This window comes from Vibrio sp. 10N.286.52.F8 (assembly GCF_041468745.1).
Classification (GTDB): domain Bacteria; phylum Pseudomonadota; class Gammaproteobacteria; order Enterobacterales; family Vibrionaceae; genus Vibrio; species Vibrio crassostreae_C.
Genome location: NZ_JBFRJF010000012.1, coordinates 57,070 through 114,740, shown reverse-complemented (window position 1 = coordinate 114,740; position 57,671 = coordinate 57,070). Strand labels below are relative to the sequence as shown.

Here is a 57,671-nt window from a genome sequence, read left to right as displayed (position 1 = left end):
TGCTGAAATGCTGCCGTCATCACTGCTAATTGTGCAGTGGTTGCATTGCTTTCAAACGTTTCATAGCAGATTTTGTCTGATAGATTGGAACAGGTCGCACTTGCGAAACTCGCGTATTCCGTTGAAGCGCTCAACGCAACATTGTGTTTAACCTGAGGACCAAACTCCGTAGAACCGAGTAGAAGGTTAGATATTTGACCGCCAGAGTTTTCAAAAGCTGCCGAACTAAACGAATACAGAGCATCAGCCGTTGGACTACCTAACGTACGGTTAGAGGCAGCAACAGCTGTCGTTCCAACAATACCGCCCAAAGAGTGACCTAAAAATTTAACCTGTGAACCTGTATTTAGATTAAATGCACTCAAAGGTGAACTAGCAAGTAAACCAGCTTGCAAAGAAGCGGTTAACGAAGCTCTCAAGCCCATTACATCTAACGCACTTTGTCGAACGTTATCGCGCGCTACTGGCAAGTTAGTTAGGTTTAAATAAGCTAAGACGTTTGCATTTGCTGAGCGTGTATCATCTAGACTACGTGTACCGTGGATTGGTAAATCTATTGCTAGAACCGCTGTATCATCGCCCACTAAGTTATAAGCAAACGCATAAGCATTCTCTTTAGCAGAGGTAATACCATGTTGATAGATAACAACGTTTTTTGGTGTTGCCCCATTCTTAGTAAATAACAAGAACTCTACATTTTCTAATGACTTAACTTGAGGAACAGGAGAGTATTTCGTAATAACTCTTTCGCTATCAAGCGAAGAGCCATCAGCTAGTGTAAGGTTCAAACCTACCAGTTTAAGTTGTTCTGTTTGGCTTGTCGCTAAGACACTGGTGTCGATACCAGCAGCAACTAATTGAGCAGCCATATTGGCTTGTTCTGCGCTATCGCTTAAAGCATTTGAAACTTTGGCAAGGCTCGGCATGCCCGATTCAAAAGGTTGAGAGTTCCATTCATTACTGCCTTTCTCTAAGTAATGAGGAAGTTGAACGAACCCTTGGCTAACATTGACGTTAGCACCTGAAGCATCATACATCGTCTCGATGGCTACTTTTGCTTTTGTAATCTTAGTCGCGTCGCCACCACCAATATACTTATCAAAATCAGTGTCACCGCTAAGTGCATCTTTGAAAGGTTCTGACGTTCCAAACTGCATCGCATAAGCTGTCGACAAGTCAACAGAGTTAGGGTTTGCGCTACCTGCCCAAACGCTATTGAGGTTTGCTGCAGCCAACCCTGTAGCTGTTGCCGCTTTGGTAGCGAAAAGGGAATCACCTATAGACTCAGTCGTAAACCACGTCGAATAAATGATGTTTTCAGTATCAAGGTTAATAGCACCTGCAGCCGTCGCTCCAGCAAAGATCTTTTCAACACCTTGAGTGACTTGTTGTGCTTGAGCTAGGCTACCTTCGGTGTACGTTACCGCACTAGATTTCAGTGCAGCATAACTTGCCGACATGCCAACAGGATCACCATTAATATCCGTGAGTTCATTTGACAGCGCCAACACGTATTCACTTGAAGCATCTAAGGAATCATTGAACACAATTGTGAAGGTGTCAGTTGAGGCACTAGATAGAACGTTGAAATCAACGCCTAAAGTCAATATTCCAGCGACACTAGGTGCAGTTTCAGATGTGAGTGAGCCACTAAGTTTTAATAGGTAAACCCCACCAGTAGCTACACCGTCAGCTAAGCCAGTACCTTCAAAGTCCATGATAATTGGCATTGAAGTTGACCAGCCATCCATTGTATTCATTGCTGCGATAGGGTTGGTTAATGAGTCATCACCGCCAGTCGGCAAGCCAAGTGTACCGTCGCTAGCATCCATCAACGCGAAACTAGGAAGAGGAACTGCAATATCAGCACCCGTTAATTGAAACTTGATGCTCGTCGCTTGTCCGAGTGAATCTTGAATGTATTGCTCATATTGAATCGCTGTTGACGCACCTGAACTCGAAGAGTCATTACCACAACCAGCAAGAAACATTGCTGAAGCGAGCAGCGAAACATTAAATAACTTTTTCATGTTTTAATTCCGTTTAGTTGAAGGTGTAGTTCATTTGAATTGCAGATAGGTAAGCGACTGCATCACCAGAGAATTCAAGTTCTTGTCCTAGTTCATTAGTTTCTTTGAAGTCACCATCTTTACTTTGTACAAGGGCAAAACCAGCATCGAAGGAAAGGTTAGGGCTGTACTGGTAAGTTAAACCTGCGCTGTACCAGAAACGGTCGCTATCAGGAATACTCAACGTCGCTTCACCAGCTTGCTCGTCATAAGCTAAACCAGCTCTTAAGGTCCATTCTTGGTTTAACTGATAAGTTGCACCCAGTGAGTAACGGTTATTGTCGTCGTAGTCTTCGGTCTTTTTAAAACACTCGCCACTTACACAATCTGAACTTGTCGCTTTAAGCTCTTTGAAGCTACTCCACCCAGTTTGTTGCCACCCGTAGTGAATTGCCCATTGGTCGGTCAATTGGTGGAAAGCTGAAATTTCAATAATCGAAGGCAACGTGATTTTTAGACGTCCTGTTGTTGTCGTAGCACTGCCTTCCACGATGCTGCCCGTGTAATCAGTAAAGTCACCGTCATCAAAGTCGAGGTCTACCTCTGAACGATAAGCGATAGAGAATCGGTTGTTTTCATTCAGTTCATATAACGCGCCCACGTTCCAACCAAATGCAAATGTTTCGCCTGTCATGCTGATCAGTTTTGTAGAGGCAGAGTCACCAGTAATGTTAGAGATAGAGCCTTGGTGACGATTAAGTTCAGCTTCTGCGTAAACAAGGTTTGCACCCGCACCGACACTAAATTGATCATTAATACGATACGCGACATTAGGGTTTACGTTTACTGATATCAGTGAAGTATCACCAGCAAGATCACCCGCATAAATATCATCTGGGTAATCGGTAGCAACTCCATAGTTAGAGAACATACCGATACCCCAAGCCCATTTATCGTTGATTGGGCTGATGTAGTAAGCAGCAGGGACGACTTGCAGTGGCGCTACGTCTTTGGATACTTGGCTCTGTCCGCCTGAACCTGGAACATTGTTTTGAGTAATATCCACCTCTGGATCAACGATAGAAACCGCGCCTGAAAATTGGGCTGTATCAAATAGGGTCATTGCGGCGGGGTTTCTCGCTAGTACACTCGCGTTATCAGCTACTGCACCTTCACCTGAAAAGGCACGACCAAGACCTGAGGCAGAATGCTCAGCAACTTGGAAACCAGCCGCAAGTGAGTTACATGCAAATAGTACTGAAAGTGAAACGAGAGAGCGTTGTATTGTTTTCATCCTTGACCCTCCTAGGGCATCGAATTTCGTTATTTTGGTTTGAAAACACACTGAGCATTTTTGGTGTTGAAGCTCTAATGTAAATGGCATGTTAAATTCATGTTTTATATAAAGTCAAAGAAAGAGTTGTTATTTTGTGAGGTTATGTTTTAAAGGGGCGGCACTTTAACATCGATAATATAAGTATAATCAATAATTTATTCATGGTTGGAGGTGTGACCAGAGTGTTTATGCATCGTTGCGGTATAAATAGTGTTCAATAGCTCAATATGTAACAACTTTGTTTCTGTTTACCACCATTCGCTAAATCGGCATAATATCGACACTCGTTAGAAGTCATTAAATTGGAATTTTAAGTTTGGAATTACTCGCGATAGAGTTTCTTGGTAAACCGCTTCGTTTAGAAGGATCAATGGCAGGGTGGCAACAGTTGTATTGGGATAACACTTTGGTATCTCAATTAGATGCGACCACAGACCAAGAAGACGCCCGAAAACACGAATTTACACTATGCGCTGGCGAAGAAACGTTGCAGTGTCACGTTGAATCGACCGTTCAGTGGCAACCGTTTGAGATGACGTATAAAGCGTCGGTGAATGGGCAAACCATTACCGAAGGCAATCGAAACACCAAAGATATTGAACAACAAACTCCTGTTGTCGCTCCTAAAACAGAGAAGCGTTTTAGCTTAATTGGGTTGGTGTCGCTTGGTATGAAAGCCCTTAAAAGCGCCAAGCTAATCAAGGTCGTACTTGCTTCTGCGAGTTTAGCGGCCTATTCATGGTTGTTTTCAATTCAGTTCGCTTTGGCCTTAATCGCCTGTTTAATGTTCCATGAGTACGGTCATATTAGAGCGATGAAATACTTCGGCATGAAAACCAAAGGGATCTATTTGATACCATTTCTTGGTGGCTTGGCGTTATCCGATGAAAAGATTAATACGCGTTGGCAAGATGTGGTTATCTCAATCATGGGGCCATTGTTCGGCCTGATATTGTCGTTAGTATTTATGGTGCTGTATTGGGCGACTGGCGAAATGTTCTTTGCCGGCCTTGCAGTATTTAATGCTCTATTAAACCTGTTCAATCTATTGCCGATTTTGCCTCTCGATGGCGGACATGTTCTTAAAAGTATCAGTTTCTCGATGAACAGTGTGCTTGGCATTGTACTTTGTGTCGCGGCTGCCGTTGCTGGTGTGGTATTGAGTTATCAGTTGAATTTAACCCTGTTTGGTTTCTTATTGATCATGGGCAGTGTTGAAATACTGTTTGAATGGAAAGGACGTCATCACAGTCACTTGTTACCGTTAGACAAATACGGGCAAGTCGTGTCGTTCGTTTGGTATGTAGGTTTAGTGAGCAGTTTGATTGGTGTTATCTGGTATTTTGCATCGACTGGTGATCAGCTATTAAGCCTACCATTACAAATTCTTGGTACTTAACGAGTGAGTTTCTGTTGTTGGAATTATCCAGCTGCTTAGTGCACTTGAACTGTTAGCAAGCAAGAAACTGAAAATGCCCTAACCAATATGGATAGGGCATTTTTGTATTTACACCAGCTAGGCGATTCTTACTTAGATTACGCTTTGCAATTTGGTCTTGGTGAACCTGATTGAGGAAGCGTTTTTATCGTTGCTTGTAGATCTTTAATACGCGTACTGTGGGAAGGGTGCGTAGAAAGCAACTCTGGCGGTTGATTACCCCCTGATGCTTTCGCCATGTTTTGCCACAAGTTGACACTTTGGTTTGGATCGAAACCTGCTTGAGCCATATACTCTAAACCAACAACATCGGCTTCAGACTCTTGAGTTCGCCCATACGGTAGAATAACGCCATATTGAACGCCTAACCCTAACGCGGCCATCGTCATACCTTGATACTGTTTGTATTCTGATGCACCTAACGCAACGTTAGTAATAGATAAGCCCGTATTAGCGATTTGAGACTGAGAAAGGCGCTCATTACTGTGGTCCGCTAAAACGTGTGCCACTTCGTGACCGATAACCGTCGCGAGTTGGTCTTGGTTTACTGCAACATTGAGTAACCCTGTGTATACACCGATTTTTCCGCCAGGTAGGGCGAATGCGTTCACTTGATCACTATCAAACACAACAACTTCCCATTCACTAAAACCTTGTTTAGGAATATATTGAGTGATGCTGTTCGCTACGCACTGTACATAAGCGTTAGTTTTGGCATCTTTGCTGATGGGTTGTTCTTTTTTCATTTGTTCAAAAGACTGTGCTCCAAGCTGAGACATGTCTTTATCTGAAAAAAGCAGCAATTGGTTTCTGCCTGTCGGAGAAGCGCTACACGCGGTTAGGCCTGCAAGTGTGAGAAGCGAGGCAAACTTCATCCATGACGTCATACAATATCCTCTGTGTATTCGGTTTTTATGCATGTTAACATCAACTTGCGTAATAACTAAGGGCTGTAAGATAACTAACAGCCAGTAATATAGAAAAAAGCTATGCACGCGATAACAAGATCAATAATTAAGGAACCCACATGAGTATTTGGAAAAAGCCCGTTGACCTAGATACCTTCAACGCGACCTCAAAAAATACCTTAATTGAACACCTCAACATTGTTTACACCGAAGTAAATGACAACTCTTTGGTGGCAACCATGCCGGTTTGTCATTTTACGCACCAACCACTGGGTATGCTTCATGGCGGCGCATCGGTTGTGCTAGCAGAAACGCTTGGCTCATTGGCTGCAAACTTCTGCGTACCAGAAGGCTATTATTGCGTTGGGCTCGATATCAATGCGAACCACGTAAGGTCAATGCGTGAAGGACACGTCATCGGTACTGCTGAGCCTATTCACTTGGGCGTCTCTACTCAAGTATGGCAGATCAATATCACTGATGATCGTCAACGCTTAGTTTGTACCAGCCGCTTAACTATTGCCGTGAAGAAACATAAGCGATAACAGACTAGGCAGTCGTACGCTGGTTTTGTCTTTAGAAGAAGTAATCAGTACTTAGAACAAGCAATTCGTATTTAAAGAAGTAACCCGAGAAGCCCATGGTCATAACGTTTAAAAGTGGAAAAGTCATCGCAACCGCACATGAGTTGGTTGTTCGTTTAGATGGTGAGCATAGAGTCACTTTGCAAGCTCAAGTTGACGCAATTCAACTGATTGGAAAAGGGGCAAATGTCATTTCAGCCAACGGTTCTGAGTGTAAATGGTCGATAAAACTAGACGATGAACAGCAGCTCCGTGAAATCGCCAATGAAATTGGCTGCGATGTGATGTAATCCTTTACTGTAAAAGCACTTAACCCTTCAAATTGAATAACACCTTAGGATGTCGTACTCAATAATTCACAATAAAATCGTGTCCGTAATATTGATTTTACGCCATAAAATAGGGAAACTGAATTCAATGTCCTTTGAATAAGTTTTCCTCTTTATGAGCAGCCCAAGACTTCGCGTTCAATTTGAAACCCTGTTTGAATACTTCGATGGTAAAGATTCTGATGTTCAACTCGACGACATCACGGATGTGCTTTGTTGTACCCGTCGTAATGCCCGAATGGTACTCAACAAGCTTGAAGAAGAAGGGTGGGTAGAATGGTTACCTGCAGCTGGTCGAGGGAAGTTATCTCAACTTATCTTTAAACAGAATCGTTGTGATGTCAGCGAGAACCTAGCAAGACGCTATTTACAAGAAGGCAAAATTGGACAGGCGCTGTCAGTGCTTGATCACAATGCTGCCAAACTCACCCAAGTTATTCAAAACTACTTGGGTGTACAGTATCAAGAAGGCGAACAAGTTATTCGTTTGCCTTATTACCGTCCGCTATCCATGCTTAATCCGACAAAGTCTATGCGTCGTTCAGAGCAACACATCGCCTGCCAAGTCTTCAGTGGTCTAACGCGTTTGGATGAAAACGATCAGCTCCAGCCTGATCTTGCGCACTCGTGGCAGCAGATTAGCGATTACCAATGGCGATTCTTCTTGAGACCCGGTGTTCGTTTCCATAACGGGGAACCTCTGTTAACCAATCATGTTGTGGATACACTGCTTGCACTCGAACCTCTCAACATGTTTTCGCATATCAAAGATGTCTCTTCACCTGCAAATTGTGTAGTAGATGTTTTTCTCACACGTCCAGACAAGTATTTTCCCCTCGCACTAACGGAATCGGTCGCTAAAGTCACATTACCGATCACTTTACGTGGTGAAGACTACGATATTCGACCGATTGGAACGGGACCTTATCGCATTGAAAAGAACGACGAGAAACAACTCGTGTTAACCGCTTTTAATGGGTACTTTGGTTTTAGACCGTTAATTGATCGCGTTGAAGTTTGGGTGGTGGATGAGGCTTATTCTTCAATGGTTTACCCAAGCCTATCTAAGCCTGTTATGGCCGACCGTGGCGATAGCGATGAAGTAGAACTCGATCCTGGCTGCACGTATTTACTGCTCAATAGAAAGAAAGGTATTGCACAAGATCCCGCATGGGCACAGTTTTTATCTAACGCGTTGAATGCGGCGGATCTGTTTGTTCATATTCCAAAAGAGACTGTTATCGATTTGGGCGTGTTACACGCTTATGGGATAAAACCCGGTTGGTATGACATAAAGTTAAAAGTGCCCGTTTGTCCACCAGCAGATTCGAAGCCTACCATAAGATTAGCGTATCAATGCCAACACCCAATGTTCCCAACGCTTGCAAAGGCGATTGTCACGGTGCTGAAGCAATACAACGTCGATGTTGATCTTTACGGTTACGAAACCGATCCTCCGCACGCCGATGATGTTGATGTTTGGATTAACCCTATGGGCATCGCCAATAACAGAGACGACGCCTTGGCTGGCTGGTTAATGGACTACAGTTTTCTTGATGAATCTAGCCCGGCAGAGGACTTCGACCAATGGTGTTACATGATTGACCGTTGGCGTTCTGGTGAATTCGAGCAATTCCCAGCACGACAGTTAGGTAAACAACTGGTCCAAAGCAATCAATTGATCCCGATGTTCCATTGCTGGTTAGGCGTTAATAAAGATCAATGTGGTACGTTGCAAAACGCGAAATGTAATGCATTAGGTTGGTTCGACTTTAGCCAAGTTTGGGTGAAGCCTGACGTTGATTGAAATCCAAGAAAACTCAATTAGGACCAAATAACTCATTTAGGAAAAACGATGCAAACTCTGATGGTTACATTTATTACGCTGGTGGCATTTGCTGCGAATTCAGTTTTGTGTCGCTGGGCCTTAATGGATCAAACGATCGATCCTTTGAGCTTTTCGATCGTTCGCATCTTATCTGGTGCGCTTACGCTTCTGATTTTATTAACTTTGTCTTCCCAATCTAAAGCTAGACGTGTGTTAACAAACAACACATCGCTATACACAAGGTTAAAATCACAGTTTCAATTCACGTCAATACTGTCACTGCTCGTGTATATGTTTGGTTTCTCGTTTGCTTACTTAGAGCTCGGCGCAGGTCTTGGTGCTCTGGTGTTGTTTGTCGCAGTGCAATTTACGATGATTGCCGCGCACCTGTTTTCTGGAAACAGAATGTCGCTCATTGAGTGGGGCGGGTGTTTGTTATCTGTGGCAGGGCTTGTTTATTTGTTAATGCCAACGGAATCGACTCAAGCACCCGACTTAGTTTCTATTATCTTGATGTATCTGGCCGGAATTGGGTGGGGCATTTACACATTGGCAGGAAAGAAATCGTCAAACGCACTGCAATCGACCACCGCTAACTTTGGATTCAGCTCGCTAGTTATCCTTGTGGCATTGAGCTTATTAGTTTTAATACCTAATGCATTAACGCAAGTGTCTATCACTGAGCAAGGTTTGATTTACGCGGTTATATCGGGCTCTGTGGCTTCTGGTATCGGTTATAGTTTGTGGTATTACGTAGTGAAAAAACTGAATACCGTGGTTGCGTCTATTGCACAGCTTTCTGTTCCAGTTATCGCGACACTTGGTGGCGTATTACTGTTATCTGAACCTGTCACTATGCAATTTATAGTCTCATCAACCGTTATACTTCTTGGGATAAGCTTGGTTCTTGTCGCACCTAAACTTAAGAAATAAAGAGTTCAATCATTAACTTCTATGGCTAAACCAAACAAGAAACAACCGACCAAGACGGTTCAGATTTTCTGTGCCAAATGCAAAACGCAGCTTTTTAAGTATCGGAAAGGTGGCAAAGGTGCACTCGTGAAATGTTTTAAGGAGCGTATCGTTGAAGATTTCACGAAAAAACCATGTGTGTGCCCTGAATGCGGGATTGAATTTGCGCGAGACACTTTGGTTCGAGGTACGCCAGCCTACAAGTTTGTTGGTGGCAAGGTAACGATGAAATAACGTGTCACATTAAAACGAGCAAACAATGCTGAAACTAAAAATGCCACAGCGCAGTTTGTGTGTGGCATTTCAACGTTGCTTTTGATACTCAGAGTAAAGAATTGAGCTCAGTAAGCTCTGACACGCCCTTGAAGCTTAAGAAGTAATAGCGAAACAATTGCGCCTGTGGTATCACACAGCATATCTTTCTGTGCATCCCAAATATCACCTTGTGAGCCAAGGAACGCGATACCTTCATCACCACCTGCAATCTCCGCGTACCACCACTCGATAATTTCATAACCTGCAGCCACACTCATGATCGCAAATAGCGCAAAGAAACATGCCAGCACCGGTTGAGCCAGTTTTTTACGAATCAAGTACTCAGCGAGTGGGTAAGCATAAAGGCCAATTGAGAAATGCGCGACACGATCAAAGTTATTACGCTCAGAACCTATCATGTTGTTGAACCAATCAAATGGCACTTCTGCGAAGGTATATTTCGCGCCTATCGTATGCAAAATTAGCCAGATAAACATTAAAACGTAAGCTGTCTTAGTGAAGGTGAGCTTTGTTGATAACCACCAGATTCCCACCAATATCGCAAGCGCTGGGACAATTTCGGCAATCCATACCGCTCTTGAAGAGGGAGCGAACGCTGAAAATAGAAACACAGTCAGATACAGCGTCGTCAATGACAGCAATGGTCGATTTTGAGCAAGTGGCGTGATTGTCATATCAAGATCTCTCGTCGAAGTTTTTAATAGTGTTACACAATAATGAACAGTGTTCAATTGGGTCTTAATCACCAGATTTGTTGAAAAGTGGTGTTATCGCCCAGTATCTAGACAAACGGTTGCTAGAGTTTCACAAAAGTTTGATTTACAACAAAGCGATCCTTAAAATCGCTCTATTACTACATAACAAGAAAGAAAGTCATGAAACTGGAAACTGTCGATTACCTTGCTGACGACGCAGCAGAACAATTTGTTCGCTCTCTACGTGAAACTGGTTTTGGTGTTCTTAAGAACCACCCAATCCCGAAAGAGCTTGTTGAGTCAATTTACGAAAACTGGTACCAATTCTTCATCTCTGAAGAAAAAGAGAACTTCCACTTTAATGTTGAAACACAAGATGGATATTTTCCACCTTCAGTGTCTGAAGTTGCTAAAGGCCACACTGTAAAAGACATCAAAGAGTACTTTCACGTATACCCTTGGGGCCAAATCCCTGAACAGCTGAAAGAACAGATTCTAGATTACTACCAACGTGCGAATGCTTTTGCTCAAGAGCTGCTAGGTTGGGTTGAAGCTCATGCTCCTAAAGAAGTACAAGATAAATTCTCTATAGCGTTATCAGAAATGATCAACGGCAGTGAACAGACTCTGCTTCGTGTTCTTCACTACCCACCAATGCAAGGTGATGAAGAGCCAGGTGCAATCCGCGCTGCGGCACACGAAGACATCAACTTACTGACGGTTCTTCCTGCTGCAAGCGAGCCGGGCCTTCAAGTTAAAGCTCAAAATGACGAGTGGCTAGATGTTCCATGTGACTTCGGTAACATGATCATCAACATCGGTGACATGCTTCAAGAAGCATCTGGTGGTTACTTCCCATCGACAACTCACCGTGTAATCAACCCATCAGGTGAACGCCAAGAGAAGTCTCGTATCTCTTTGCCTCTATTCCTTCACCCGAAACCAGAAGTAGTGCTATCTGAAAAGTACACAGCAAACGAATACCTAATGGAACGTCTAAGAGAGCTTGGCGTTATCTAGTCAGTTCAATGCTTCGTCCCTAAAATTGGGATAGATGTGAAAGGTCAGCTAAGTCGCTGACCTTTTTTGTATCCGTACCAAAGAATTGCGGCTTTATTACTAACGGTTGTATTCAACGAAATGGTACTCAGTTTTGACGATAAAAGGTGCCTTTAAGCCAAACGTTAGAAAGTTGTTTGTCCTTAAGCTCGACAAATCTTAGAAAATCGCTTTCAATTAAAGAAGATACGCAACGGATGCGAAACAGGTTACTTATAGTATCCACAGTTCTAGAAATCCATTAATTCAGAGAAGCTAACTGAGTCAACTATGTCGAATTATCAAGATGTGAGAGCAAACTTTCATTGCCATATGGAAAACCCATTGCTTTGGCCGATAATGGAAGTGCTTAAGCAAAAGCCAAGCGGATGGAAAGTACACACATTGGCAGCTCATCTGAACGATCTTGGGTTTGTGCCAGTGTTGGATGCTGTGCCTGAGAAAGAGTTGTTTAAAAAGAACTTCCTTATCATGAATGCGCTTTATCAGCTTCAAGAAACCTTACACCCAGATGGTTGGCTCCAAGTCCAAGCGATGGACATCGAATTGATGAATGGTCGTTATCACGGAAGCAGTCACAGCATCGATCATCAAGACCCACTTCGAGAATACTACATTAATTGGGTTAACTATGAAGCGGATGAAGGTGAAGTCAAAAGGCTGTTGAACGAATTTTGGACTCGGTATAGAAAGTATGTGGGTGGTGATGAACTCGATATGGATCGAAGTCGAGCATTGAACCTGTTTGAGTTACCTTTAGACGCGACACACCATGAAATTAGAAAGCGCTGGCGACAATTGGCTTTGCGCTGGCATCCAGATCGGGACGAGGGAAATACGGCGAAATTTCAGACGCTCTGTGAAGCATGGAATGTATTACGAAGCTCGTAACCTAACGAAGTCTCTAGCTACGTCTACGTCTAATGCAACTCTAAAATAAAAAGCCCCATACTATGAATCTAGAGTGGGGCTTTCTTGGTATTAGGAGTTATCTTTGTTTTGGCCACTTTTATGCTCAAACGCATAATCGAGTACTTTACGGATATATGGCGCGCCGACTTTTGAACCGCCGTTACCGTGTTCAATGACCACCGTCGCGACATATTCAGGGTGCTCATAAGGTGCGAAAGCCGTGTAAAGCGCATGGTCGAGTAAATGCTTAGCCAACTTTTTCGAGTTATAGACCTGATCTTTCGCAAGATCAAAGACTTGTGCCGTACCTGATTTTCCGCCGCTAGTGTAGCTAGTTCCCTTAAATGCGCGCCTGCCGCTACCTCGGCTGCCGTGGTTTACGAGTCGCATCGCATTGATTGGCACATCCCAAATTCTATCCGGTACTTCGGTGATTGAGGGCATTGGCTCCGGTTCGACAAGTTGTTGTGTACTGAAATCTTCACCATGATCTAAGGTGGCTCTTAAGATATGAGGTGGCATCACCTTACCATGATTAACCAATACTGACGTTGCTTTAGCAAGTTGCATAGGTGTCGATGTCCAATAACCTTGGCCAATACCAATCGGAACTGTGTCACCCTGATACCAAGGGGTGCGATAACGCATCATCTTCCATTCTCGAGTCGGCATGTTGGCGGTACTTTCTTCATAGATATCAATGCCTGTCGGTTCACCAAATCCAAATCGGTTCATCCAACTTGAAATTCGGTCAATACCCAAATCGAAAGCGGTTTGATAGAAGAATGAATCTACCGACTCTTCAATGGCTTGAGTGACATCGACAGGTCCGTGACCCCAACGTTTCCAGTCACGCCACGATTTAGAGTTTCGTTTAGAGCCAGGAATTCTCCAAACGCCATGGTCGTTACGGATGGTATCTTCAGAGATGACATGTTCTTGCAGTCCTGCCACAGCCATAAATGGTTTAACGGTTGAGGCAGGAGGATAAACGCCTAGAGTGGTGCGGTTAACCAACGGGTGAGCCGGATCATTCAATAAACGTTGGTAGTTCTTACTCGAAATGCCGTCGACAAATAGGTTAGGGTCGTAACTCGGGCTTGATGCCATCGCCAACACGCTGTTGTCTTTCGGATCGAGAATAACCGCGCTTCCAGTTCGGTGATCAAGTTGCTCAAAGACGTATTTTTGCAGCTCAAGGTCAATATTTAACACGATATCTTTACCAGCTACTGGCGGCACGTACTCAATGGTTCGGACTATTCGCCCACGGCTGTTTACTTCGACTTCTTGATAACCTTTGGTGCCGTGCAGAATATCTTCGTAATAACGTTCAACACCCAGTTTTCCTATGATTGTTGTAGCTTGATAATTCGCTTCTATCCCTTGTTCTTCAAGCTTTCTGAGATCGCTATCATTGATGTGCGCCACGTAACCAAGAACATGGGTAAGCACCTCACCATTCGGGTAAAAACGCTTTAAGCTGGTATCGATAGATAAGCCGGGGAACTGGTACTGGTGCACGGAGAACTTGGCGATCTCTTCCTCCGTTAAGTTCTCTAGAATAGTCACAGATTTAAAACGGCGGGTGTTGTGATAGCGTTTTTTGAAACGAGCGATCTGCTCTGCATCACGGGGGACATATTTGTCTAGCTTGGTGAGCATTGCATCGACATCATCGGTTTGCTCAGGAATCATGGTTAGATCAAAGACAAGCTTGTTCTCTGCAAGCAACACGCCGTTACGGTCGTAAATAAGTCCACGAGTAGGGGCGATAGGTAATACTTTGATTCTGTTGCCATCGGCACGAGTTTGATAGCTTTTAAAATTTTCAACTTGAAGTCGGTATAGATTGCCGACTAAGACAAGAGTGAACATCAAGATCCCACAAAACGCGACGATTACGCGGTTTTTGAATAGGTTCACTTCGATTTTATGGTCACGCATCTTAACGCGTTTATGATTCATTGAAGCCTCAAGGGTCTGTTACATTTGGTTACACTTGTCGAATCGGGACTTTATCTGAATATCACTAGGGTTTTGTAAAAGCTGTGTCATGTTTTGAGGGATCGACAGCATTAGATGGCGGTAAACAGTGCCTTTAATTTTCTCATTACAAAAGATGATAAGTAATTGATGTAAAGATTGGTTTTATGAATTTATAAAGTTCAAGAGTTTTGACGACACTAGAGGTTAGGTCAAAAGAGGTTAGATAAATTTACGGCCCTCAGAATGAGAGCCGTAGAAGGTTAATTTGCTTATTTAGTGGCTTAGAAGCTTTAGTAAATTAGAAGATTAAAACTTCAAAAACCTAGAAGCACAATAAATCTGATATTTAACGAAATCAGTTCGAAGGCTTGAACTGAGATTTACGCATACGGTTCAGAGCAGCCATCACATCTAACGTTCTTGGTTTCGCTAGGTCACCGTAGTTAGGCATGTTAGCGTGCCATTCGTTTTCTAAAATAGCGTTAAACTCTTTAGCAGGGTTGTTTGACCAACCTGGAGTTTGTGCGAATTGGAACCAAGCCCAACCGATCGCATTCACTTCAGACGGTGATTCTAATTGCTCAAGCGCAGAAAGGTCTGCAAACTCTTTACCAAAACGCAGTGACTCTTTGCCTTTAGCATTAACACGGAATTTACCGTCAGTCAGAATGTTCATCAGTGAAGCACGGTTCAATGAACGCGGTACAAACGTTTCTAAAGCAGTTTCACATTCGTTAGTACGCTGAGTAGGGTGCTGAGCAATCACGTCTTTTGCTTTTTCAGTCACATCTACCGCTTGGTAGTCGTGCATTTGAATCACAGTGTTCGCGACATCTAGGTAATCACCAGAGCCACCCATTACAACAATGGTAGAGATATCCATCTCTTCACGAAGCTGACCAATGCGGTCGACAAGTGGTGTGATTGGCTCATCGCCTTTTGACACTAGCGCTTGCATACGCTCGTCACGAATCATGAAGTTAGTCGCTGACGTATCTTCATCGATAAGTAGAGTTTGAACGCCGGCTTCAATCGATTCTTGTAACCAAGCCGCTTGAGACGTAGAACCTGACGCATCTTGTGTGCTGAAGTCAGATGTGTCTTTCTGCATTGGTAAATGGTTGATGTAGTTTGACAGGTTCAAGCTGTGCACACATCGACCATCTTCAGCGCGGATCTTCATCGTATCAATCGCAGTTACAATGCCTTCGCGACCGTCACCAGGAATATGGTTGTAGATAGAACGTTCAACGGCGTTCAACAGTGTCGATTTACCATGGAAACCACCACCAACGATCAGCGTAATGCCTTTTGGAATGCCTAGGCCGGTCACGTCACCTTGGTTTGGAGTATTTAACGTAACACTCAATGATTCTGGAGCCGCGAAAGGTACCGCGTCTTTCATTGGAAGGTCGCAGTTACCCGCGATACGAGGTAACACACTGCCGTTTGCAACGAAAGCGGCTAGGTTGTTTTCATCCAATTGAGCACGCAGCGCTTCTTGGTCTTCAATCGTTTCACAATGTTTGATCATTGCATCGATGTTTAACTCACGCTCAAGCGTCGCGCGACGAATAAACTTCGGTAAGTAGAAAGTGATGATGTTGTTCGCTTTCTTAGCAAGAATGCTACGACCATCAGCTGGTAAATTAATACGGAAACGAATTTCGATGCCGTGGTCTGTGAATACAACAGCTGTGTTGTCTAATACGGTTTGACCCGTCAGCGCGATAGAAACGGTCGACTCTTGTTTCGCGAACTCAGAGAAGCTACGTGCGATAAAGTCACGAGCGGCTACTTGGTATTCGTAAGATTTTTCTTTCAGCCAATCTAACCCGGTCAAAGACCACGCGCGCGTTGCACGAAAACGAGAAGCTGACGCGTATGGGTCACCTTGGATGTGGTCGATGTGTAATTCAAAATCAGCAAAGTCGTATTGACCTTTAATTTGTTGATATGCACGGTAGTTTTGTTTTTCGAGCTTTTTAAGCTTTGCAGTCAACTGATCCATAACGAGGAATGCCTATATAAGGGGAAAGATAAAAACAGAAAGGCGGCGATTATAAAAATCACCACCTTTAGAGTAAAGAGAAAGTAGGCCTAAATCCAAAACTAACTGCTCTTTTTCGCTTTAAGCGTAACGAGTTGTCCCCAAATAGTTTTGATTGATTAAGCTGTGTTCGAATTCTTGGCTCGGCATTGGTCTTCCGTAAAGGTAACCTTGGCCCACATCGCAGCCTTCGTTAATAATAAATTGCTCCTGAACCTCCGTTTCTATGCCTTCAATCGTCACTTTTAAGTCGAGCTTTTTGGCAATTTGGACAATAGAACGAACAATTTCCGAGTCTTCGTGTGAGTTGAGCATTTGGTCGATAAAGCTCTTATCAATCTTAATGGTGTCGAATGGGAACTTCTTCAGATAACTGAAGGAGGCGTAGCCCGTACCGAAGTCATCTAGTGACAATGTAACGCCAATATCGTGCAAAGATCCCAAGGTATTCTTGGCAACCACTTCATCTGCTATCAGTCCACTCTCCGTAACTTCAAGTTCTAAGAAACGAGGCTCTAAATGATAGGTTTCGAGTAGGTGAACCACTTGTTCCGCAAAGTGTACGTTCTTGAGTTGAATTGCAGACACATTCACAGCCATCTTGAAATCTTCAACGTATTCGGACCACTCTTTGGCTTTTTCAATCGCATTGCGTAAAACAAAGCTGCCCACTTCGAAAATCAAACCGTTTTGTTCAGCCATGTGGATCAGGGTTTCGTTAGAGATATCACCCAAAACAGGATGTCGCCAACGAAGCAAAGCTTCAGCACCGACCCAGCGATGCGTCAACGGGCTAACTTTGGGTTGAAAGTAGAGCATAAGGTCATCATTACGAACGGCTTGAAGCAAATAGCCTTCGATCTTATTAATGTGAGTTTGTTCTTCGGTATGGGATTGAGAGTAGTAAGCGAACTTTTGTCCTGAATCTTTGCAGGCTAACATCGCTTCAGAAGATTTCTGCAGAATGCTTTCCGCGTCATCTTCGTCGTTCGTAATTGCAATCCCAATAAACGCGTGCAAATGCACTTTGTCACTTTCGATGTCGAATTCTGAATGACCAACTTTAACGAGCGTCTGGCAAAGTTCTTCAAGGCGATGGTGTAAATCTTTAACACTAAACGCCAATACGAGGTCAACCGAAGTAGGGCGTGCAGTTAATACATCGATATCAGAAATACAGTCGATGCGTTTTCGGTATTCAACAAGCACTTGGTCTAACGCGTTATAGCCGTAGCGTGCTTGTATGCGTCTACCGTTGGTAAAACCAATATGAACGACTGCAAATGAGCTGTCTGTCAGCCTTCTCTGTGACAGTAGCTTGTGGTTTAAGCGAGATTCAAATGCGTTTCGGTTTAAAAAGCCGGTGCCGAGGTCGTGATTCTTTTGGAAGTTAATCTTCTGTTCAGCCGCTTTTCGTTTATCAATTTCTTGATTCAACGAGTAATTAAGGCTCGCGAGATCTTTAGTGCGATTGTAAACGCGGTTTTTTAGGTCGCGATTCATTTGGGTAAGCTTGGCGTGTTGGAATAGGGTTTTAAGCTGAGATTCAATCGAAGTCCGAAAGCTCTCTAACAGTTTGATATAAGTAGGGGTGTAGTGATTCTCTTTCGAGTCCAAGATACAAATGGTGCCAAACAGTTCACCGTTAGGCCAAAGTAATGGAATACCACAATAGGAGACTAAGCCGAGTTTGATGTCTGGGTTGTTGTCCCACTTAGGATCGGCAAGCGCGTTAGGCACAAGAAGCTGTCGTTGAGTTTCCATCACTGTTTCGCAGTACAGCCCATTCCCCAGCGTTTCAGAATCACCTTTGTTGTATGGGTTGTTCTCGCTACGACTGGTTGAAAAAACTTCAATGTAATTGGCGTGAACACGCATGATTAGTGCTGCGGGCACTTGAGTAATTTGAGCTAAGAGATCGACAATATTCTGCCAACCGTGCTCCATATCGTCTGGGATATCTAAATCGAGAGTTTTTATTTTCTTCATATGACTCCGAGTCAATTATGCTAAATGCATCAACACATCCTGTGTTAATTATGATGAACCAAAGAAAACTGTGAATCTTACGTTAACTAAGTATAAGAAATGTTGCACGAAAAAACCTCCGCAATTATGCAGAGGTTTTCAAATGTGAATCCGGGTCTCAGTAATGAGATAATTTTAGATTAAGGCTTTAACTTTATAAAATCTTCTGTATTAAGTTTCTGGCTATAATCTACCGATGGTTGAGCAAACCCATTTAATTGTAGAAATTCTTCTTTAAACCCTTGGTAATCCCCTAAGGTTTGGAAGTTATTTTCGTCCATCTTTTCTAGCAGTTCAGTTACGTGCGCTTGGGTTTCTGGGTCTAATTCCCAATCATCCATACGGATCAATCGCTCACCATCAAGTGGTACTTTGGATTGACCATAAAGTTTTCTGCCAAACAGACGCTGCATTTGTTGGATACAACCTTCGTGGGTCTCTTTCTCTTTCATCACCTTATACAAAGCAAGTAAGTAAGGGCTTAATCCAGGGATGAAAACGCTCGCTTTAGTGACTAGGGCTTTACATACCGCCGCGTAAGCGTTGCCATCAAAGTTAGCTAACTCTAGATTAAGAGCGTGGCTGGTTTGGTGAAGGTCGATCTTAGCGCGTCCCAATGTACCGTCTAAATAGATAGGATGTGTGACTTCTGGACCCACATAAGAAAACGCGATTGTCTTACAACCCGGAGCAATAGATTCTGCGTTGATGAGCTCATCTATCCATTGTTCCCAATCTTCGCCTCCCATCACTTTGAGTGTGCTTTCGGCTTCTTCTTCCGTCGCGGCTTCAAGCGTGTTGGTGACCCAGTTGTCGTGTTCCAGAGAAATGGTTGCGCCAGTTACGCTTTCACCAATAGGTTTGATGGCAGAGCGCCAAAACTCATCGGAATCTGGTTTAGGACGAACGCCTGCAGCTAAGCTATAGATAATCAGATCCACTTCACCTTCGAAGTAGGTTTCAATGGCTTCGACAACTTGTGAGCGTGTTTCTTGCGAAAATGCGTCGCCAACGATGTTGATAGCAGTGCGTTGCTCTCGTTCGGCTTCTTTTTTGAAGTAGATGTTGTTGTACCAACCAGCACTACCTAGGGATTTTTCGTTTGGACCGCGCTCGAATGAGACGCCGATAGTGTCAGCTTTTGCGCCGCCAAAGGTAAGGGCAATACGAGCGGCAAGGCCAAAGCCTGAGGAAGCGCCGATAATCAGTACTCGTTTAGGGCCATCTTTGATTTGCGGCGCACTCTTAACAAACTTGATTTGTTGCTTTACGGCTTCTTGACAGCCAAGAGGGTGAGCGCTTTTGGCTACCACACCCTTGATAACAGGTTCGATCAGCATAAATAACCTTACAGTTAACGGTGATATGCACTCAGGCTAACGTAAAGCTGTGTAAAATTTATTGAGCTAGACCATTAAAACTTAAAGATACTGATATAATTCTTCGGCGACGAATTCAGCAATCCAAGGTTGAGCTTCTGGTTTTGGATGCAGTCCATCGTTCATCATCCACTCAGGTTTGAGGATGATATGCTCTAGGAAAAACGGCAAAAGTGGCACGTTTTGTTGATCAGCAAGCGCTGCAAAAACGTATTCAAACTGCTGGTTGTAACGCTTTCCGTAATTTGGTGGGATTTTAATCTGCATCATTATAGGTTTGGCGCCCGCAGCTTTTATCTGCTCAATGATCTGCTCAAGATTTGCAGACATCAGCTTAGGTGGGAAACCACGAAGTCCATCATTCGCACCAAGTTCGATAAGAACGGTGTCTGGAGCATGTTCTTCAAGCAATTGTGGTAGGCGGGCTAAACCATTGCCCGTTGTATCACCAGAAATACTCCCGTTAACCACGGTTACCGTTTTGTCATGCTTTGCTAACGCGTCTGGTAACAGGCTTGGCCAACTCTGTTTGATGTCCATGTTGTAACCAGCACTCAGGCTATCACCAAGGACCAGTAACTTAGAATCTAAGCGGGTATCTTGAGCCAAAGAAGCGGTTGAAAATAAAATAAAGAATAAAAAGGAAATTAGTCGAGTCATGCATACATCCATCATTAAAGCAGAAGCTGTTTCGAAGACAGTGTCTACTAATCAAGAACATTTAACAATCCTAGAGCACGTCGATATCGATATTCGTGAAGGCGAAACTGTCGCGATTGTCGGCACGTCTGGCGCGGGTAAATCGACCTTAATGACGCTGCTTGCTGGTCTTGATGTACCAACGAAAGGCGAAATCAGTTTATTAGGACAGCCACTTTCACAGCTTGATGACGAGGCAAGAGCGAAGATCCGCAGTGAATCGGTAGGGTTTGTATTTCAAAGCTTCTTATTAATTCCAAGCCTTTCTGCGCTGCAAAATGTCACGTTACCTTGTTTGTTGAAGGGAGCAGACGAAGACATCGAACGCGCGACTGCTCTGCTTGAATCAGTAGGCTTGAAAGACAGGCTTGATCACTTGCCGTCTCAACTATCGGGTGGTGAGCAACAAAGGGTCGCGTTGGCGCGCGCATTTATGATTAAGCCAAAAATTCTTTTTGCCGATGAACCCACAGGCAACCTAGACCAACAAACTGCTGCCAAAATTGTCGAGTTGTTGTTTGAATTGAACTCATCCCATGGCACAACGTTAGTTTTGGTGACACACGATCCTAAGCTTGCACAACGTTGCCAAAGAACACTTAAGATGCATGTCGGTCAGATAGAGGAAGTCTAAATTGAATTCATCAAACGGACTGAATAAACGCCTGTTTTCATGGAGTATCGAAGAGATTCGACACGGTCAGTTGTGGCCAGTTTCAATCGCTTTAACGCTTATTATTGCTTGTGTATTTGCATTGTCGGCGCTGGCCGAACGTATGGAGCAGGTAATTGTTAAGCAGGGCAAAGATGCGCTTACTGCCGATATCGTGTTTATCTCAGCAAACCCAGTTCCACAATCCTTATTAGACCTCACTCAAGTTGAACAGTTAGAAAGCTCTCAGTTGACTCGTTTTTCAACCATGGCATTCAGTGACAACTCGATGCAGTTAGTGACGGTGAAAGCGGTTGAAAGTAATTATCCATTACGCGGTGAAATGATCTTAGTGGGTGCTGATAAAGCATCAAGTAACCATGTTGAGCCAGGGGAACTTTGGTTAGACGAGCGTATATTTGCACAGTTAGAGGTTGAGATTGGTGACGTTGTCACTATTGGCGATGCCGATTTAGCGATAACTGGACGAATCACTCAAGAACCAGGCTTAAGCTTTAACCCATTCCAACAGATGCCAGCCGTTCTGATTCATACAAGCGATATTGATGCCACGGGAGCGATTCAACCGGGCAGTCGTGTTAGTTTTAGGCTGTTTCTCAACGGTGATGATACAAAACTGCAAGCCGCGCAAGACAGCGTAGAATTAACACCAAGCGATCGCTGGCGTACTCAAGATTCTGCGAGCCGTACTAACGACATGTTCGAAAGCACGACTCAATATCTTTCGTTAACCGTTGCTATTGTTGTGATCATGGCTGCGACCACTTTGGTACTCACTTGCCAACATTATGTTGCGAGTCGCCGTAAAACCATCGCGATGCTTAAGAGTTTGGGTGCAAGCAAGCAGTGGATCGTTAAATGGTTGTCTGTACAGGTATCTTTATTAGTGGTTATCGGTGCAGTACTGGGAATAACTATCGGTATCGGCTTAGAGTTTTTGCTTCGTATACCTCTGGGTGACTTATTACCAACGCCACTTCCTAGCTATGGTATTGAACCTGCAATCTTGGCGATTTTATCAAGCATCTTAATTGGTGTTCCTGCTCTTGGTATCCCGTTAATTGGCTTGGTCAATACCTCGGCAATCAGCGTTATCCAATCAAGTCACCAGTCCAATGAAAGCTACAAGAAATATTTGTTGTTACTGGTACCGATTATTCCAATGATGCTGATGTATGGCGACAATCTATTGGTATGGATAGTTCTAGCGGGTATCGCTTGCCTGTTCTTAGTACTTGCGGTCGTTAGTACGCTTGTTCTGCGTTTGGTTGGCAAGTTACCGACATCTACGTCTATGCGTTTAGCATTGAGCAGAATTAATCGCACACCTTTAGCAACGGGGATTCAATTTGGCTCTTTAGCGCTTTCACTGATGTTGCTGTCTATCATCTGGTTGGTAAGAAGTGATTTACTGTCAGATTGGCAACAAACCTTACCCGAGAACGCACCGAATGCGTTTGCACTTAACATTGCAAGCTATGAGAAAGACAGTTATCTCGAGACGATTGATGCAAACGAAGTAGAGCGTACTCAAGCGTTTCCAATTATCCGAGGACGACTGACGACGATAAACGGTGTTGAAGCGTCGGAATACAGCGATACCTCAGGCGAAACAGACGCACTAAGTCGAGAGATCAACTTCACTTGGGGAGATAGCTTACCCGAGTACAATGAAGTGTTAGAAGGTAACTGGACGCAAGAGCATGGCGTATCTGTGGAATCGGATGTCGCGGAGCAACTGGATCTAAAGATTGGCGATGAGCTGTCATTCACAATCAACAGCCAGAATGTTTCTGCCAAGGTGAATAGCATCCGCAAAGTCGAGTGGCGAGAAATGAAGCCGAACTTCTACTTCATTTTTACTCCAGATGTCTTGAGTTCAATCCCTTCTACTTGGCTCGTGAGCTTCAGATTAGAAGAACAACACAATCAGATGCTCAATGAACTCTCTCGAAATCATCCAACCGTGAGTTTGATGGATATTCGTAAGATGGGTAGCAAGATCCAAGAGTTGCTTAAGCAGATTGTTTGGTCGATAACGGTACTTGCGGCGTTAGGTGTGGTGGCGGGGCTGTTGCTTATCTTCACTCTATTGCGATTGAGCTTATCTCAAAGACAACAAGAGATACGCTTGTATCGAACATTAGGCGCGAGTAAGAAGCGAATTCTCAATACTATTTGGTGTGAGTACGGTTTAATGGCGTTAGTCGCAGGCTCAATTGCAGCCCTTGGTTCTGAGCTCAGCGTGGCAGGAGTGATGAACTTTGGTTTTGAGTTACAACCTTCACTTCACCCGATGTTGTGGATAGCGCTACCGGTGCTAACGTTCATCACATTAGCCGCGGTAGTGAATAGCTTAATCAAACGTTTGTTGGCACCAGTAAACAAGGATTTTGGCTAGTCGTTAGCGAGATCTAGCCAAGCGCTTAAAACGGTCTAAAAGTGAGATTATTTATACTTAGTCATGCACTATTTATAATACGTCGCTTTAGACCGTTTTTTATTTAACCAACCGGTAGCATAAGTAAAAAATATCGCACCTTAGATTCCACTGTTTTTAGCATTTTTTAAAACTAATTACCCAATAATGCCGATTTAATGAACAGCGGTTAGTCCCTGTAAACAAAGGGTTTGCGCAACTTAGCAAGAACGTTATCAACAGTTATCCACAAAAACGGTGGATAACTTTAGGGATAAGTTAACCGCTATGTTTTAAGAGTACTGAGGCAGCCTTTATGTGGCGTCACTTAGGACAAATTTGACTGTTAGAATAACCTTTAAAACCCTATCTGGAGTTATTGAGTCAAGAGATTATTTATGTTTTTTACATAGATATTAAATCCCGCCTATCTAAGACCTTGATAAAAATGTGTTTTAATTCATCGCAGAACAAAAGTAGAATAGAGGCAGTTAATCTTATTCTACAGAACACGATGAACCACAACAAAACGGATACAAATCAACCTTCTATTGCCATTGTTGGTGGTGGTATTGCCGGAACAACGAGCGCGATTCACTTTAGTGAGTTGGGTTTTAAGGTCACTATCTTAGAAAAAGGGCCGAGTTTGGTTAATGGTCCACCAATTTGCCACCTGCACGCTGGCGGCAATTTGTATCGAGATATTTCTGTAGAGCAGTGTCTTCAATTGCTCACACAGTCAATTGATACCGTCCGCTTATTCCCTCATACGATCAATATTCGTCCGACAATCATCGCCGTTCCGCACAGTGATGGTGGAGAGCCGTTGGATCTGCTTCCTCGTCTCAAGATAATCAAAAGCGCTTATGCCGATCTTGTTAAACAAGATAAAAGCAACCAAGTGCTCGGTGATCCGGAAGAGTATTATAAGCTGTACAGCAAAGAAGATTTATTAGCACTTTCTGCGAAAACACAGCCTCTGAAACCAACATCGCTTGATGATTGGTGTATTCCTTTCGCCAAGCATACGGATTTAGAGACCCTAAAGTATCCTGTTGCGATGGTCCAAGAGTATGGCTGGAGCGTATTCCGACTTTCTGCGACCGCTCAACTCTCTTTGGGGCAACAAGCTAACTGTACTGTGTTAACCAACAGCCGATTACAATCTGTTGAGTCGACAGGTCAAGGTTGGTCTTTGACTTATACCGATGCCGAAAACCAAAGCTGCCAACTAACGACCGATTACTTGATTAATGCGAGTGGGTTTGAAACGGGTATCGTAGATGACTTTGTTGGCTCTAAGCAGCAAAGACTTGTTGAGTTTAAAGCTGCATACGTTACAGAGTGGCCATATTCGCAAGAATGTAAGGAAGAGTGGCCAGAAGTTATCTTCCATGGCCCGAGAGGCACACCGCAAGGCATGGCGCAATTAACGCCGTATGCTGATGGTGTGTTCCAACTTCACGGCATGACAGAAGGGATTACTCTGTTTGAGGGTGGGCTTGTTTCATCGTCAACAGACTCGTCACAGCCACAGTTGCCTTCGAAGCTGCTTAAGAAAATCGTATCGGGTTGGAGTGAAGATCAGCTTGAATTAAGAACTCGCGCGGCAATAACGCATATGTCTCAGTTCATCCCAAGTTTCAGTTCTGCATTGGTCGGTGGTAAACCTTTGTTTGGTGCACAACAGATTCCGGGAACCGATCCAAGCTTAAGAGCTTCAGACGTTTCATTCTGTGGGGATCGCTATGCTCGACTTGAAGTAGTAAAAGCTTCTTCAACATTAGAAGCGGCACAAAAGGTCGCTGAGCAATGGTTTGATGTATCAGAGGCGGCATCTATTGAAGACACACACTCAGTGACAATGTCACTTAATCTAAATGATATTGAAAACAGAGCGATAGATTTGACACAAGAACGTGGATACCCAGAAGCGCTTGCCAAGGTGTCAGGTCAAGATCACGCTTAATAGCCTATAATTAGTCTATCATCATCGACTGCGTTTAATTTCTTCAATTCGGCTTACTGTAATAGGTAAGCCGAATCTTCATTTCAACATCTGCTTAGATACCGAACCTCATCTAAATGACATCTTCCTAGTTGATTATTCTCAGCTACATAGCATTTAGCACATAACACATCGCAAAAACTAATAGCCGAAAAACTGAGCCCATTGGCACCAAACATCTTGTAAGCCCAAGCGATCGCCCTTGCTGAACGATATCGCATGTCCAGGTTTTGCTTGCGCCAAGCGTGGTAAATCGATTCTGGCGACACATCCTATCTTCGGATAACCACCTATGGTCTGTCTATCATTAAGCAGCACGATAGGCTGTCCATCTTGTGGAATTTGAATCGCACCTAAGGCAATGCCTTCTGACAATAGCGAAATGTCAGGCGAGTCGACGGGTTCGCCACTGAGTCGATAACCCATCCGATTTGAGTTTTGGTCAACGTGATACTGCGCGTTATACAAAGTCTCTTTTGCTGACTCGGAGAATAGCTCGCTTTGATAGCCTTCAATCACTCGTAGGTTCACGGGTAGATTGTAATCAGGCGTGTATCGGAAGGTAACACTTACCGCTTTAAATGAATGTGATAGTTGGTGCTGGGTAAAAGCTATTTGTTGCCCTTGTTGGCATGGCTCTCCATCTTGCGTTAATCCACCAATCTTTTCACGAGTGACTGTAGAGCAGCTATCAAGAGTTGATGGAACATCGAAACCGCCCTTAATGGCTAAATACGCCCTTAGACCATTTTTAGGCAAACCAAATGAGAGAACTTGCCCCTTAAAAGCTTGAAAATTGCTCCAGTTAGCCTGTGGTTTACCATCGAGTTTCGCTTGTAAATCACCCCCGCATAGTGCCATCTCGCAATCAAAATCGATTCTCAACGCACATTGCCCAAGCGTGATTTCCAACGCCGCTTGGTTGACTGGGTTGCCCAATAGATGGTTAGCCCAGCTATAAGAGTAGTCATCAACCGGTCCACCTTGCGTTAATCCAAGATGAGCAACACCAAATCGCCCAAAGTCTTGAATCAAACTCAACGGGCCGGGCTTAATCACTGTCAGTGTTGGTTTAGTTTTTGTCTTAGCCATTTACGATGCCTCCACCCAACTCTACAAATTCTTTTTTTGAAATCGCTATGAAACGGACGGTATCACCAACATTAAGCAGAGACAGTGGTCTTTGCGTGATATCGGCGTTCTTCAACTGGCTATGATCGAACAACGGAAGTGGGCAATTGCCAATAATATTCCAACCGCCCGGTGAATCCGAAGGGTACACAGCTGTTTTCGTATCCGCGATGGCGATACTGCCTTTGGGCACAATTAAGCGGGGTGTGGAGTGACGGGGCAAGGCAAGCTCATTAACCACATCCGACATAAAGGCAAAGCCAGGCGTAAACCCAATCGCACTGACGCTGTATGTCTGTGAGGTGTGATGTTGAATTATCTGGTCGAGCGACAGGCCTTTGTTTTGATATCGGTCTAAATCGAGCGCCGTTTCTGGTGAGTAATAGGCAGGAAGCTCAATCGTATCGCGAGTTTTACTAACACTAGAAAAGGACGACAGAGTATGACTCAACAAATTATTGAGCTGTTCAATGAGCTGCTGTTCTGATATTCGATAAGGGAGGTAGTCGACCAATATTGTTTGGTAAGCCGGTGTCACATTCATCAACACCGATGCTAAGTTTTGGCGAATGGCATCGGAAAAGTGAGCTATGTATTGCGCATATTCGGCGCTAGATTGATTATTTGAAGGCGATAGCGTCAAGGTCACCAAAACGCTGCATTCCGCGATTGGCGCTATATTGTATTCAATCTGATTCGTCGTCATTTCGTTTCCATACGTTTGTTATCTTGCCTTTTTTAGCTTACTTGGCGTGTCTCACTTCCGTGTCCAAGCCAATACAAGTCAATTAGATCTCACGAGCGATTAGACCATGCGTCATACCAATCACACGCTTCATACTAATTAAAAGCGTTGAGGTCTTGTCTGATTTTTCTAATTAATGCGATGGATTGAGGGTTATCACCATGAACACAGATAGTATCAGCTTCAATAGGCAGTCTTTCGCCCTCTAAAGTCGTAACCGAGCCATAGTTAATGATTTGCATAACTTGGTTATAGATATCGTCTTGATTGACGTAAACCGAGCCTTTTTGAGTACGTGGCGCTAATTGTCCGTTATTTAAATAAGCACGGTCGGCAAACGCTTCAAACAAGAGAGGCAAGTCATGGTCGTCAGCAATATCCAAATACTGTTGATTGTCTGATGAAGAGAGAATCATCAACGGGATGTTAAACTCAGCGACGGCTTGGGCTACCGCATTGAACACATCAATGTTTGCCATCATATCGTTATAAAGAGCGCCATGAGGTTTCACATAGCCAACAGTGGTATGGTGATAGCGGCAAAGGGCTTGTAATGCACCGACTTGATAACAAACCAGCTCACTGATTTCGTCCATGGTGTGTGGAATAGAACGGCGACCAAAACCAACGAGATCTTGATAACCGGGATGAGCACCAATTTGGGTGTGATAGTGCTGCGCCAGTTTTATCGTCTTGGACATAACGTGCGGATCAGACGCGTGGAAGCCACAAGCGATGTTTGCCATATCGACCCATTCCATGACCGACTCGTCATCGCCCATCTTCCAATTGCCGAAACTTTCTCCCATGTCGCAATTAAGCAAAATCTTCGTTGTCACGTGGTGCTAATCCTTTACGTTGAGGTAAGTAATGACGGTCTTATAAATACCATAAATAAACAGTGACCTAACTCAAACTTTCGACACCGTAGATTTACCAGTATGGCATTTCATATATAGTTGAACTATTGATTAAAGGATTAATATCTAACTGTATATTAGGTGAGCACATGATATCCCGCCAGGTTTGCTTAGGACTAGCATTAACGATACCTGTTTTTGTCTCTGCTCAAGAAAACTCTCTAGACCAGCTCATGTCGATGAGCCTTGAAGAGTTGTCTATGTTAGATGTTGAAATGGAAACGGCTTCGAAAGTGACACAAAAACTTACCGAGATTTGTGTCAACCAAGAGTCCGTATATGTGAGGATCTCTCATGAATTCTAAGTGGCTCAAGTACCGTATTAAGCTCGGTTTTACGAAACTCAGCCTTGCCACTATAGCTATGTTTATTGTGCCTTTGAATACATCGGCGGCTAGTTTCAAGCCTTATGAAGTGAAAGCGGTGTACCTTTTTAGAATTGCCAACTTTATTCGTTGGAACGACGAGAGCACCATGAATACGGTTAACTTCTGTGTGATTGGCGATGAGAAGGTAAGCAAAGCACTGACGTCGATTACACAAGGGAAATCTATTCGTTCTCTCGCTATTCAAGTACATCAATTGGTGACTCCTAAGTGTGATATCACTTATCTATCTGATCTCGATAATGATGAATTTAGCCGTAAAGCCCACTCACCACATACTGTGACGATTAGCGATATCCCAAACTTTACGGACATGGGAGGAGTCATTGAGCTAACGCACATCGATAATAAGCTAAAGCCTAAGATCAACTTAGTGAATGCAAGACGCGGTGACTACGTCATTGGCTCGAACCTGTTACGAATCGCTATAGTGGAGGGCCAATAATGTTGTCTTTCATTAATAACATATCGATTAAAAACAAGCTGATATTACCCATTATCATCTTCATCGCAGTCACTTTTGTCACGATCCAATCGGTAAATTACACTGTCACGTTTGAGAGAGAGAAAGAGAGTCTTATTCAGCGTGTTAAAGTGCTAGCACAAGGTGTTGCTTATAACTTGCAAGCCGCGATTTTATTTGAAGACAAGTCATCGGCTCAGGAAATATTGTCAGCTTTCGTCGCAGATAAAGATATTGTTAGAGTGAAGCTCTATGACATCAACGAACAGCTTTTTGCCAGCTATCAGGTGAGCAACACTCTGGTTCCAAGGCCAAACGCAGAAGAATTAGACGATATCGCCGATCATCAATTTGCCATCTCTGAGCATTTCATCTTCTTGCTCGTTCCAGTGACACTGGATGGCGCAGTGATCGCGAACTTGAGAGTAACAATATCGAAAGAGACGTTTAATTCGATCTTAACGAATATTTTCAAGGTTGCGGTCGTCTACCTGTTGTTTCTGGTGATGTTAGGCGGAGTAGTGGTCAAATTGGTGCAACGCTTGATTATCGAACCGATGTTTGACCTCAATGAGGCGATGCAAGCCTTTGTTGAGCGTCGTTCGAAGCAGCCTAAATTAGTCGTAACGAACCGCGATGAAATCGGCGATCTGGTTCGAGCTTTCAATACCATGTTAGAAAGGCTTCAACATCGCGATAACCAAATCAATTTTACGTTAGACAAGTTACAAGAAGAAAAATCATTCGCAAATGAGGTCATTGAAACCGTTCAGCACTCTTTGTTGGTGGTGGATGAAAAAGGGCTCATTCTTCATGCGAACGCAGCTACTCGGGATATTTTTAAATGCTCGGAAGCCTTTCTTGAGAATTTGTTGATCCAAGAGTTGATCGCGACCAAGCAAACGGGTTACTTACAAGATGTTATTGATGCCAATATTGAACTTAATGACGAATTGCTGGAAACCACCGATCTCTTTCAATCAAAACGCTGGCTTCGTGTGAGCAGTCGTTCTTTGACAAAACATGGTCGTATTCTTTATGCAATCCAAGATGTCACCGACATAGAAACGGCCATGAGTCGCCAACGTATTGCTGCGGGCGTTTTCGAAAACAGTAAAGACGGCTTGATCGTGCTCAACTCATCCAATGTGATAACCATGGTTAACCCAGCGATCACACAACTTCTCGGTTATCACTCTGATCTGCTGGTGGGCAAAACACCATTTGAAGTATTTTCGTGGCAGCAATTTTCATCATTGATGCCGACAATTCGCAGTTCGTTAGACAACTATGGTCAATGGCAAGGCGAAGTGTGGGAGAAAAGCGCGTCCGGCACGTTAGTTCCAATGTTTGTCAAAGTGAATCGAATTGCCTCAGACAACGAGAAAGACGAGTTTGATATGGTATTAACGCTGTCTGATTTATCCAACGTTAAAGAGATGGAAAGACTCGAACACTTGGCTCATCACGATGCATTAACCGGGTTAGCGAATAGAGCGCAGCTGTATAAGGTTATGGATGATGTTGTCACGTCGAGCCACTATTCAAATCAGCATTTTGCGGTTATTTACTTGGATTTGGATGGCTTCAAAGAAGTGAATGACAACTATGGTCACGATGCGGGTGACGAAATCCTTAAAGAAGTGTCAAACCGGTTATTATCTCAGGTAAGAGCGGGGGATTTGGTTGCACGTTTGTCGGGTGATGAATTTGTTCTTATTATTAAACAGACAAACAAAGTCTTATTAGCGAAGTTAGCCGAGCGATTGTTGGATCTGATCGGGCAAGAAGTGAATTATAAACAGCGTTCACTTCATGTTGGGGCGAGCTTAGGTATCAATTTAGTTGATGGCTCAGAGCGTGATATTGACGTGATTCTAAAGGTTGCTGATGAGGCTATGTACCAAGCGAAACGCAAAGGAAAAGGTCAGTTTGTGTTCGCTCGTGAGGGTAAATAGGCACCGGTGTTTGTGAGCTCACCCTAAGTTGTTGTATCATAAGTGATAGGTTGAATATTTTTAATTAAAAGGTCTGCTAAGCATGAATGTTTTAGTTACAGGTGGCATGGGTTACATTGGTAGCCATACAAGTATCCAGATGATCAACGCAGGTATGACACCTGTACTTTTTGATAGCTTGTACAACAGCAAACCAAGCGTTCTAGAGCGCATCGAAAAAGTCTCGGGCGTTCGTCCCAACTTCATTGAAGGTGACGTTCGTGATAAAGCGCTTTTGACTGAAACTATGAAGCAACACAACATCGAAGCGGTTATCCATTTTGCTGGTCTGAAAGCCGTCGGAGAGTCTGTGGAAAAGCCTCTTGAATACTACGACAACAACGTAAACGGCACTTTAGTTCTTGTTGATGCAATGCGTGATGCGGGTGTAAAAACCTTGGTATTTAGCTCTTCAGCAACGGTATACGGTGATCCTGCAAGTGTGCCAATTACTGAAGACTTCCCAACAAGCGCTACCAACCCATATGGTCGTAGTAAACTAATGGTTGAAGAGTGTTTAACCGATTTCCAAAAAGCCAATCCTGATTGGAGCATTACACTGCTGCGTTACTTTAACCCTGTAGGTTCACATCCAAGTGGTGAGCTAGGTGAAGACCCGCAAGGTATCCCAAATAACCTAATGCCATTTGTCTCTCAAGTAGCAGTGGGCCGCCGTGAATTCCTATCTGTATTTGGTAGCGATTATCCAACAAAAGACGGGACTGGCGTTCGCGATTACATCCACGTAATGGATCTGTCTGATGGCCACATCGCAGCGCTTGAGAAAGTAGGGTGCAAAGACGGTCTTCATATCTACAACCTTGGTACGGGTAACGGTTCAAGTGTGTTAGACATGGTTAAAGCATTCGAACAAGCAAGCGGTAAAGAGATCCCTTACAAGCTAGTTGAACGCCGTCCTGGTGACATCGCAGAGTGTTGGGCAGATCCAGCTAAAGCTCAGAAAGAACTGGGCTGGAATGCAAGCCGCACATTGGCTGAAATGACCGAAGATACATGGCGCTGGCAGTCAACAAACCCGAATGGATTCCCTGGTTAACCTAGTGGTTTCGTGAATGATTCAAAAATTAAAAGATGCTTTCGGGCATCTTTTTTGATCTTAATCGAATAAAAAGTAAATTAGTGGTTAAAAAGTATCATTCTGTATCCGCTGTGTTATTATGCTCGCGAATTATATGTTTAATGTTAATTTTCTTTGGAGTTAATCATGGAACTAGGCCTAATCATCACTTTCATCGTTGCTGCTGCAGTAATGGTTAAAAAAGAGATGGCAGAGAAGTAATTTCACTTATTACCTTTTTTATACAATTTTTTAGTGAAATAAATTAAAAGCCAGCAATTAAGCTGGCTTTTTAGTTTCTGCTGTATCAGATTCTGTCGTTAAGTTTTCTAACGAGTTAGAATTCGTATTTAGCTGAAATACCGTAGTTTCTTTCCGCTTGAGTGTTCTCTTTGTAAAGTTCATCATCACCGCGAATATCATTCCAACGGTAGTACTCTTCGTTAGTTAAGTTGAACACACCACCACGAATCGTCAGATCCTTCATTGGTTTGTAGTAAGCTGTTAAATCAACAACTGTTGCGCTTGGAAGCTCAGCCTGGCCTGCGTTACCGCCACTTTCGTCATCGAAGTTGATGTCTGAACCAGATTTGTCAGCTGTGTAGTTTAACTTAACGCTAGTACCCCAATTTTGGTTTGGCGCATCATAGTTAAGACCTAACACCGCATTCCAAGGGTTAACACTATTTAGTGCATTTCCGTTTCCGTCCTCACCCTCTGTGTATGAAGCTACGAAGTGAGTTGAAATACCCTTAGGCGCACCAACCAAGACATCCCAAAGTAACGTGTTCGAGAATTCAATCCCCTTTATCGTTGCCGAATCCAAGTTAACGTTAGAATAGTGCGTTGTTCCACCAACCTTTTTCGTAACCACTGTCTCGATAAAGTCATCGTAGTCACTGTAGTAGGCCGCGATTTCAGATGATGAAGCTTGAGTGTTGTGACGATAGCCTAGCTCGTATGAAATACTGGTTTCTGATTTAAGATCTGGATTTGGATCATTTACGTACCCATGTCCAGGGTTATCATATGTATAGTAAAGTTCATCAAAAGAAGGGGCTCTAAAGCCTTGGCTAATTTGGCCAAAAATAGTGCCTGTATCTGTAAGTTTGTATGTTGAACCTAAACGACCAGTTACCGCAGAATCTGAGAAATCACTCAACGTCTCAGTGGTGTTGTTACCAGGATCAGTTGAGAAATAGTCAAAGCGTACACCAGGGGTAACAATAAGTTTGTCATTCACTAAGCTAATTTCGTCTTGAATAAACAAGCCAAATTTTTGCTCCTTAGCATCTGGAGTATATACATAAAGTTGGTTATCAGTAGCAGGATCAGAGTTATACTCCATATTGGTGTTGCTGATGTCACTATGTGTATAAGTTGCACCATACACTAGGTAATGGTTGTTAATTTCTTTATCTAGCTGAGTCTCGATTTCAAGCTTATCTTCAGTGTACTCGTAGTCTTTTGTTTGTAAGTTGTCGTTGTTAGCTGGTACCCAAGGTGGCATACCTGGGCCTGCAGGTTTAAAGCGCTTAGTTACACCATTCTCTTCTTTAGAAATGTACGATACTTTACTCGTTACAGTATCGGCAATTGTGCCATCAGCGAACCAAATGTGCTTAATAGCGAATCGATTTTGCGTTGTGTCATCAGCACCTGTATAGCTATCGTAGCTTGAGTGGTAGATGTCAGAGTCTGAAGTATCTTTGATTAGCTCAGCTAAAAACTCGATACGATGACTTTCGTTTAACTGATATTGCAACTTAACCAAAAGATTATCTGCTGAAGTATCTTGACCTTCTACAGCGTAGTTCTCTAAGTCGTTAGGGTTACGGAAGTTTTGCAACTCTTCACCATCTCGACGAGTGTAGGCTACCAATGTTTCTAGGTCATCGAATCGATTAGCTAATGCAACGTGCTCACTGAAAGAGTTATCTTCTGAAGAGTAAGACAGTTTCGCTTGACCGCCAAAGTCTTCTCCATCTTTTAAGAAATCAGAAGGGTCTTTAGTTTCAAAGGCGACAACACCACCAATAGCGTCGCTTCCGTGTAAACTTGAAGCCGCACCTTTGATAATTTCGACACTTTTCAGCATATCGGGATCGATTGAAATACCGCTAGAGTTAATAAATGCGTAAGGGCCACCATCAAATGAACCTGGTTGCGATGAGCCATCCACTAAAATCTTTACGCGCTTACCTTCCATGCCACGAATGTTGATGGTTTGTGCACCTTGTCGAGAGCTCGAGTTCATCGTTACACCTGGAGTGTATTCGAAGATTTCGTTAACATTTTTTGCCATGTTCTCTTCGATTTGCTCATCGGAGATGACTGCAACAGAAGCCGCTGTATTGATAAGTGTTTGATTCGTGCGCGTCGAGGATACAACAACCTCATCAAATAGGGCATAATCTTCAGCAAAGGCTGACGTTGATGAAAGCGCTAAAACGATTGAAGCAGAGAGTAGGGATTGCTTATACATCTGATAGTTACCTTAGTTCCATAGTATTATCTTGATTTGCGAAGATGATATTGGATCTAAATGATAATTACTATTATTTGCATTTAATTAATTTTCAACTTTATCAACTAATTCATAATTAATGCTCTTAATCACTTGTATTAAAAAGACTTATTCAGTTCCATTCATTTTGTGAATGCTTCTGTTTTTGTGATGTAAATCTCAATTTATAGTAGGAAAGCTATGCATAGCCCAATAACACTTGAAGCATTACACATACTAGATGCTATCGATCGTCGTGGAAGTTTCGCCGCAGCAGCGAATGAAATGGACCGAGCGCCATCATCATTGAGTTACCAAATTCAGAAGTTGGAGCAAGATCTAGACATCATGATTTTTGATCGGTCTGGGCATCGTGCAAATTTCACGGAAGCGGGGCAGTTAATACTAGAACAAGGCAGGATAATTCTTGGTGCGACTGAACAACTCGTTAACGATGCGAGTATTCTTGCTAATGGTTGGGAGCTAGATCTAACTATCGCCTTTGATGGCATTATTCCGATTAGTAATTTTTTCTCACTGGTTGATGAACTAGGTAAAATCAGTAAAACACGCGTTCGTTTACAAGAAGAAATCTTAGCGGGTTGTTGGGAATCTCTGGCCGATGGCCGAGCTGACTTACTTGTGTGCCCAAAGCTTGATACGATTCCAAACGACATTAAAAGTGACGTAATAGGTAAAATAGAAATGGTTTGGGTGGCAGCATCAAACCATTATGTTCACAAGCGTTCTGGTGAATTCGATCAGAAGGCGAGAGAAAGTTACAGGGTTATTGCCATTGCAGACACCGCACGCGATCAGCCAGCACTAAGCATCAATATTCTAGAGAAACAGCCTCGTTTAACCGTGACAAGCTTTCCTGCGAAAGTAGAGGCTTTGACATCAGGACTAGGGATTGGCACCTTACCGAATAGTGTCGCTAAACCTTTGATTGAATCTGGCGTACTACAGCAGATCTCCGGTACAGAACCACAACCGATCGATATTGTTATGGCTTGGCGACGCAACAAAATGGGCGACGCCAAGTCTTGGTGTATCCAACATCTTAAAAAGACATGGGCGTTAAAGTAACGGTAACACCATATCTGCAGTACCATCTTCAAAACTGATATCTAGCTTAAAACCGAGCTTTTGAGCTAGTGTCAGCATCCCTCTATTGGTTGGCATCGTCATACCCGACATCTGCTTGGTCTGCTTCGCACGGCAGTAATCGATAACCTTGGTCATAAGAATGCGACCTAGACCAACACCTTTAAGGTCAGAACGAATCAATATTGCGAATTCGGCGTCTGTGTTCTCAGGGTTAATCAGCGCACGGGACACGCCGATGATCGCTGGAACGCCTTGTTCCTCGCGAACGACCACAAAGGCGATTTCTCTATCGAAATCAATTTGAGTGAAATTCGCCAACGCCTCATGATTGAATTCACCGACATCACTAAAGAAACGCTTATAGAGATCTTCCTTAGACACACGGTTAATGAAGTCAGCATGAAGCGGTTCATCTTCGGGAAGAATAGGGCGTAACAACACTTCGGTTCCATCTTTTAGCTGGATACGTTCTTCAAGCTCGACCGGATAAGGGCGAATCGCAAGACGTTCCTGTGGATCGCCTTCGTACGCTTTCAAGATGATATCGGCATCTAATATCGTGAACTTGTCACCATTGGCCAGTACTGGATGGATATCCAAATCATGTATTTCAGGGCAATCCACTACCATTTGCGATATACGTACCAATAACTCAGACAAACCTTCTATATCGATGGGGTTAGGGAGTTTTTGTAGACGAATCTTGCCGCTTTTTATCGCTCGAATAATCAAGTAACGCGCCAGTGTCATGTTGAGCGGTGGAAAAGCAGCTGCGGCATCAATCGACTCATCCCACTCCGAACCACCTTGTCCAAGTAATATGATTGGGCCGAAGGTTTCGTCTGTTGTAACCTTAATACGCAACTCTTGGCCGCCCGCGAGCTTAGCCATACCTTGAATTAACAAGCCGTGGATGTTTGCTGTAGGGAAGGATAATTGAGAACGATCGAGAATTGCCTGAGCCGCATTGGCAACTTCACTGCTGTTTCGCAAATTGAGCATCACGCCTTGTACGTCTGACTTATGTGCAATATCCGGCGAACGTAATTTTACTGCGACGGGATAACCGATCGTTTCAGCGATGTGTACCGCTTCACTTGGGTCAGAAGCGATCCAAGTTGGTAACACATCGAGGTTGAAGCTCTTGAAAAACTGACTGTTTTGGTGAGTATCAAGGCTAACTGTATCTTTATCCAGTAGTTTTCTTTCTATCCAACCTTTCGCATCTGCTAGATCTTCAATGTGTACTTTTTCTGCAGTGGTCGGCGTTTCCATTAACTGACGTTGGTTACGTCTGTACTCGACTAAGTGCATGAATGCGACCACAGAGCTTTCAGGGGTCCGATAAGTTGGGAAACCCGCTTCGGTAAACAGCTTTCGTGCGGGCCTTGCTGTTAGCTCACCAGACCAATTCGTCAGGATGTTAAAGCGCTTGTGGCGAGGGTGCTTCTTAATCGCTTCAATAATTCGTTCTACCGTTTTAGCGGAATGTGCGACCGCTGAAGGGCTGTGCATGATAAGAATCGCGTCTGCTTCATCGCCATCGAGTAAGATGTTTATAGTGTCGATATAACGTTGATCACCAGCGTCGCCGACAATATCGATAGGATTGCTATGAGACCAACTCGATGGCAAAACCTTGTTCAACTTATCAAGTGTCTCTTCTGAAAACTCTGCGAGCTTACCACCGCGGTCAAATAGGGTGTCCACAGCCATAATCGCAGGGCCGCCACCATTAGTAACAATAGCCAAGCGCTCGCCTCGCAATGGTACTGAATGAGTCAGTGTTTCTACCGCAGCAAACAGTTCATGTAAGTTCTTAACTCGTAGCATGCCGCTGCGTCGGATTGCGGAATCATAAATAATATCTAATGTGTCGGCACCGCCAGTGTGAGCCATTGCTGCGGCTCTGCCTTTCGCCGTTCGACCGCCTTTCAACACCAAAATTCGTCGGTTACGCGAAGCCGCACGCGCTGCAGAAATAAAGCGCCTCGCATCAGTAATGCTGTCTACATAAAGCAATATCGCTTCGGTGTGAGAGTCGGTACTGAGATAATCCAATAACTCCGAGAATTCGATATCGCTACCATTGCCTATAGAGATAAACGCCGAAAAACCGATCTCTTTGTCATTAGCCCAATCGAGAATAGTGGTACACACAGCTGCCGACTGAGAAACAAAGGCGATCTTACCGGGTAATGCTGTCACTGGAGAGAATGAGGCGTTCAAATTTAACCAAGGGACAATCACCCCCAAACTATTGGAACCCAACACTCGAATGTTGTGCTTTTTGGCAATCGCTAGGCATCGTTCATCATACGTCTCACCATTATCGCTTTCTTGCTGCATGTCTGAAGAAAGCACAATGACAGAGGCTATACCTTTCTCAGCCAGTTCTTCAAAAATAGCGACATTACGGGTCGCATTGGTACACAAGATTGCGAGGTCAGGAACAATCGGTAACGACAAAATGTTCTTGTAAGAAAGCACACCGGCCACTGAATCATATTTCGGCGTAACCGGCATCACCGCACCTTTAAAATCCCCATGCAACAAATTGTTCATAACAATATATCCTGCGCGTGTTTCTCGTTGAGAAGCACCAACAACAGCGATTGAACGGGGTTTAAGTAGGGGATCAAGATGATTCATAGACATATCCTAGCAATGCACGTAAGTTCATCGTAACTTACTTTGCACTCACAGGTTGATGGCAAATTCACCGAATTCAGATGAATAAGCAAACACTGCATAAAGTTTGTGAAATAGGTCACCCACTAATGGTGTATAATCCCAAAGTTAACTTGATTCTAAACCGACGTATCGGCATGATTTATAGTAATTATTATTAAGGATATAGAGCTTTCCATGAAAAAATTTGCAATTGTGACTTTGCCACTGCTCTTGGCTGCGTGTGTATCTGACGACTACGTTACCAATGTCACTTCAGATAGTTATCAAGAAGAGTACAAAACGGCAAAAGTTGAAGCTCCAGTTGTATCTCAATCTGAGCAAACAAGCGTTGTTGAAGAAAATGTTGTCAACGTTATCAGAACCGAACCTGTTGAACAGAAAGTCGCTCAAACGACTAAAGCTAAGCCAGTTGCAGTAGTGACAGGCCCAACCAAGAAACAACAAGACATGAACCAACGTTTTGGTTACACAGTTCAAGTTGTTGCTGTTGGCAGCCAAAGTAAAGTCGATTCTTTCGTGAAAATGCTACCTACGACTTCTCAACCAGTTTGGGAAAACTACAAAATGGTTAACGGCACTAAGTGGTTCACGGTACTTTATGGTGACTACGCAACACGCTTAGAAGCTAAAAAGGCAATCTCAACACTGCCGAACACTTTCCAAAACTTGAAGCCGTTCGTTAAGAGCATTGATGACATCAAGAACTCTGAATACCCAACGCTTAACAAGTTGAACTAAGTTTTGATTCATAAAGAAGGGGCAAATGCTCCTTCTTTTGTTTTAAGACTCGCTGTTTTGTTTAATAGTTAATCGCTCGATCTTTCGAACGCAATTTTAACAATCAAAACACTGTACCTATCTCGACTTTTGTTTATCATTGAAGTCAGTACTCCTAGTTTCAAGGACCGAATTTACCCATGAACACCACAAACATCCTTCTACTTTGCGGCGGTGGATCTTCAGAGCATGAAGTATCTTTAGTTTCAGCCAATTACCTTTTTGAACAACTTAATAGCGTTGCAGATTTTAACGTTGTAAGAGTTGAAATTAAGAACGAAGGCTGGTGTCTTGATTCAGGTGAATTGGTTTATCTTGATATTAACGACCAAACCTTACGCGGTGACAATTTAGCATCTAAAGTCGATTTCATTGTGCCTTGCATACACGGTTTCCCAGGTGAAACAGGTGACATTCAATCACTGTTTGAAATGGCTAAAATTCCATACCTAGGTTGTGGTCCAGAAGCAAGCAACAACAGCTTTAACAAAATCACGTCAAAGCTTTGGTACGACGCACTTGGTATTCCAAACACGCCGTACCTGTTCTTATCAGACAACAATGATCAAGCTCACTCACAAGCAACTCAAGCATTTGAAAAGTGGGGTAAAGTGTTTGTGAAAGCGGCTCGTCAAGGTTCTTCTGTAGGTTGTTACCAAGTTAACCAAGTAGAAGATTTAAGCGAGGCTATCAACAAGGCGTTCACTTTCTCGGACCAAGTATTGGTTGAGAAATCAGTGGTGCCTAGAGAGCTAGAAATTGCTGCTTATGAAATCGATGGCGAGCTACACATCAGCAAGCCGGGTGAGGTGATTGCACCGAATGGCGCATTTTACTCTTACGAAGAGAAGTACAGTGCAGACAGCCACTCGATCACTGAAGTTGAAGCAAGTAATTTAACTGACGAACAGCGTGAATTGATTGCAGACAGCGCACGAAAAGTCTTCACCCAGATGAAGCTTCGTCACTTGTCTCGTATCGACTTCTTTTTAACGCAAGACAACGAAATCTACCTGAACGAAGTCAACACCTTCCCAGGTATGACGCCAATCTCCATGTTCCCTAAAATGGTTGAACATGACGGCCACAAATTCAGCCAGTTCTTAGAAAACTGCGTGAGAACAAGCCTTTCTTAGGTTTCTAACTCGTTTTCGTTCACTTAGAGCTGAACCAACAAGTGCCTTGAGCTTTCGCCAAGGCGCTTTTTGTTTTTAACGCTAACCGTTTTTACAAATATCGTTTTAACCATAACTTATATCAAAATAGTAATATCCAAGTAATCTGCGACCCGTCATTGCCAAGGTATTAACGCCTTAAACTTCATCTTCTCACTATCAGCCGTTCCCGTGAAACCGACATATTGAGCTGGCATTGCCGGGCTAAGCCAACGACCAAAGTCCTGAATCTCTCTCACCTTAAGACCTTGTTTCGACAACTCTTGTGCAGCACCAACACGAATCGAATTTCCAGAGAAATGGTGATTTTCTGGCAGTTGAAGTAAGTCGCTAGCTCTTCTCAATATCCTATAGATGGACGAATCATCTAAAGGCTGCAAACCAATATTCTCATGCTTGTCTATCGCACGAAATACTGGCAAGTCATCTTGTATACCAGTAAACGAAAGCCAACGTTGAAGTGCAACACTGGCTATTTGTGACAACTGATAAGCCGAATCTTTGACTGTTACTTGGTAATGATCTTCAACGTACTCAACATCACTCATCGATAACAACTTAAGCTCTGAGCGCTTTAAAGCACACTCGAACATCACGTTATAAATAGCAATGTCTCTGATCTCTTTCAGGTTTGCTTTCTCATGGGAGAGTAACGTATTCAAATCAGTGAGATGCACAGATGTCATAGCATTGGTTTGTTTAGCGTCACCGGCCATTTGAGATTGTAAGTGGAGTAGGGTAAAGCGAACTTGCCTGTGCTTGATGGGGTTAGCAAAGCTCAACACAGTATGTAACATGCTAAGCGTTGCAGTGTAACGTTTTAGCGATGCGTATTTTCTATCGTTAGACTCCGTTTCAAGAAAACGACGAACAGCGGTTATAGATGCGGGAAGTGTGTTAATACGATGTTTGGTACAGAACGCATGATAGCGATTCCAATCACTGTAAATGCCTAATAGTGAATTGCGAGAGTATTGAAATCCTGTCAACTCATCTATAATTTCTATTGTCGCGTTGCTGTTTAATTTTTCAACAAATGAATTAATTATCACAGAGTCAGTTAAAATAGGGACTTTTTTTCTCAAATTACCATACCTCGACAGGTGTTTTTACCATATTATGCTTGATATCATTATTAGTATACTTATGATTAATGCAGTGAAAACAGAAAGATGATTAATAGATATGGCTAATTCAATTTACCGAAGCGTCCATCTTCAATCGATAGATGCTAACAACACAGTTTGGCGTGCTAAGTTAAAAAACAACGTTATTCAGGGCAACCTAGCTGCCGTGAAAAAGAGTATTGATTGGTGGATTGATACCGCATCTATTATTGATCCAAAAGAATTCATGTCATTAAATAAGTCGAGAGGAACTGGTGGCTCGACTGAAAACTTCAACGGCTACCAAATCAAGAATGACACCGGTGAGCCTAATGCGTGGTATTGCATGTTTAACGGTCGCTTAATCAAAGGCGGCAAGGTTGCAATCCAACGCCATATAGAAGCTTACTTACTCGCAAAACAAAAAGCAGAGCAACAAAAGAAGTAAATTATGAGCCTAGTATATTCAACAGAAACAGGTCGCATTAAGCCTGAAGAAGAGAAAGTCCAACGTCCTAAAGGCGATGGTATCGTTCGAATCCAAAAAGAAACCAAAGGCCGTAAAGGCAAAGGCGTTTCTGTCGTAACTGGCTTAGACCTAGATGACGCACCATTAAAACTAATGGCAGCAGAACTCAAGAAAGTTTGCGGCTGCGGTGGCTCAGTAAAAGATGGCAACATCGAAATTCAAGGTGACGCGCGCGACAAGATCAAAGCGCACCTTGAAAAGAAAGGCTACAAAGTTAAATTTGCTGGCGGTTAATCTCTAACTAATACCAGGGTTAAAATCGAAGATTATTATCACTGGTTATTAGGTATTTTATGGTAAATAGCCAGTTTGGTTAAATACACAGTATAAATTAGAGAATATCGGCACAATACAAAGGCAGGGCATCACACAAAGATACCTGCCTTATAAACATCAAAATCAATTTAACATAACGTACATAATACGCAGTCTCGTATAGTTAATTCCAAAGGTAGTATTCTCATCTTTTGTCCTTAAAACCCTTGTTCCAACTGACTCTCACGCTTCTTACGCCGTTCAGGGTTTTCTTAGCGCATTTGAAATCAAATAATTATATGTGCGGCCAACATCTACACAATCCAACCTTCATTCAGCAAATCTAATTGACGAGAAACTTTGTCCATCTGATTTAACTTATCTTGCCACTTCTCTGTTTGCACTAACGGTTCGCTGCGCTGTGTGCAATTCTTGTAAGCATTGCTGTTGTTTCTTTTTCAGATCTCACACACGCGACCAATGTTTTTTATCAACTGCACATGCTGAGCTTTCGTTCAAATCCATCAGCTAATAAAGTTCGTCTGTCTTACGTAGATTCGCACACACATTTTTCAAACCTTCTTAACGATTCTCTCTAGAGTTAGTACTTTGTGTTCAGTTTGCATAGATTCATTACACTTATTGCTGGTACACAACACCGATACTTGGGAGATCCATAATCACGGTTTGCCCTGAAATTACGTTCAATTGGACTTAGGTAGCTTTGGTAATAAACCTAAGAGTTACTTTAAACCCATTGCGCTTAGTTTTTCTTTACTTGTTTTCTCTAACTGATATGCCTGCTTTGAAGTCGCAATGGTGTTACCGCCTGAGATTAGAAAGCTTATAATGTTTATCGACACATGTAATCAATAAGTAAAGTGACACTGTAGCTAGCTGTACAGGTAAAGCTTGGTCCTATGGAACACAAAATAAAGAACCCAAATAATAACTGTATATTTACACAGTTAAATTATTATCCCCTTAAAAACGTTACCTTTCGTATAAATACCGAACAAAAACAACGCTATTTAGGCATATATCTGTCGCTGGCCGCGTATTTTTGCCTAGCAATCACGCTAGTGTCGTTGATCTCTTTTAATACGCTCATGGATAAGAACTACATCATCACACCTGACAGATAGCCTACGCGCGTAAATACGGACAGAGACCACGATGGTGGCACCGTAGGCTCATTACATAAGTCAGAAGATGGAATTAAGTTACAGCGTGACTTTGAACAAACCTATAGCTTACCCTTCTGTGAAATTGAGTACGTTAAGAGATCGACCCAAAATAAAGGGCTCGATCTCTCAACGTTCGATTCGGTCACCATCAATATAGAATATGAAGGTCAAGAGGAGCCAAGGTTTCGATTCTACATACGTAACCACGACGACAACTACAGCGCTCAAAGCGACCCTATTTCTAACAAGTTCTATCGCTTAGACTTATCATTCCCCAATAGAAAACACATCGATTTAGCATTCTCAAATTGATACGCGCCGCATTCCTTAATCGACTTCTACACAACACCTTACGCCTCGTAAGCTTATTCTGTAAAGCACATATGTGGCAACGAAGCTTGCTCTAAGCGGTGGTAAGCCATTCGCGATATCGGTTTTGAACATTACCGCTGTGGATTGTTTCACTCTGTTCTTAGATAAAATCCTCATTTGTCTGCTTCTGAACATTCATGGATTCTCATCCGTTCAAAATACAAGTCACAACGTCACTAGCCGTAAAAACACCATATATTTAGCCATTTAGACATGGTGACACAAATACTGACACCTAAAGTGGCGATTGTTTTACTTTCAGATCTTGCTGTAATTTAATTACAACTCAAAGCCAAGTAAAGCCTGAGAAGTTAATTACTCTGACGTAACTTGTTGAATAAAAAGTATTTAAGAGTTTTGGACAGGTCGGGATTTAGAGAAACTAAAGAGTAGGTATGTACGAGATAATATACTAGAGGGTAATATATTTAGTTATAGTGCACTATCGTATTAAAAAAGAAGGGCTGATGCCCTACTCTTCTTTATTACTCATTTCTTCACGGATTTGCTCAGCAACGATTTTGATAGCTTGTGCTGTGCTGATGCCTTGGGTCATCATTTCTTGAATTCGTTCAACAGCTTTCTGTTGTTCTTCGTGAGAAAGGGTTGGTAAGTCGTTTAGCATGCTCTGCTCCTTTATTTAGGAGCAGAACTATATAAGGACTGTTAGTAACTAGCAAGGAAATTGATGGATGCACCCATTGCATTTTCATTCGTGTAGTTAGCACTTAGATCTAGCTGAAACAAGTTCAATGGCGAGATACCAACACCAGCTGTCACTGTTCCTTCTGAATCAGAGTAAGCCAGGTTCTTGTAATACCCTCCCCTTAGCTTAAGCTGACGTAACAGGTCGACTTCAGTACCAACACGAATCATCTGTTCGTTGTCTTCGAACGAAGTAAACTTCTCTGCTTCATTCAAATCATAATCAACACTCAACGTAAAGTAATCAGAAACGATCCCCGCACCAACAGTGTAGACAGGCCCCAGGTTATAAGAATGACTCGATGTTACTGTTCTTGTAGCCCCTGTGCTGCTTGTTAGCTGTTGGCTAACGGATTTAGTTTCAATCTCACGGTCTATAATATTCGTTGCAGAAAAACCCACTCTAAATGGGCCGTAAAACCAAAGCGCACCTGCATCAATATTAAATGTAGTTTCCGCGGTGTCGTTTTCTCGAACATCACTTAGATCGTAGTTTTGTGCCGAGGCAATGTAGTTATACGTATAGATTCTTTGGAGTTTTGGAGAAATACCAAACGACAAATGTTGTCCCATGAACGTTTGATATTTTGCTAATGATATACCAGCTTCCATAATGCCAATAGAAACAGCTTTAACAGCAGTTAACTCAGCATTAACCAAGTCACTATTAGCAGCGTCACTAGATGTATCAGGGGTTACAAATGATTCAGTGTATGCTTTTGCAAATACGTTTGCTGCAATATACTGATTTGGTAGAGCGAATGCTACAACACCACCTAAATCAACATTCAGGCTATCACCATTAAGAGCATCTAGATCAGAACCAGTCACAGTACCTGACTCAATGCTGTCAACTAAATTATCGATATCATCAACTAAGTTATTAGGGTCATTATAATTACCGCCAAAACTTGGCGTGATCATTCCCATGTCATCATTACGACGATAAATCGCAACAAGTGCTGGGTTATAGAATGGAGCAGTTAGGAAGTTTGCTGAAACAACACCAACACCACCCATCGCATCACCACGCGCTTCAATGGCGTAGTTTGCTGCTGAAAGAGGAAGACTGGCGAATGCAATTGACGCTGCGAGTAGTTTTGTAGTTTTTTTCATGCCGTTTATCTTTGTTAGATCCCTTACATAGTTAACGGCACAATTTTAAATTACTTTAACTCTTCTTCGCTAGAAATATCATAAGTTTTACTGATAGTTTGTGCTTGTTCTATCGCTATGTCGCCTTGCCAGCGTGAATGCACCATTGAAACCGCTAAAACATAGCGATCATTAGGAAGTTCTTCACCAGTAAGGTTCATTGGATAATCAGATTCGTAGCTCTTGCCCCAGACCTGTTCATAGTGTTCATCAACGTAATCGTACAAACCGATTTCGAGCTTAGGGAGCGGACAATAAGGATTGAGTAGTTCTTTTTTATCGATTCGCCACGTGTCTTTTGATGCCCAGCGAACTTGTTGACGCATGGCAACTTCACCCAAAACAACCCAAGTGCTCCAAGACTTTCCGCCATCACCTTTAACGCTTAAACGGTATAAACCGGATTCAAGTTGAGAGGCTAAATTGTAACGCTTGCGGTATAGACTCACCGATGCGTTGTTAACCACTTCACTGTCTTTGGTTAACTCACTGTCCGAAGAAACGATCTTATCGACCCACTTCTCGAAGGTAATGTCTTGAATGTTGTTTTCGGATTCAACATTAATCGATACACGAAAGGTATCTCGGCCAGGGCTTTGAATGATGTGTCTTTTAACGACGACTGAACTAATCCAATCTGGGAGTGTTTTTCTGGTGAGAGTTTTACCACAATCTTTGTTCAATGCTTGATCGAACAGTTCATTGAGGTGATCTTCTCGTGATTGAGACGAGTTGATTTGCCAAACTTCCACTAATGAGTCAAACATCTGAGGTAAATCATTATCTAGCAGATGTTTATGAACTTGAGTCAGAGCATCGCTGCTCTTAAACCAATCCGTTGCTTGCGCGGTATTCGCTACGCAAGAAAACATTAATAGTGGAAGTAAGGCTATTCTCATTACGCTTTCATCTTGTAACCAACGCCACGCAGCGTTTCAATTTCTAGACCCGGCAGTTTCTGTCTTAGTTGCAGAACGTGCGTGTCTACCGTACGTGTTGTTGGGAAATGGTTGTAACCCCATACATGGTCAAGCAGTTCATCACGTGTAAACACACGTCCAAGGTTACTTGCCAAGAACAGTAGAAGGTCAAATTCAGTGCGCGTTAACGTTACTTCCTGTTCATTGAAAAACACTTCACGTGTCGCTTTATCGATAACAAGATTCTGAGCGATAACTTTTGATGCATCTTGTTCTTCAGAATCTGGCAGGCGAAGTTGAGCACGAATTCGAGCAAATAGCTCAGCCTCTGCGAATGGCTTTGTTAAGTAGTCGTTTGCACCTGAATCTAGGCCCGCTACTTTGTCTTTTACTGTCACGAGAGCCGTCAGCAAAATAACTGGGATATCTTTCTTTTTCTTCCAACCTGGAAGTGAATCTACTGAGTCGCCATCAGGAAGTTGACGGTCTAGAATCACTAGATCCGCTTGTTCCCAGTAGCCTTCAACTTCAGAGATCAGTTCTGCATGCAAACATTCATATCCAGCTTGCTCAAGGCTAACTAATAAACCGTCAGCTAAATTTTTATCATCTTCAACGAGAAGCAATGTCTGTTTCACAAGGTATCTCCAAAATAAATGTTGTTGGGGGGCCGATAAGCGTCATGTGACCGCCCATTTTTCCAACCATAGATTCCACTATCGTCAGACCTAAACCGAGTCCACTCTTACTTACGAATGGCTTTCTTAGTTGCCCCCAATCTTTGCGAGACAAGTCTCCATTATCTATAACTTTGAATGTCAGCTTCTTGTCAGAAGTATTCAGTTCTAGAATTACTGGAGCCACACCGTATTTCACGGCATTTCTGATTAGGTTATCGATGCACGTTCCCAACCAATATACGTTCACTTTTGCAGCTATATCTTTGTTTACACGGAGTTCAATCCCCGGCGCAAAGTCTTCTTCAACTTTGTATTGGAGCCACTCTTCAACACTTGGCACCCACTCTGTTGCGAGCGGTTGATTATCTGATTGCAGGTAATCTTTACTTGCTTCCGCCAACTGTCTTAAACGGCGTGTATCTTCACACAGCCTACGGAACTCATCATATACCGATTCTGGTAAGTGTTCGAACTCACGCCTGAACCCTTCCACCGTCAATGACAAACTCGCAATCGGCGTTCTTAATTCGTGCGTTAGGATTTGAAGAACCAGCATGCGACTCTTCATCTCCTGTTTCTTGCTGTTCCAGCGGTAAATCGCCCAACCTAAGACAAGCATGATGTTGGCAATAACCAAGATAAACATGGCGACTTGCAGAAGCTCTGAATGATCTTCTATTTCCCAACACACATTACCACGCTGGACAAAACAGCTTTTACCTTCTGAAGACAAGCTAAACGATAACCCAGCAAGCGTGGCATTTTCGTTCCAGACTGATTTTTTATACAGGTAATATCTGTCGCCGCGTTTTACCCACATCTCATCAAGCTCAACAAACATACTGTCACCCGCTAACAGCGCGGTGATTGCTTCGCTATCCATTTGTTGCAAGCGAGACAGTAGTTCATCGTGTTCGGTGTTTGGTCGCTCTTGAATATGCATAAAGCGCTTCAGAGAGTCGAATTTTTCTGGGTACTTCTCAACGTATCGTGCCGCATAAGAACCGCCGCCAGGGTGAATCAAACCACTACGGCTAAACCAACGGTCAGAAAGCTTGGTGCCTTTACACATTGCACGAGTAAAAACTAAAGGCTCAGTAATCAAAGGGCTTAACGGCAGTTTACCACTACAGGTTTTTGATAACTGGTACAAGCGCTGAATGTCTTTTAACGGGTACTCTGCTGTTTGTGGCAGCATAGAAGACGGCATGATCAAACCTGTTGGATAATCAGCCTGTAGCACTCGAATATCGTAAGATTCGATTGCCGTTTCATGATCAAAGAGTTTGGTGAAATTATCGATACGCTCAGGTAAAGAGTCAGCAAATGCGTTTGCAGACACAGACAACGTAGCGATAAGAAGAGTAAATGTTCTTTTGATGATCACAAACCAACGCAAATTCATATAGATCAACCAAATATATACCATTCGCTATCAAAGATAAATTTTTAACCGCATGAAAAACATTGAGAATGGCGAGCTACAGAGATAAAGGCCAATATATTACGGCCACATTGTACATATGTACTAGTAGGCTGATTGGCAAGCCAAACCTCAATTGCGACAAGTTTTGCATCAGGCTTCGTCAACTTCGTATCAACTGAGATCACACATAGAGTCGCTTTCGTAAGATAAAAAAAGGAGCTCAAATGAGCTCCTTATCGAGTTGTTACATATTGTTTAGAGGTGATCTCTATAGATGTTCTAAGATACTTAGACAACTCTTTTTAGCATCGCCAAACAGCATCTGCGTGTTCTCTTTGAAGAACAGTGGGTTTTGCACACCGGCGTAACCTGTGTTCATCGAACGCTTGAATACGATAACATTCTGAGCGTTCCAAACTTCAAGTACTGGCATACCAGCAATTGGGCTGTTTGGATCTTCAAGTGCTGCAGGGTTTACGGTGTCATTCGCACCAATTACCAATACAGTATCTGTCTGATCGAAGTCATCGTTGATTTCGTCCATTTCTAGAACGATATCGTAAGGCACTTTCGCTTCAGCAAGCAGTACGTTCATGTGACCCGGTAACCTACCAGCAACTGGGTGGATACCAAATCGAACATTAATGCCCTGCGCTCGTAGCTTCTCAGTGATTTCATGCACTGGGTATTGTGCTTGAGCTACTGCCATGCCGTATCCAGGAGTGATGATTACTGACTTAGAGTTTTTCAGCATATCAGCCACATCTTCAGCTGATGTTTCGCGGTGTTCACCTTGCTCTTCATCGCCATCAGACACAACCACTTCTTGGCCGAATCCACCAGCAATAACGCTGATGAAAGAGCGGTTCATCGCCTTACACATAATGTAAGACAGAATCGCACCCGACGAACCAACCAATGCACCAGTTACGATAAGCAGATCGTTTGCAAGCATGAAACCTGCCGCTGCTGCTGCCCAACCAGAGTACGAGTTCAGCATAGAGACAACTACTGGCATATCTGCACCGCCAATCGATGCCACTAGGTGGTAACCGAATGCGAATGCGATAAGTGTCATCACCATTAGTGCGAACATGCTGCCGTCTGCTTTAACGAACATGATCATCAGCAGTGTAGAAACTACGATAGCCGCTAGATTCCACTTGTGCTTATGAGGGATGTTCAATGCAGACGAAGAGATAACGCCACGAAGCTTACCAAACGCAACAATAGAACCCGTGAACGTCACCGCACCGATAAACACGCCAAGGAACACTTCCACTAGATGGATAACGTGCTCTGCATGAATATCTGCAGGGTTGATAGAAACAGCAGCAGGTGGATCGATGTAGCTGTTGTAACCTACAAGTACTGCAGCCATACCTACGAAGCTGTGCAGAATTGCAACCAGCTCTGGCATTTCAGTCATTTCTACTTTTCTTGCGTAGTGGATACCAATACCACCACCGATCACCATAGCAATGGTGATCCACACAATACCAGCAGAGTGAGGGCCAAAGATCGTTGCGATCAACGCGATTGCCATACCCGTGATACCGTAATAGTTACCTGCACGCGCAGATTCCTGTTTCGATAACCCAGCCAAGCTCATAATAAAAAATACAGCAGCAACAATATAAGCTGCTTGTACTAATCCTTCAGACATCTGTTACTCCTTAGTCTTTACGGAACATTTCAAGCATACGTTTGGTCACGGTAAAGCCACCAAAGATATTGATACTTGCAATTAATACGGCAATAAATGATAAGAACGTGACGACGCCACTTCCTTGCCCGATCTGTAACAGTGCACCTACTACAATGATGCCTGAAATCGCGTTAGTCACGGACATCAAAGGCGTATGCAGAGAATGGCTTACATTCCAAACTACGTAATAACCCACCACACAAGCGAGAACAAAAACGGTAAAGTGAGATAAGAACGCAGCTGGAGCAACCGAAGCTACCCAAGCGAATGCACCAACAGCTACCGCCATACCCGCCACTTTCTTAATTGGAGAAACAGGTTCTTCAACTTTAGGCTCTGGTTTGGCCGCTTTTGGCTTAGTTTGTTGTGGTTGAGCTGAAACTTGAATTGGTGGAGCTGGCCAAGTGACCTCGCCCTCTTTAACCACAGTAACACCACGCAGAACAACATCTTCAAAGTCGATTTTGATGTTGCCATCTTTCTCTTTGCAAAGCAGTTTCAGAAGGTTAACTAGGTTCGTTGCATACAGTTGAGATGATTGAGTCGGCAGTCGACCAACCATATCAGTGTAACCAACCACCTTCACACCATTAGCCGTTGTAATGACTTGATCCGCAACCGTGTATTCACAGTTACCGCCATTGGCCGCCGCAAGGTCTACAATCACACTACCTGCACTCATGCTGTCTACCATCTCTTTGGTAATCAGCTTCGGAGCCGGGCGACCTGGAATCAGCGCCGTTGTAATGATGATATCAACGTCTTTTGCTTGAGCTGCATAAAGCTCTTCCGCTTTCTTATTGAATGCTTCAGACATCTCTTTTGCGTAGCCGTCACCAGCACTGGTATCTTCCTTGAAATCCACTTCCAAGAATTCAGCACCCATCGACTCAACTTGTTCTTTAACTTCAGGACGAACATCGAATGAACGAACGATTGCACCTAAGCTACCCGCAGCGCCGATTGCCGCTAGGCCAGCAACACCAGCACCTGCAACCAGTACTTTTGCTGGCGGAACTTTACCCGCAGCCGTAATCTGACCCGTGAAGAATCGACCAAACTCATGCGCCGCTTCAACAACAGCACGATAACCCGCGATGTTTGCCATAGAACTCAATGCATCTAACGCCTGAGCTCTTGAAATTCGTGGTACAGAATCCATCGCCATCACGTTGATGTTACGACTGGACAATTGTTCCATTAATTCTGGATTTTGGGCAGGCCAAATAAAGCTGACCAATGTTGCGCCATCTTTAAGAAGATCGATTTCATTTTTAGACTCGTCAACGATCGGAGCGTTAACTTTAAAGATAATATCGGATTTCCAAGCTTCATCTGCGGTGACAACTTTTGCTCCAGCTTGTTCATAAGCTGCATCTTCAAAACTTGCTAACGCACCTGCTTGTGATTCAACACAAACTTCAAATCCTAATTTTAGAAGCTGTTCTACCGATTTCGGCGAAGCAGCGACTCGCGTTTCACCAGCGAGCGTTTCTCTTGGTACACCAATTTGCATAGCTATTCCTTGACTATTGGCACGAATGACTTATTCGTTTGTATCTAACGACAACTAATACTTCAAGCGTTTTGTTCAAAGAACAGGAAAAGTTATTACTTATAACGATTTGGATGGAGTTTGAGCGCTTCATTTGGATAAATGACGACCGTCTCGAACCAAGAGGTCAAACCACTTGCAAATAATCCTTTTAATAACAACTCACTAGCTGTTCTTTATCCCTAAAACTAAAAAGAGCTTTCAGCATATACACTGAAAGCTCTCTAAATTATGACCAACATCAATTCTAACCCTAATTGGTTAGCTAAATATATTGTCGCCCATTTGGTCGATGAACATCTGCGATTTTTTGAGCATCAATTCATCGGCATCTTGTTTGTTTGAAACAACATCTGAACGAATAAAACGGTGAGTTTTGATTTCACCATCGAATTCTTTCTCGATTCGCCCAGCAACACGGTATTGACCAGATTCTGCAATGGCATCTTGATAGATATTGAAACCCTTATATTCGACTGGCTCAATCTCTACTTTTTGTTCGGTTTTTTCTTTGCCACCAAATAATCTAGAAAAGAATCCCACGTTTTTTACTCCTTAAATGACCGTATTCACCCTAAACTATCATGACTGTTTACGGTTCAACAACGGCTTTTCATACCATTGCAATTCTACGTCATCGTCAAAATTGTGTTGACTAAATATAACAGGCACATTGTCATCACGTTCACGTCTTCGATCGTCAATAATCATACTTTCTGCATTTTTGACCGCGATCTCACTATTGCGTTTATAGAGCACCAATTTGTCTTCTGGCAATGCTGACAGAAAATCGATATCAAAACGAATATAGATAGGTTTTAGCTGACCCAAAGCCAAGCACGCGAGATCGGCCAACTGTTCGTTGGTATAACTAGACACATATTCCTCGGTAGCCAATACATGACCTACCAGAGTTTCCATATAGTTATGTACATCAACACTAATTTGCATACCACACCTCCATTTGTAGCGGTTTTTCTAGTCGCAGTCGTTTCTAAAGTCACTTGAAACCATGCAATTCCTAATAGCTTTCTATAACTCAGTTATAGGTTTTACTGTCCATAGTTGAAACTTAGGCATTATTTAATCTTACTCTGACTTCATTACAGATCTTCGTCGCTTAATGAAAAGGTCACTCAATGATAACTGATCATCAAGCCCTTTAAGTGACAGCGCCAACGTAAGAGCAGCAGAGCAGATTTTGTTAAGTATCTATAACGACTAATTAATTTCTCATATATACTGTGTAGTTCGTTCTAAGGTTAATAGCAACTCAAATACATATAAAAATGATTGCACCAATAGCGACCTATGACTATGTTTTTGCTCTAATTTAGGCAAAAAGCTTGGCAATCGCTTGTTTAACCGTATCCTACGCATAGTATTAAATAATAAGATCATCAATATAGTTAGGCTCACCACATAAATGGCATCATCTTTTGTAACGTCGAGCATGTTTCGATTTTGCTTCCCTTTAGTCCTGTTAACAATTTTGCTCGTTGGTATGGACAACGTCATTCTCGTGACGGACTCAAATTTAGGGTTTGCTAGCAACCTCCCTTACATTTTATTGAGCGTTGCGGTTCTGCTATGCCATACGTTCAGACAAGGTCGAATGGCGATGGTATCGGTGACCATGCTTGTCGCTTATCTGATCATCCAAGTTCGCTTACAAACGCCTCTCAATACTGGCACAACGCTATTAGAGCTCTCGTTACTTGCGGCATTAGTACCTGTCACTTGCTTACTTGTTTATGCCTTCCCTGATAACGGCGTAAACTCAAAGTCGATGCTGCTCTACGCCATCGTTCTTGTTCTGTTTATGGTTTGGGCACAATTGATCGTCTCTCACTTCCATGCCGGCGGTTTTGAATCATGGAGTGATGGTCTTCTATTTATTGTCAGAGACTTCTCCAAACTGCCTTCTGTTTTGGTGTTGTATAGCCTTTGCTTACTTGGCCTTACTGCCATTCTCGTGTTGGTGTATAACCGCTCTATCGATGTTGTGGTTTATAGCGCTATCCTGCTTTCTTCTTGCACGTTCATCTTCTTCGACGTTCAGTACATCTCGAGCACCATGTTCTCGTTGTCAGGCACGTTGATCATCGTCTATGTCATGTCCGCTAGTCATGATATGGCCTTTAATGACCAACTGACTAACATTCCCGGTCGACACGCCTTAGAAGTCGATATGAAGCACTTGGGGCGTAAGTATTCGATGGCGATGGTCGATATTGATCACTTTAAACAATTCAACGATACCTACGGACATGACATTGGCGACGATGTGTTAAAACTGGTGGCACGCATTCTGAGGGAAACCACAGGCGGCGCTAAAGCTTATCGCTATGGTGGAGAAGAGTTCACGATTATCTTCAAAGGCAAACATTCGGAACAAGTTAAAGAGCACCTTCAAGCTCTGATTTCCGAAGTTCAAAACTACGACATGACGATTCGGAATAGCCATGAGCGCCCCGACGATCATGAAGTGGGTATGAAAAAGCGTGGCAAGAACGGTAAACCATCGGAAGTGGTGAATGTGACGGTGAGTATTGGACTTTCCGATAGCACAACCACCAGACATCCTGAAGAGGTGTTGAAGCTTGCTGACCAAGCGCTGTATAAAGCGAAAGAAACCGGTCGAAACAAACTATGTATTGACCGTTAACAATGGTTGATAGCGAAAGATATTGAGTGCTAGAGATCTAAATAGCTTAAGACGTTAATAGCACTCTGCTCCAATAAATATCTCTTTCAAGTACAACAAGCCTCATTGATTTGAGGCCGTATAGCTCAACTGGAAAAAGAGAGCTTAATCTTGGTTGAAGAAGATAACCAAGCTGCCACCTTTTAAGCTACTTCCGTAGTTAATCGTAAAACCTATTCCCACGTTATCGACCCACTCATTAAACAGGTTTGGGTTAAGCAACCAACCAACACTGCCCTCGTAGTAAGATGTGGTGCCCATAGAGGCCACGGTGTCACCACCAATATCAATTCGTCTTATACTCGAGTACATCGATGTGATGTTCTTATCCCAACGCACGAGATCATAGAAAACCTTGGCTTCATTGGCGATATACCACCCTTCAGGATGACCGACATTGCCATTATTCGCCTCGCCCCAGCCGATGCCATTAAAGTAATGCCAACTGGTGCTCAATTTATACTTTCCCCAGTCATTCTTATCTTCGTACATCAGCTTGATTTTAGGCTCGATGATGTAAGCCCAAGCATCAGTATTGAGATATACGCCATCCAGTTGGTCTTGAATAGGCTTTAGCAACGAAGCGCGATATTCATAATCATTGCGGTAGTAAGAGATGTGGTTACCGATTGCAGAGCTGAAGCTCCAATATTCGTCTAGCTGGGACACATTCGCGAATTCGACGTAGCCAGACACTACCGACTCTTTTTGAAAATCGTTTTTGTTTGCTGCAGCGTACTCAACATCGTTCTCAATTCGCAATGCAGACAAGCGTAGCGTCACCTCTTGATGGTTGTCTTCGATGTAACTTGGTAATTCAAATGTGTAAGGCAAACTCAGGGAGGTGATGTTTTGGCGACGACTTACCGAATCATTCGAACCGATGTCTTCATTGTCCAAACTAAACACTTTATTGGGGTCAAAGTTATTGATACCAAAAGTGAAAACATCGGTGTCGTTGAGCAATACACTGGTGGCAAAGCTCTGCTCTAGATCCTTTCGAAAAAGATCAGATAGCGTATTGGCATTAACAGTGGTCGGCAAAGCGGTAAAAAATAGAGGAACCGCAAGCGTCCAAGATGTGTTAGTCATAGAAAATGACTTCGAATGTGGCATTTCTTTTATCACTTAAAGCACTTCCTAGCTCAAACGCTATTAGAAGTATAAATTCAAATATCTAAAAGAGCTCGCCAACTAACGAGCAAGCTCCAAAATGTTGCGTTGTACAAAGGTATTTCTACCACTTTGCTTCGCTTGATAAAGCGCTTGATCGACCTTTTCGTAAATAGACGCAATAGATTCGCCACCTTCTGGCACAAATGACAACACACCTTGTGACGCTGTCACTCTATCCGATACCGTTGAGTGTTCATGAGCGTAGTTCATCTCGTGCAGTGCTTCTTTAACTCGAGTCGCGTGTACCTTAGCGCCTTCACTGTCTGTATCGCTAAGAATCAGAACAAACTCTTCACCACCATAACGACCGACAAATTCTCCCGCCCGAACAAACAGCTGTTTCAAGGTATTAGCAAGCCCTTGTAAGCACTTATCCCCTTGAATATGTCCATAATTATCGTTGTAAGGCTTAAAGAAGTCTACATCTAGCAATATAACTGTCATGGATATATTACGTCTTCCGTGCCACGCTATGCTCTCTTCAAGCTTAGTATCCATATATCGACGGTTATACAATTTGGTCAGGCCATCTTCGTTGGCTTGTTGCTGCAGAAGGATGTTCAGTTCTTCGAGTTTGGCTGTGCTCTGTTTTAATTCTCGTCGCATTTGCGCGATACGTTGCATCGCAATCAGCTTAGAATTCAAAACAACCTTGTTTACTGGCTTGATCAGGTAATCATCGCCACCAGCGTCAATCGCTTTTGCGATCATCTCAGGTTCTTCGTGACCACTAAGAAAGATGATGGGAACCCATTCTGGGAATCGGCTTCGAACCTCATTCGCCACTTCAAAACCATCCATATCAGGCATGCTGATATCAAGTAACACGAGTTCAGGATCAAAATCAGAATAAACACTCAGGGCTTCTTTTCCGCTACCGACAGCTTCTACAATATGACCCAGTTGCTTGAGTCGGATAGCAAGTTGCATCCTGTCTAGTTGAACGTCATCAACCAGCAATATGCGCATTGAAGATCCCTTTTCTATCATCACATCACCTTTATCTAGTGTTGAATATTCAAAGTAGCTCAAATTTGGGCTTAAATCATGCCCTAATCTCTATATTATATTGACTTTTTTACAGATCTTTTTAGCATTGTTTCTTTTTAAAGAGAAATACTATGTCAGACGCTACAAACAACGAACAACAAGAAATCGATTTAACCACCATCTCACCAGAACTTCGTCAAGTTATCGAATTTGATGGCGTACCAAAAGAGATGCACTTTATGGTTACTTCTATTCACGAAGTGTCTGAAGAAGCAGTACGCGAAGCTTGGGATAGTCTTCCAGCAAGCGCACAAAATGTTTTAGACAACTTCGAGCAGTTCCACGCTCTAATCTCAGTTAGCCAAGCTTTCGCTGGTGTTAACGTGATGGAAGAGTTCCCTACTCTTAAACTTCCAGAAGACATGTCTGACGAAGAAAAAGAAGAGTACCGTGCTCAACTGCTAGACCAAGTTCTACACAACTGTGTAAAAGACATGGTTAAACAAATCAAGAAAGCTCGTCGTGATGCAATCTTGAAGCGTGATTTCAAAGAAGTTTTTACTAAGTAAGTCGCTAGTCGCCTAAACTAGGCTAAGCGCTAACAGTACTACTTAGAATTAAGCCGCA

At 43.1% G+C, this 57,671-nt stretch carries 48 protein-coding genes and 1 pseudogene (1 of these 49 running past the window's edge); 23 read left to right on the top strand and 26 right to left on the bottom strand.

The features are described 5' to 3' along the window. A protein-coding gene (locus tag AB4133_RS08070) for a VolA/Pla-1 family phospholipase (protein WP_372224188.1) crosses the window boundary here: on the bottom strand, positions 1–2,030 show its 5' portion. Its footprint begins 415 nt before the window's first position; 2,030 of the gene's 2,445 nt are visible here — the first part of the coding sequence; it begins with the start codon at positions 2,028–2,030; the stop codon falls past the left edge of the window. A gap of 13 nt (positions 2,031–2,043) precedes the next feature. Beyond that, positions 2,044–3,303, bottom strand: coding sequence for an outer membrane protein transport protein (locus AB4133_RS08065; RefSeq protein WP_372155781.1), 1,260 nt, complete (start codon positions 3,301–3,303; stop codon positions 2,044–2,046). 358 nt (positions 3,304–3,661) lie between these two features. On the opposite strand from AB4133_RS08065, the gene AB4133_RS08060 reads away from it, so the two are divergent. Beyond that, on the top strand, positions 3,662–4,744 hold the full coding sequence (locus AB4133_RS08060) for a site-2 protease family protein (protein ID WP_372224187.1): 1,083 nt from the start codon (positions 3,662–3,664) through the stop codon (positions 4,742–4,744). 137 nt (positions 4,745–4,881) lie between these two features. On the opposite strand, the gene AB4133_RS08055 is transcribed toward AB4133_RS08060, so the two are convergent. Further along, a complete protein-coding gene (locus tag AB4133_RS08055) occupies positions 4,882–5,670 on the bottom strand; it encodes a M48 family metallopeptidase (protein WP_102320824.1) in 789 nt (262 codons plus the stop codon). A gap of 140 nt (positions 5,671–5,810) precedes the next feature. Here AB4133_RS08055 and AB4133_RS08050 point away from each other — a divergent pair, with 140 nt between their 5' ends. The 5 genes from AB4133_RS08050 to AB4133_RS08030 all read left to right on the top strand — a co-directional run bounded on the left by AB4133_RS08050 (position 5,811) and on the right by AB4133_RS08030 (position 9,638). Continuing rightward, positions 5,811–6,236 carry a hotdog fold thioesterase gene (locus AB4133_RS08050; protein WP_017060067.1) on the top strand — a complete coding sequence of 142 codons (426 nt, stop codon included), beginning with the start codon at positions 5,811–5,813 and terminating at the stop codon, positions 6,234–6,236. A gap of 95 nt (positions 6,237–6,331) precedes the next feature. Continuing rightward, on the top strand, positions 6,332–6,565 hold the full coding sequence (locus tag AB4133_RS08045; protein WP_017064605.1) for a DUF3389 domain-containing protein: 234 nt from the start codon (positions 6,332–6,334) through the stop codon (positions 6,563–6,565). Positions 6,566–6,719: 154 nt separating this feature from the next. Further along, positions 6,720–8,411: an SgrR family transcriptional regulator gene (locus tag AB4133_RS08040; protein ID WP_102394480.1), complete on the top strand. Its 1,692-nt coding sequence runs from the start codon at positions 6,720–6,722 to the stop codon at positions 8,409–8,411. A 48-nt stretch (positions 8,412–8,459) separates the two neighbouring features. After that, on the top strand, positions 8,460–9,365 hold the full coding sequence (locus AB4133_RS08035) for a DMT family transporter (RefSeq protein WP_136974602.1): 906 nt from the start codon (positions 8,460–8,462) through the stop codon (positions 9,363–9,365). A gap of 21 nt (positions 9,366–9,386) precedes the next feature. Next, positions 9,387–9,638, top strand: a complete 252-nt coding sequence (locus AB4133_RS08030; RefSeq protein ID WP_065584968.1) for a hypothetical protein — start codon at positions 9,387–9,389, stop codon at positions 9,636–9,638. Positions 9,639–9,745: 107 nt separating this feature from the next. Here the strand turns inward: AB4133_RS08030 and AB4133_RS08025 are convergent, their stop codons facing one another. Next, complete coding sequence (locus AB4133_RS08025; protein ID WP_017067299.1) at positions 9,746–10,354, bottom strand: DUF2238 domain-containing protein; 609 nt, start codon at positions 10,352–10,354, stop codon at positions 9,746–9,748. A gap of 201 nt (positions 10,355–10,555) precedes the next feature. Between AB4133_RS08025 and AB4133_RS08020 the strand changes: the two genes are divergently transcribed. Continuing rightward, positions 10,556–11,395: an isopenicillin N synthase family oxygenase gene (locus tag AB4133_RS08020; protein WP_136974601.1), complete on the top strand. Its 840-nt coding sequence runs from the start codon at positions 10,556–10,558 to the stop codon at positions 11,393–11,395. Between the two features lie 309 nt (positions 11,396–11,704). Next, positions 11,705–12,325, top strand: a complete 621-nt coding sequence (locus AB4133_RS08015) for a DNA-J related domain-containing protein (RefSeq protein WP_372155569.1) — start codon at positions 11,705–11,707, stop codon at positions 12,323–12,325. A gap of 90 nt (positions 12,326–12,415) precedes the next feature. Here AB4133_RS08015 and mrdA read toward each other — a convergent pair whose 3' ends face one another. The 5 genes from mrdA to AB4133_RS07990 all read right to left on the bottom strand — a co-directional run bounded on the left by mrdA (position 12,416) and on the right by AB4133_RS07990 (position 20,452). Beyond that, entirely contained in the window at positions 12,416–14,314 is a 1,899-nt protein-coding gene (gene mrdA / locus AB4133_RS08010; RefSeq protein ID WP_372224186.1) for a penicillin-binding protein 2, read from the bottom strand. 376 nt (positions 14,315–14,690) lie between these two features. Next, positions 14,691–16,346, bottom strand: coding sequence for an ABC-ATPase domain-containing protein (locus AB4133_RS08005; protein WP_017060076.1), 1,656 nt, complete (start codon positions 16,344–16,346; stop codon positions 14,691–14,693). A 120-nt stretch (positions 16,347–16,466) separates the two neighbouring features. After that, positions 16,467–18,374 (bottom strand): GGDEF and EAL domain-containing protein, encoded by a 1,908-nt coding sequence (locus AB4133_RS08000; RefSeq protein WP_017060077.1) that lies wholly within the window; start codon positions 18,372–18,374, stop codon positions 16,467–16,469. Between the two features lie 179 nt (positions 18,375–18,553). Beyond that, complete coding sequence (gene fabV / locus AB4133_RS07995) at positions 18,554–19,753, bottom strand: enoyl-ACP reductase FabV (protein ID WP_372224185.1); 1,200 nt, start codon at positions 19,751–19,753, stop codon at positions 18,554–18,556. Between the two features lie 81 nt (positions 19,754–19,834). Beyond that, entirely contained in the window at positions 19,835–20,452 is a 618-nt protein-coding gene (locus AB4133_RS07990) for an arylesterase (RefSeq protein ID WP_017060079.1), read from the bottom strand. Between AB4133_RS07990 and AB4133_RS07985 the strand changes: the two genes are divergently transcribed. The 3 genes from AB4133_RS07985 to AB4133_RS07975 all read left to right on the top strand — a co-directional run bounded on the left by AB4133_RS07985 (position 20,451) and on the right by AB4133_RS07975 (position 25,552). Next, positions 20,451–21,125, top strand: a complete 675-nt coding sequence (locus AB4133_RS07985; protein ID WP_017067780.1) for an ABC transporter ATP-binding protein — start codon at positions 20,451–20,453, stop codon at positions 21,123–21,125. The genes AB4133_RS07990 and AB4133_RS07985 overlap by 2 nt on opposite strands. Position 21,126: 1 nt before the next feature. Further along, on the top strand, positions 21,127–23,565 hold the full coding sequence (locus AB4133_RS07980) for an ABC transporter permease (protein WP_372135570.1): 2,439 nt from the start codon (positions 21,127–21,129) through the stop codon (positions 23,563–23,565). A gap of 532 nt (positions 23,566–24,097) precedes the next feature. Continuing rightward, positions 24,098–25,552 carry an FAD-dependent oxidoreductase gene (locus tag AB4133_RS07975; protein ID WP_017060081.1) on the top strand — a complete coding sequence of 485 codons (1,455 nt, stop codon included), beginning with the start codon at positions 24,098–24,100 and terminating at the stop codon, positions 25,550–25,552. Positions 25,553–25,732: 180 nt separating this feature from the next. Here the strand turns inward: AB4133_RS07975 and AB4133_RS07970 are convergent, their stop codons facing one another. The 3 genes from AB4133_RS07970 to AB4133_RS07960 all read right to left on the bottom strand — a co-directional run bounded on the left by AB4133_RS07970 (position 25,733) and on the right by AB4133_RS07960 (position 28,306). After that, the gene (locus AB4133_RS07970) at positions 25,733–26,683 is read right to left on the bottom strand and encodes a biotin-dependent carboxyltransferase family protein (protein WP_372224184.1); all 951 of its coding nucleotides are present in this window, start codon (positions 26,681–26,683) and stop codon (positions 25,733–25,735) included. After that, positions 26,676–27,428, bottom strand: coding sequence for an allophanate hydrolase subunit 1 (locus tag AB4133_RS07965; RefSeq protein ID WP_372224183.1), 753 nt, complete (start codon positions 27,426–27,428; stop codon positions 26,676–26,678). Before AB4133_RS07965 ends, AB4133_RS07970 begins: the two co-directional genes overlap by 8 nt. Positions 27,429–27,562: 134 nt before the next feature. Then, positions 27,563–28,306 carry a 5-oxoprolinase subunit PxpA gene (locus AB4133_RS07960; RefSeq protein WP_017060084.1) on the bottom strand — a complete coding sequence of 248 codons (744 nt, stop codon included), beginning with the start codon at positions 28,304–28,306 and terminating at the stop codon, positions 27,563–27,565. A gap of 170 nt (positions 28,307–28,476) precedes the next feature. Here AB4133_RS07960 and AB4133_RS07955 point away from each other — a divergent pair, with 170 nt between their 5' ends. From AB4133_RS07955 to galE, 4 genes are all read left to right on the top strand, one after another. Next, the gene (locus AB4133_RS07955; RefSeq protein WP_102394477.1) at positions 28,477–28,692 is read left to right on the top strand and encodes a hypothetical protein; all 216 of its coding nucleotides are present in this window, start codon (positions 28,477–28,479) and stop codon (positions 28,690–28,692) included. Continuing rightward, complete coding sequence (locus AB4133_RS07950) at positions 28,682–29,218, top strand: YfiR family protein (RefSeq protein WP_372224182.1); 537 nt, start codon at positions 28,682–28,684, stop codon at positions 29,216–29,218. The genes AB4133_RS07955 and AB4133_RS07950 overlap by 11 nt, the downstream gene beginning before the upstream one ends. Next, on the top strand, positions 29,218–31,194 hold the full coding sequence (locus AB4133_RS07945) for a diguanylate cyclase domain-containing protein (RefSeq protein ID WP_065584959.1): 1,977 nt from the start codon (positions 29,218–29,220) through the stop codon (positions 31,192–31,194). The genes AB4133_RS07950 and AB4133_RS07945 overlap by 1 nt, the downstream gene beginning before the upstream one ends. 82 nt (positions 31,195–31,276) lie before the next feature. Next, complete coding sequence (gene galE, locus AB4133_RS07940; protein ID WP_017060088.1) at positions 31,277–32,290, top strand: UDP-glucose 4-epimerase GalE; 1,014 nt, start codon at positions 31,277–31,279, stop codon at positions 32,288–32,290. A 358-nt stretch (positions 32,291–32,648) separates the two neighbouring features. On the opposite strand, the gene AB4133_RS07935 is transcribed toward galE, so the two are convergent. Next, positions 32,649–34,796: a TonB-dependent hemoglobin/transferrin/lactoferrin family receptor gene (locus AB4133_RS07935; protein ID WP_010429656.1), complete on the bottom strand. Its 2,148-nt coding sequence runs from the start codon at positions 34,794–34,796 to the stop codon at positions 32,649–32,651. 222 nt (positions 34,797–35,018) lie between these two features. Between AB4133_RS07935 and AB4133_RS07930 the strand changes: the two genes are divergently transcribed. Then, the gene (locus tag AB4133_RS07930) at positions 35,019–35,906 is read left to right on the top strand and encodes a LysR family transcriptional regulator (protein WP_372224181.1); all 888 of its coding nucleotides are present in this window, start codon (positions 35,019–35,021) and stop codon (positions 35,904–35,906) included. Here the strand turns inward: AB4133_RS07930 and AB4133_RS07925 are convergent. Beyond that, a complete protein-coding gene (locus AB4133_RS07925; protein WP_372224180.1) occupies positions 35,898–38,579 on the bottom strand; it encodes a GNAT family N-acetyltransferase in 2,682 nt (893 codons plus the stop codon). The two genes, AB4133_RS07930 and AB4133_RS07925, sit on opposite strands and share 9 nt — an antisense overlap. 216 nt (positions 38,580–38,795) lie before the next feature. Here AB4133_RS07925 and AB4133_RS07920 point away from each other — a divergent pair, with 216 nt between their 5' ends. Beyond that, positions 38,796–39,359, top strand: coding sequence for an SPOR domain-containing protein (locus AB4133_RS07920; RefSeq protein ID WP_017060092.1), 564 nt, complete (start codon positions 38,796–38,798; stop codon positions 39,357–39,359). 179 nt (positions 39,360–39,538) lie between these two features. Continuing rightward, positions 39,539–40,534, top strand: coding sequence for a D-alanine--D-alanine ligase (locus tag AB4133_RS07915; RefSeq protein ID WP_017064584.1), 996 nt, complete (start codon positions 39,539–39,541; stop codon positions 40,532–40,534). 155 nt (positions 40,535–40,689) lie between these two features. On the opposite strand, the gene AB4133_RS07910 is transcribed toward AB4133_RS07915, so the two are convergent. Beyond that, a complete protein-coding gene (locus tag AB4133_RS07910) occupies positions 40,690–41,658 on the bottom strand; it encodes a tyrosine-type recombinase/integrase (RefSeq protein WP_017060094.1) in 969 nt (322 codons plus the stop codon). Positions 41,659–41,758: 100 nt separating this feature from the next. On the opposite strand from AB4133_RS07910, the gene AB4133_RS07905 reads away from it, so the two are divergent. The 3 genes and pseudogenes from AB4133_RS07905 to AB4133_RS07895 form a co-directional block, all read left to right on the top strand. Then, positions 41,759–42,127: a DUF3319 domain-containing protein gene (locus tag AB4133_RS07905; protein WP_017060095.1), complete on the top strand. Its 369-nt coding sequence runs from the start codon at positions 41,759–41,761 to the stop codon at positions 42,125–42,127. Positions 42,128–42,130: 3 nt separating this feature from the next. Continuing rightward, positions 42,131–42,442, top strand: coding sequence for a stress response translation initiation inhibitor YciH (gene yciH, locus AB4133_RS07900; protein WP_008221404.1), 312 nt, complete (start codon positions 42,131–42,133; stop codon positions 42,440–42,442). 1,025 nt (positions 42,443–43,467) lie between these two features. After that, a pseudogene (locus AB4133_RS07895) lies at positions 43,468–43,959 on the top strand (GGDEF domain-containing protein); the annotation flags it as partial. 535 nt (positions 43,960–44,494) lie between these two features. Here the strand turns inward: AB4133_RS07895 and AB4133_RS07890 are convergent. The 9 genes from AB4133_RS07890 to AB4133_RS07850 form a co-directional block, all read right to left on the bottom strand. Continuing rightward, on the bottom strand, positions 44,495–44,647 hold the full coding sequence (locus AB4133_RS07890; protein ID WP_004731009.1) for a YoaH family protein: 153 nt from the start codon (positions 44,645–44,647) through the stop codon (positions 44,495–44,497). A gap of 41 nt (positions 44,648–44,688) precedes the next feature. Then, positions 44,689–45,843, bottom strand: coding sequence for a conjugal transfer protein TraF (locus tag AB4133_RS07885; protein ID WP_017069084.1), 1,155 nt, complete (start codon positions 45,841–45,843; stop codon positions 44,689–44,691). A gap of 50 nt (positions 45,844–45,893) precedes the next feature. Beyond that, positions 45,894–46,781: a DUF2861 family protein gene (locus tag AB4133_RS07880; RefSeq protein ID WP_029235234.1), complete on the bottom strand. Its 888-nt coding sequence runs from the start codon at positions 46,779–46,781 to the stop codon at positions 45,894–45,896. Beyond that, positions 46,781–47,440 (bottom strand): response regulator transcription factor VxrB, encoded by a 660-nt coding sequence (gene vxrB, locus AB4133_RS07875; protein WP_017060099.1) that lies wholly within the window; start codon positions 47,438–47,440, stop codon positions 46,781–46,783. Before vxrB ends, AB4133_RS07880 begins: the two co-directional genes overlap by 1 nt. Continuing rightward, positions 47,415–48,887 carry a sensor histidine kinase VxrA gene (gene vxrA / locus AB4133_RS07870; protein WP_372224179.1) on the bottom strand — a complete coding sequence of 491 codons (1,473 nt, stop codon included), beginning with the start codon at positions 48,885–48,887 and terminating at the stop codon, positions 47,415–47,417. The genes vxrB and vxrA overlap by 26 nt, the downstream gene beginning before the upstream one ends. 289 nt (positions 48,888–49,176) lie before the next feature. Then, entirely contained in the window at positions 49,177–50,574 is a 1,398-nt protein-coding gene (gene pntB / locus AB4133_RS07865; RefSeq protein ID WP_372224178.1) for a Re/Si-specific NAD(P)(+) transhydrogenase subunit beta, read from the bottom strand. A gap of 10 nt (positions 50,575–50,584) precedes the next feature. Further along, on the bottom strand, positions 50,585–52,132 hold the full coding sequence (gene pntA / locus AB4133_RS07860) for a Re/Si-specific NAD(P)(+) transhydrogenase subunit alpha (RefSeq protein ID WP_372138660.1): 1,548 nt from the start codon (positions 52,130–52,132) through the stop codon (positions 50,585–50,587). Positions 52,133–52,432: 300 nt separating this feature from the next. Continuing rightward, a complete protein-coding gene (locus AB4133_RS07855; RefSeq protein ID WP_004731023.1) occupies positions 52,433–52,714 on the bottom strand; it encodes an HlyU family transcriptional regulator in 282 nt (93 codons plus the stop codon). Between the two features lie 39 nt (positions 52,715–52,753). After that, on the bottom strand, positions 52,754–53,122 hold the full coding sequence (locus AB4133_RS07850; RefSeq protein ID WP_017060104.1) for a late competence development ComFB family protein: 369 nt from the start codon (positions 53,120–53,122) through the stop codon (positions 52,754–52,756). Between the two features lie 475 nt (positions 53,123–53,597). On the opposite strand from AB4133_RS07850, the gene AB4133_RS07845 reads away from it, so the two are divergent. Then, positions 53,598–54,839 (top strand): GGDEF domain-containing protein, encoded by a 1,242-nt coding sequence (locus tag AB4133_RS07845; RefSeq protein ID WP_372224177.1) that lies wholly within the window; start codon positions 53,598–53,600, stop codon positions 54,837–54,839. Between the two features lie 144 nt (positions 54,840–54,983). Here the strand turns inward: AB4133_RS07845 and AB4133_RS07840 are convergent, their stop codons facing one another. Both AB4133_RS07840 and AB4133_RS07835 read right to left on the bottom strand, forming a co-directional pair. Beyond that, positions 54,984–55,994, bottom strand: a complete 1,011-nt coding sequence (locus tag AB4133_RS07840; RefSeq protein ID WP_048608286.1) for a Solitary outer membrane autotransporter beta-barrel domain — start codon at positions 55,992–55,994, stop codon at positions 54,984–54,986. Positions 55,995–56,072: 78 nt separating this feature from the next. Then, positions 56,073–57,023, bottom strand: a complete 951-nt coding sequence (locus tag AB4133_RS07835) for a diguanylate cyclase (protein ID WP_372224176.1) — start codon at positions 57,021–57,023, stop codon at positions 56,073–56,075. A 152-nt stretch (positions 57,024–57,175) separates the two neighbouring features. Here AB4133_RS07835 and AB4133_RS07830 point away from each other — a divergent pair, with 152 nt between their 5' ends. Next, positions 57,176–57,613 carry a DUF3069 domain-containing protein gene (locus AB4133_RS07830; RefSeq protein ID WP_017060108.1) on the top strand — a complete coding sequence of 146 codons (438 nt, stop codon included), beginning with the start codon at positions 57,176–57,178 and terminating at the stop codon, positions 57,611–57,613. Positions 57,614–57,671 lie beyond the last annotated feature (58 nt).

What these genes read in the sequence shown, in the direction of transcription:
- yciH (WP_008221404.1), top strand. Translation starts at nt 42,131, where the DNA reads ATGAGCCTAGTATATTCAACAGAAACAGGTCGCATTAAGCCTGAAGAA.
- AB4133_RS07915 (WP_017064584.1), top strand. Translation starts at nt 39,539, where the DNA reads ATGAACACCACAAACATCCTTCTACTTTGCGGCGGTGGATCTTCAGAG.
- AB4133_RS08045 (WP_017064605.1), top strand. Translation starts at nt 6,332, where the DNA reads ATGGTCATAACGTTTAAAAGTGGAAAAGTCATCGCAACCGCACATGAG.
- AB4133_RS07835 (WP_372224176.1), bottom strand. Translation starts at nt 57,023, where the DNA reads ATGCGCATATTGCTGGTTGATGACGTTCAACTAGACAGGATGCAACTT.
- AB4133_RS08065 (WP_372155781.1), bottom strand. Translation starts at nt 3,303, where the DNA reads ATGAAAACAATACAACGCTCTCTCGTTTCACTTTCAGTACTATTTGCA.
- AB4133_RS07935 (WP_010429656.1), bottom strand. Translation starts at nt 34,796, where the DNA reads ATGTATAAGCAATCCCTACTCTCTGCTTCAATCGTTTTAGCGCTTTCA.
- AB4133_RS07845 (WP_372224177.1), top strand. Translation starts at nt 53,598, where the DNA reads ATGGCATCATCTTTTGTAACGTCGAGCATGTTTCGATTTTGCTTCCCT.
- AB4133_RS08035 (WP_136974602.1), top strand. Translation starts at nt 8,460, where the DNA reads ATGCAAACTCTGATGGTTACATTTATTACGCTGGTGGCATTTGCTGCG.
- fabV (WP_372224185.1), bottom strand. Translation starts at nt 19,753, where the DNA reads ATGCTGATCGAACCTGTTATCAAGGGTGTGGTAGCCAAAAGCGCTCAC.
- pntB (WP_372224178.1), bottom strand. Translation starts at nt 50,574, where the DNA reads ATGTCTGAAGGATTAGTACAAGCAGCTTATATTGTTGCTGCTGTATTT.
- AB4133_RS07930 (WP_372224181.1), top strand. Translation starts at nt 35,019, where the DNA reads ATGCATAGCCCAATAACACTTGAAGCATTACACATACTAGATGCTATC.
- pntA (WP_372138660.1), bottom strand. Translation starts at nt 52,132, where the DNA reads ATGCAAATTGGTGTACCAAGAGAAACGCTCGCTGGTGAAACGCGAGTC.
- AB4133_RS07925 (WP_372224180.1), bottom strand. Translation starts at nt 38,579, where the DNA reads ATGAATCATCTTGATCCCCTACTTAAACCCCGTTCAATCGCTGTTGTT.
- AB4133_RS07965 (WP_372224183.1), bottom strand. Translation starts at nt 27,428, where the DNA reads ATGACGACGAATCAGATTGAATACAATATAGCGCCAATCGCGGAATGC.
- AB4133_RS07880 (WP_029235234.1), bottom strand. Translation starts at nt 46,781, where the DNA reads ATGAGAATAGCCTTACTTCCACTATTAATGTTTTCTTGCGTAGCGAAT.
- AB4133_RS07890 (WP_004731009.1), bottom strand. Translation starts at nt 44,647, where the DNA reads ATGCTAAACGACTTACCAACCCTTTCTCACGAAGAACAACAGAAAGCT.
- AB4133_RS07970 (WP_372224184.1), bottom strand. Translation starts at nt 26,683, where the DNA reads ATGGCTAAGACAAAAACTAAACCAACACTGACAGTGATTAAGCCCGGC.
- AB4133_RS08040 (WP_102394480.1), top strand. Translation starts at nt 6,720, where the DNA reads ATGAGCAGCCCAAGACTTCGCGTTCAATTTGAAACCCTGTTTGAATAC.
- AB4133_RS07955 (WP_102394477.1), top strand. Translation starts at nt 28,477, where the DNA reads ATGATATCCCGCCAGGTTTGCTTAGGACTAGCATTAACGATACCTGTT.
- AB4133_RS08000 (WP_017060077.1), bottom strand. Translation starts at nt 18,374, where the DNA reads ATGAAGAAAATAAAAACTCTCGATTTAGATATCCCAGACGATATGGAG.
- AB4133_RS07950 (WP_372224182.1), top strand. Translation starts at nt 28,682, where the DNA reads ATGAATTCTAAGTGGCTCAAGTACCGTATTAAGCTCGGTTTTACGAAA.
- AB4133_RS07905 (WP_017060095.1), top strand. Translation starts at nt 41,759, where the DNA reads ATGGCTAATTCAATTTACCGAAGCGTCCATCTTCAATCGATAGATGCT.
- AB4133_RS08015 (WP_372155569.1), top strand. Translation starts at nt 11,705, where the DNA reads ATGTCGAATTATCAAGATGTGAGAGCAAACTTTCATTGCCATATGGAA.
- AB4133_RS08030 (WP_065584968.1), top strand. Translation starts at nt 9,387, where the DNA reads ATGGCTAAACCAAACAAGAAACAACCGACCAAGACGGTTCAGATTTTC.
- AB4133_RS08005 (WP_017060076.1), bottom strand. Translation starts at nt 16,346, where the DNA reads ATGGATCAGTTGACTGCAAAGCTTAAAAAGCTCGAAAAACAAAACTAC.
- AB4133_RS07990 (WP_017060079.1), bottom strand. Translation starts at nt 20,452, where the DNA reads ATGACTCGACTAATTTCCTTTTTATTCTTTATTTTATTTTCAACCGCT.
- AB4133_RS07920 (WP_017060092.1), top strand. Translation starts at nt 38,796, where the DNA reads ATGAAAAAATTTGCAATTGTGACTTTGCCACTGCTCTTGGCTGCGTGT.
- AB4133_RS07945 (WP_065584959.1), top strand. Translation starts at nt 29,218, where the DNA reads ATGTTGTCTTTCATTAATAACATATCGATTAAAAACAAGCTGATATTA.
- AB4133_RS08020 (WP_136974601.1), top strand. Translation starts at nt 10,556, where the DNA reads ATGAAACTGGAAACTGTCGATTACCTTGCTGACGACGCAGCAGAACAA.
- AB4133_RS07850 (WP_017060104.1), bottom strand. Translation starts at nt 53,122, where the DNA reads ATGCAAATTAGTGTTGATGTACATAACTATATGGAAACTCTGGTAGGT.
- AB4133_RS07840 (WP_048608286.1), bottom strand. Translation starts at nt 55,994, where the DNA reads ATGCCACATTCGAAGTCATTTTCTATGACTAACACATCTTGGACGCTT.
- AB4133_RS08055 (WP_102320824.1), bottom strand. Translation starts at nt 5,670, where the DNA reads ATGACGTCATGGATGAAGTTTGCCTCGCTTCTCACACTTGCAGGCCTA.
- mrdA (WP_372224186.1), bottom strand. Translation starts at nt 14,314, where the DNA reads ATGAATCATAAACGCGTTAAGATGCGTGACCATAAAATCGAAGTGAAC.
- galE (WP_017060088.1), top strand. Translation starts at nt 31,277, where the DNA reads ATGAATGTTTTAGTTACAGGTGGCATGGGTTACATTGGTAGCCATACA.
- AB4133_RS08025 (WP_017067299.1), bottom strand. Translation starts at nt 10,354, where the DNA reads ATGACAATCACGCCACTTGCTCAAAATCGACCATTGCTGTCATTGACG.
- AB4133_RS07830 (WP_017060108.1), top strand. Translation starts at nt 57,176, where the DNA reads ATGTCAGACGCTACAAACAACGAACAACAAGAAATCGATTTAACCACC.
- AB4133_RS08050 (WP_017060067.1), top strand. Translation starts at nt 5,811, where the DNA reads ATGAGTATTTGGAAAAAGCCCGTTGACCTAGATACCTTCAACGCGACC.
- vxrA (WP_372224179.1), bottom strand. Translation starts at nt 48,887, where the DNA reads ATGAATTTGCGTTGGTTTGTGATCATCAAAAGAACATTTACTCTTCTT.
- AB4133_RS07985 (WP_017067780.1), top strand. Translation starts at nt 20,451, where the DNA reads ATGCATACATCCATCATTAAAGCAGAAGCTGTTTCGAAGACAGTGTCT.
- AB4133_RS07975 (WP_017060081.1), top strand. Translation starts at nt 24,098, where the DNA reads ATGAACCACAACAAAACGGATACAAATCAACCTTCTATTGCCATTGTT.
- AB4133_RS07885 (WP_017069084.1), bottom strand. Translation starts at nt 45,843, where the DNA reads ATGAAAAAAACTACAAAACTACTCGCAGCGTCAATTGCATTCGCCAGT.